At 74.8% G+C, this 57671-nt stretch carries 43 protein-coding genes; 19 read left to right on the top strand and 24 right to left on the bottom strand.

Features of this window, described 5'->3' with window-relative positions:
* The first annotated feature begins 184 nt into the window (after window positions 1-184).
* Window positions 185-805 (top strand): hypothetical protein, encoded by a 621-nt coding sequence (locus tag ABD944_RS12950; protein ID WP_345175710.1) that lies wholly within the window; start codon window positions 185-187, stop codon window positions 803-805.
* Window positions 806-808: 3 nt separating this feature from the next.
* Here ABD944_RS12950 and ABD944_RS12945 read toward each other — a convergent pair whose 3' ends face one another.
* Window positions 809-1597 carry an acetoacetate decarboxylase family protein gene (locus ABD944_RS12945; protein WP_345175708.1) on the bottom strand — a complete coding sequence of 263 codons (789 nt, stop codon included), beginning with the start codon at window positions 1595-1597 and terminating at the stop codon, window positions 809-811.
* 152 nt (window positions 1598-1749) lie between these two features.
* Between ABD944_RS12945 and ABD944_RS12940 the strand changes: the two genes are divergently transcribed.
* Both ABD944_RS12940 and ABD944_RS12935 read left to right on the top strand, forming a co-directional pair.
* Window positions 1750-3090, top strand: a complete 1341-nt coding sequence (locus ABD944_RS12940) for a glutamine synthetase family protein (RefSeq protein ID WP_345175706.1) — start codon at window positions 1750-1752, stop codon at window positions 3088-3090.
* 102 nt (window positions 3091-3192) lie between these two features.
* Window positions 3193-4284 (top strand): alpha/beta hydrolase, encoded by a 1092-nt coding sequence (locus tag ABD944_RS12935; protein ID WP_345175705.1) that lies wholly within the window; start codon window positions 3193-3195, stop codon window positions 4282-4284.
* Here the strand turns inward: ABD944_RS12935 and ABD944_RS12930 are convergent.
* Window positions 4265-5692, bottom strand: coding sequence for an aldehyde dehydrogenase family protein (locus ABD944_RS12930; protein ID WP_345175704.1), 1428 nt, complete (start codon window positions 5690-5692; stop codon window positions 4265-4267). The genes ABD944_RS12935 and ABD944_RS12930 overlap by 20 nt on opposite strands.
* Before the next feature lie 5 nt (window positions 5693-5697).
* Entirely contained in the window at window positions 5698-7176 is a 1479-nt protein-coding gene (locus ABD944_RS12925) for a PucR family transcriptional regulator ligand-binding domain-containing protein (RefSeq protein WP_345175703.1), read from the bottom strand.
* A 91-nt stretch (window positions 7177-7267) separates the two neighbouring features.
* Here ABD944_RS12925 and gabT point away from each other — a divergent pair, with 91 nt between their 5' ends.
* A complete protein-coding gene (gene gabT, locus ABD944_RS12920) occupies window positions 7268-8629 on the top strand; it encodes a 4-aminobutyrate--2-oxoglutarate transaminase (RefSeq protein WP_345175702.1) in 1362 nt (453 codons plus the stop codon).
* Window positions 8630-8792: 163 nt separating this feature from the next.
* On the top strand, window positions 8793-10496 hold the full coding sequence (locus ABD944_RS12915) for an amidohydrolase (RefSeq protein WP_345175700.1): 1704 nt from the start codon (window positions 8793-8795) through the stop codon (window positions 10494-10496).
* Window positions 10497-10530: 34 nt separating this feature from the next.
* Here the strand turns inward: ABD944_RS12915 and ABD944_RS12910 are convergent, their stop codons facing one another.
* The 4 genes from ABD944_RS12910 to ABD944_RS12895 all read right to left on the bottom strand — a co-directional run bounded on the left by ABD944_RS12910 (window position 10531) and on the right by ABD944_RS12895 (window position 14601).
* Window positions 10531-11520 (bottom strand): LLM class flavin-dependent oxidoreductase, encoded by a 990-nt coding sequence (locus ABD944_RS12910; RefSeq protein ID WP_345175697.1) that lies wholly within the window; start codon window positions 11518-11520, stop codon window positions 10531-10533.
* A 38-nt stretch (window positions 11521-11558) separates the two neighbouring features.
* Window positions 11559-11867: a hypothetical protein gene (locus tag ABD944_RS12905; RefSeq protein WP_345175695.1), complete on the bottom strand. Its 309-nt coding sequence runs from the start codon at window positions 11865-11867 to the stop codon at window positions 11559-11561.
* A gap of 105 nt (window positions 11868-11972) precedes the next feature.
* A complete protein-coding gene (locus ABD944_RS12900; protein ID WP_345175693.1) occupies window positions 11973-13661 on the bottom strand; it encodes an ExeM/NucH family extracellular endonuclease in 1689 nt (562 codons plus the stop codon).
* 76 nt (window positions 13662-13737) lie between these two features.
* Window positions 13738-14601, bottom strand: coding sequence for an NAD(P)-dependent oxidoreductase (locus ABD944_RS12895; RefSeq protein ID WP_345175692.1), 864 nt, complete (start codon window positions 14599-14601; stop codon window positions 13738-13740).
* A gap of 80 nt (window positions 14602-14681) precedes the next feature.
* On the opposite strand from ABD944_RS12895, the gene ABD944_RS12890 reads away from it, so the two are divergent.
* Window positions 14682-17657 carry an AfsR/SARP family transcriptional regulator gene (locus ABD944_RS12890; protein ID WP_345175690.1) on the top strand — a complete coding sequence of 992 codons (2976 nt, stop codon included), beginning with the start codon at window positions 14682-14684 and terminating at the stop codon, window positions 17655-17657.
* Here the strand turns inward: ABD944_RS12890 and ABD944_RS12885 are convergent.
* The gene (locus ABD944_RS12885; protein WP_345175688.1) at window positions 17654-18859 is read right to left on the bottom strand and encodes an MFS transporter; all 1206 of its coding nucleotides are present in this window, start codon (window positions 18857-18859) and stop codon (window positions 17654-17656) included. The two genes, ABD944_RS12890 and ABD944_RS12885, sit on opposite strands and share 4 nt — an antisense overlap.
* A 47-nt stretch (window positions 18860-18906) precedes the next feature.
* On the opposite strand from ABD944_RS12885, the gene pdxR reads away from it, so the two are divergent.
* From pdxR to ABD944_RS12870, 3 genes are all read left to right on the top strand, one after another.
* A complete protein-coding gene (pdxR, locus tag ABD944_RS12880; protein WP_345175685.1) occupies window positions 18907-20316 on the top strand; it encodes a MocR-like pyridoxine biosynthesis transcription factor PdxR in 1410 nt (469 codons plus the stop codon).
* A 104-nt stretch (window positions 20317-20420) separates the two neighbouring features.
* Window positions 20421-21389 (top strand): acyl-CoA desaturase, encoded by a 969-nt coding sequence (locus tag ABD944_RS12875; RefSeq protein WP_345175683.1) that lies wholly within the window; start codon window positions 20421-20423, stop codon window positions 21387-21389.
* Entirely contained in the window at window positions 21386-23143 is a 1758-nt protein-coding gene (locus tag ABD944_RS12870) for a fatty acyl-AMP ligase (RefSeq protein ID WP_345175681.1), read from the top strand. The genes ABD944_RS12875 and ABD944_RS12870 overlap by 4 nt, the downstream gene beginning before the upstream one ends.
* Before the next feature lie 16 nt (window positions 23144-23159).
* Here the strand turns inward: ABD944_RS12870 and ABD944_RS12865 are convergent, their stop codons facing one another.
* The 3 genes from ABD944_RS12865 to ABD944_RS12855 all read right to left on the bottom strand — a co-directional run bounded on the left by ABD944_RS12865 (window position 23160) and on the right by ABD944_RS12855 (window position 25914).
* Window positions 23160-24401, bottom strand: a complete 1242-nt coding sequence (locus tag ABD944_RS12865; protein ID WP_345175679.1) for a PucR family transcriptional regulator — start codon at window positions 24399-24401, stop codon at window positions 23160-23162.
* A gap of 143 nt (window positions 24402-24544) precedes the next feature.
* Complete coding sequence (locus tag ABD944_RS12860) at window positions 24545-25399, bottom strand: EamA family transporter (RefSeq protein ID WP_345175678.1); 855 nt, start codon at window positions 25397-25399, stop codon at window positions 24545-24547.
* Window positions 25396-25914 (bottom strand): MarR family winged helix-turn-helix transcriptional regulator, encoded by a 519-nt coding sequence (locus ABD944_RS12855; RefSeq protein WP_345175677.1) that lies wholly within the window; start codon window positions 25912-25914, stop codon window positions 25396-25398. The genes ABD944_RS12860 and ABD944_RS12855 overlap by 4 nt, the downstream gene beginning before the upstream one ends.
* 102 nt (window positions 25915-26016) lie before the next feature.
* Here ABD944_RS12855 and selA point away from each other — a divergent pair, with 102 nt between their 5' ends.
* From selA to selD, 3 genes are read left to right on the top strand one after another with little or no spacing between them, the layout of a single operon-like run.
* On the top strand, window positions 26017-27348 hold the full coding sequence (selA, locus tag ABD944_RS12850) for an L-seryl-tRNA(Sec) selenium transferase (protein ID WP_345175676.1): 1332 nt from the start codon (window positions 26017-26019) through the stop codon (window positions 27346-27348).
* Window positions 27345-29111 (top strand): SelB domain-containing protein, encoded by a 1767-nt coding sequence (locus tag ABD944_RS12845; protein WP_345175674.1) that lies wholly within the window; start codon window positions 27345-27347, stop codon window positions 29109-29111. The genes selA and ABD944_RS12845 overlap by 4 nt, the downstream gene beginning before the upstream one ends.
* Window positions 29108-30109: a selenide, water dikinase SelD gene (gene selD / locus ABD944_RS12840; RefSeq protein WP_345175673.1), complete on the top strand. Its 1002-nt coding sequence runs from the start codon at window positions 29108-29110 to the stop codon at window positions 30107-30109. The genes ABD944_RS12845 and selD overlap by 4 nt, the downstream gene beginning before the upstream one ends.
* 179 nt (window positions 30110-30288) lie before the next feature.
* On the opposite strand, the gene fdh is transcribed toward selD, so the two are convergent.
* From fdh to ABD944_RS12820, 4 genes are all read right to left on the bottom strand, one after another.
* The gene (fdh, locus tag ABD944_RS12835; RefSeq protein WP_345175670.1) at window positions 30289-33540 is read right to left on the bottom strand and encodes a formate dehydrogenase; all 3252 of its coding nucleotides are present in this window, start codon (window positions 33538-33540) and stop codon (window positions 30289-30291) included.
* Between the two features lie 131 nt (window positions 33541-33671).
* Complete coding sequence (locus ABD944_RS12830; RefSeq protein ID WP_345175668.1) at window positions 33672-34409, bottom strand: SCO6745 family protein; 738 nt, start codon at window positions 34407-34409, stop codon at window positions 33672-33674.
* Window positions 34410-34487: 78 nt separating this feature from the next.
* The gene (locus ABD944_RS12825) at window positions 34488-35918 is read right to left on the bottom strand and encodes a PP2C family protein-serine/threonine phosphatase (RefSeq protein WP_345175666.1); all 1431 of its coding nucleotides are present in this window, start codon (window positions 35916-35918) and stop codon (window positions 34488-34490) included.
* A gap of 264 nt (window positions 35919-36182) precedes the next feature.
* Window positions 36183-36707, bottom strand: a complete 525-nt coding sequence (locus tag ABD944_RS12820) for a MarR family winged helix-turn-helix transcriptional regulator (RefSeq protein ID WP_345175664.1) — start codon at window positions 36705-36707, stop codon at window positions 36183-36185.
* Between the two features lie 439 nt (window positions 36708-37146).
* Between ABD944_RS12820 and ABD944_RS12815 the strand changes: the two genes are divergently transcribed.
* Window positions 37147-37548, top strand: a complete 402-nt coding sequence (locus ABD944_RS12815; RefSeq protein ID WP_345175661.1) for a hypothetical protein — start codon at window positions 37147-37149, stop codon at window positions 37546-37548.
* Here ABD944_RS12815 and ABD944_RS12810 read toward each other — a convergent pair.
* The 8 genes from ABD944_RS12810 to ABD944_RS12775 all read right to left on the bottom strand — a co-directional run bounded on the left by ABD944_RS12810 (window position 37545) and on the right by ABD944_RS12775 (window position 45207).
* Window positions 37545-38090: a TetR/AcrR family transcriptional regulator gene (locus ABD944_RS12810; protein ID WP_345175660.1), complete on the bottom strand. Its 546-nt coding sequence runs from the start codon at window positions 38088-38090 to the stop codon at window positions 37545-37547. The genes ABD944_RS12815 and ABD944_RS12810 overlap by 4 nt on opposite strands.
* A gap of 31 nt (window positions 38091-38121) precedes the next feature.
* Complete coding sequence (locus ABD944_RS12805) at window positions 38122-39285, bottom strand: acyl-CoA dehydrogenase family protein (RefSeq protein ID WP_345175658.1); 1164 nt, start codon at window positions 39283-39285, stop codon at window positions 38122-38124.
* Between the two features lie 92 nt (window positions 39286-39377).
* Complete coding sequence (locus ABD944_RS12800; RefSeq protein ID WP_345175656.1) at window positions 39378-40613, bottom strand: cytochrome P450; 1236 nt, start codon at window positions 40611-40613, stop codon at window positions 39378-39380.
* Complete coding sequence (locus tag ABD944_RS12795; protein ID WP_345175653.1) at window positions 40610-41257, bottom strand: GTP-binding protein; 648 nt, start codon at window positions 41255-41257, stop codon at window positions 40610-40612. Before ABD944_RS12795 ends, ABD944_RS12800 begins: the two co-directional genes overlap by 4 nt.
* A complete protein-coding gene (locus tag ABD944_RS12790; RefSeq protein WP_345175651.1) occupies window positions 41238-41600 on the bottom strand; it encodes a DUF742 domain-containing protein in 363 nt (120 codons plus the stop codon). Before ABD944_RS12790 ends, ABD944_RS12795 begins: the two co-directional genes overlap by 20 nt.
* Window positions 41597-42001 (bottom strand): roadblock/LC7 domain-containing protein, encoded by a 405-nt coding sequence (locus tag ABD944_RS12785; RefSeq protein WP_345175650.1) that lies wholly within the window; start codon window positions 41999-42001, stop codon window positions 41597-41599. The genes ABD944_RS12790 and ABD944_RS12785 overlap by 4 nt, the downstream gene beginning before the upstream one ends.
* 132 nt (window positions 42002-42133) lie before the next feature.
* Window positions 42134-43801 carry a sensor histidine kinase gene (locus ABD944_RS12780; protein ID WP_345175648.1) on the bottom strand — a complete coding sequence of 556 codons (1668 nt, stop codon included), beginning with the start codon at window positions 43799-43801 and terminating at the stop codon, window positions 42134-42136.
* Between the two features lie 182 nt (window positions 43802-43983).
* Complete coding sequence (locus ABD944_RS12775) at window positions 43984-45207, bottom strand: cytochrome P450 family protein (protein ID WP_345175646.1); 1224 nt, start codon at window positions 45205-45207, stop codon at window positions 43984-43986.
* 291 nt (window positions 45208-45498) lie between these two features.
* Between ABD944_RS12775 and ABD944_RS12770 the strand changes: the two genes are divergently transcribed.
* The 6 genes from ABD944_RS12770 to ABD944_RS12745 all read left to right on the top strand — a co-directional run bounded on the left by ABD944_RS12770 (window position 45499) and on the right by ABD944_RS12745 (window position 56120).
* Window positions 45499-46287 (top strand): DeoR/GlpR family DNA-binding transcription regulator, encoded by a 789-nt coding sequence (locus tag ABD944_RS12770; protein ID WP_345175645.1) that lies wholly within the window; start codon window positions 45499-45501, stop codon window positions 46285-46287.
* A gap of 200 nt (window positions 46288-46487) precedes the next feature.
* Window positions 46488-49184, top strand: a complete 2697-nt coding sequence (locus ABD944_RS12765) for an alpha-L-rhamnosidase (RefSeq protein WP_345175644.1) — start codon at window positions 46488-46490, stop codon at window positions 49182-49184.
* Between the two features lie 79 nt (window positions 49185-49263).
* The gene (locus ABD944_RS12760; protein WP_345175643.1) at window positions 49264-50544 is read left to right on the top strand and encodes an ABC transporter substrate-binding protein; all 1281 of its coding nucleotides are present in this window, start codon (window positions 49264-49266) and stop codon (window positions 50542-50544) included.
* Between the two features lie 2 nt (window positions 50545-50546).
* Complete coding sequence (locus tag ABD944_RS12755) at window positions 50547-51521, top strand: carbohydrate ABC transporter permease (RefSeq protein ID WP_345175642.1); 975 nt, start codon at window positions 50547-50549, stop codon at window positions 51519-51521.
* The gene (locus ABD944_RS12750; RefSeq protein WP_345175639.1) at window positions 51518-52345 is read left to right on the top strand and encodes a carbohydrate ABC transporter permease; all 828 of its coding nucleotides are present in this window, start codon (window positions 51518-51520) and stop codon (window positions 52343-52345) included. Before ABD944_RS12755 ends, ABD944_RS12750 begins: the two co-directional genes overlap by 4 nt.
* Window positions 52346-52448: 103 nt before the next feature.
* The gene (locus ABD944_RS12745) at window positions 52449-56120 is read left to right on the top strand and encodes a glycosyl hydrolase (RefSeq protein ID WP_345175637.1); all 3672 of its coding nucleotides are present in this window, start codon (window positions 52449-52451) and stop codon (window positions 56118-56120) included.
* A gap of 41 nt (window positions 56121-56161) precedes the next feature.
* On the opposite strand, the gene ABD944_RS12740 is transcribed toward ABD944_RS12745, so the two are convergent.
* Window positions 56162-57671 (bottom strand): alpha/beta hydrolase (locus tag ABD944_RS12740; RefSeq protein WP_345175635.1); only part of this gene is annotated, 1510 nt, incomplete at its 5' end.

The raw sequence follows: 57671 nt of genomic DNA, 5'->3' as shown, positions 1-57671 counted from the left end.
CCCGTAGGGTCCGGCGCCGGCCCGCTCGCGCGCCTCCGGCGGACCGAAGGCGAATCTACTCCCGTCGGCGGTCGTTCGACTCCGTACGATCCCCGTGACCCCGTTCCGGGATTCCCCCGTGCGGGGGAGGGGCGTGGCGCCCGCGGGTGATCAACGCGGCCGGGGCGGGCGCGAGGGTGGGGCCATGACCCTTGCGAGCACGCCATCGGTTCCGTTCGCGCGGCTGCGCGCGGGCTGGGAAGCCGCGCACGCGCCGGTCGCGGGCGTCCCGCGCTGGGCGCGGATCGCGGCCCTGGCCGTGCCGTTCACCGTCCTGCCGTCGGGACTGTGGCGGATCGCCGCCTTCGCCCTCCACCTGCCGATCCTCAGCGGCGACGGCCTGGACACGGGGACCGCGAAAGGCGACCTTCCCGGCTGGGTGCCGCTGGAGGCGTACGTGGTGCTGCTGTCGATCCTGTCGGAGGCGGTGGCGTTCACCGCCGTCGGGATGGTCGCCGGCTGGGGAGAGGTGTTCCCGCGGTGGGTGCCGGGCCTCCGGGGACGGCGCGTGCCGGTCGCGGCCGCCGTGGTCCCAGGTCTCGTGGGCGCCGCGATCCTGACCCCGATGTGGACGGCCTCCGTCGTGAACTGCCTGGTGTTCCAGGAGACCATCCAGGGGCGCCCGTTGCCCGAGGGCTTCCCCATCCACTTCCACGACTGGCAGGGCGTGCTCGGCGTCGTCGCCTACGCGCCGCTGGTGGCGTGGGGGCCGCTGCTCGCCGCCGTCACGCTCGCCTACTGGCGGCGCCGGACACGCGCGTCCTGACGGTCAGGCCAGGCGGCGGCCGCCGTCCCACACCACGCCCACCTGGCGGTAGTAGGCGGCGATGGGCTCCTCGACCGTCAGGCGTGACAGCTCCTCGGTGGGGGAGTCGAACAGGCGCAGGTCGGCCTCGCCCTTCCACGCCTGGCCCGCCTCGAAGGAGGAGGCGCCCGACTCGATCAGCTCGTCCAGGGACGGGGCGCCGCCCGGCTCGATGGACGGCAGGAAGCGGTGGTGGGCCATCGGGTGCCCGTTGACGAAGCCGTTCGTCTCGGACGGTCCGTGCAGCGTGACCACCGCTTCGGCCAGGCGGCGGTCGGCGGCGGCGAGGGTGGCGCCGAACCGCTCGCCCGCGGCGATGCGGGGCGCGGCCCGGCCGTAGGGGTGCGGGCGGGTCTGGTGGATCGAGCCGAGCTTCTTCGGGTAGCCCTGGTGCAGGCCCCGCGCGATGGCGAAGTCCTTGTCGACCCAGATGTGGACGCAGCGCGAGTAGGTGCGTCCCTCGAACGAGCAGCGGACGACGGCGAAGCACTCCTTGTACTGCGCCCGGACGGGGTCCAGCAGCTCCTCGCCGGACTCCGCGCAGGACTGCCAGTCGGCCCAGATGAGCGCGACGGCGCCCGGGTCGTCCGGGGCGGGGGACAGCGGCGCGGGCAGCAGCTCGGCCACGCGGGCCGGGTCGGTGCGGTACTCGACCGTGAGCAGGTCGCCCGAGTAGTGCCACGGCGGGCTCGGGACGAGCGACGAGCGCCCCGTCGCGGTCTTGGGGTGCAGGAAGCCTCGCACGGTCGCCACCACGTACCTCCATTCGTTTGGGCCCATACGATATGCCGGCGGCGTCCGGTTCCGCCACCTCGCCCCGTGGTCCGGGTCCTCTCGCCGCGACCCTTGCCAGGGACCGCCGCCCGCCATATGGTTTGGTCCCAAATGATCTGAGGGGAGCGCCCGTGAGCCGACCGGTCGAGGACGTGGTGAAGCGGCTGGCCGCCGACGGGATCGACGTGGTCCGGGTGTCCTACACCGACCTGATCGGCGTCGAGCGCGCCCGGGACGTGCTCGTCGAGCGGCTGCCCCAGGCGGTCGAGCACGGCCTGTCGTTCTGCCGGGCGGTCTTCCACACGACCCCGGGCGGCGACACCGTCGAGGTGCCGGGCGGGCTGGACGCCGGACTCCCCGACATCTGCGTGCGGCCCGACCTGTCGACGCTCGCCGCCGTCCCCTGGGAGGACGGCGTCGCGTCCTGCATCGGCGACGCGTGCGAGCCCGGAAGCCGCGAGCCGTGCCCCGAGGGGCCCCGGGAGGTGCTGCGGCGGGCGATCGGGAAGCTGCGGGAACTCGGGCTGGAGGCCGTCGCCGGACCCGAGCTGGAGTACTACCTCTGCGAGCCCGACCCGTCCTCGCCCACCGGCTGGCGCCGGTACGGGGACGCGCCCGGCAACGTCTACACCGCCGGCCGCAAGGGCGACCCGGACGGGCACCTGCTGCGCACGCTCCGGCACCTGCGCGACCTCGGCCTCGGCGTCACGATGGGCAACCACGAGTTCGGCGGCGGCCAGTTCGAGATCAACCTCGCGCACTCCGGCGCGCTCGACGCCGCCGACCGCGCGTTCCGGTTCAAGGCGGCCGTCCAGGAGATCGCCCGGCTGGACGGCCGGCTCGCCACCTTCATGGCCAAGCCGTTCAACGACGACGGCGGCTCCGGCTTCCACGTCCACCTCTCCTGCCTGGAGGCGGACGGGCGCAACGTCTTCGAGGGCGGGGGGCCGGACGGGCTGTCCGAGACCGCCCACCACGCGATCGCCGGGGTGCTGGAGCACGCCCCGGCCCTGGCCGCGCTGCTGAACCCCACGATCAACTCCTACAAGCGGTTCGGCCCGGACAGCCTCGCCCCCTGGCTGATCGACTGGGGCCTGGACAACCGCAGCGCCATGCTCCGGATCCCGCCCGAGCGCGGCGCCGCGGCCCGGCTGGAGGTGCGCCTCGGGGACGCCTCCGCCAATCCCTACCTGGGCGTCGCCGGCCTGATCGCGGCCGTCTACCTGGGGATCCGCGACAAGGCGTCCGCGCCGCCGCCGCTGGAGGGCTACGGCTACGACGCCGCGAAGGCGCCCGTCCTGCCCGCTGACCTGCCCGCGGCGCTCGACGCGCTCGCCGCCGACGAGGCGCTCACCGAGGTGCTCGGCCGGGAGTTCGCGACCGCGTTCCTGGCCTACAAGCGGGACGAGGTCGCGCGATTCCGGCGCCACGTCACCGACTGGGAGTTCCGCGAGTACGCCTACCACCTCTGACCGGGCCCGTACGACCAGGTGGTCACACGCGCTCGCGCCCGGGGCTGTGCCGCCCGGCTACTGGAGAGTACGGTGTCCGGGACCCGAGGGCTGGAGGCTGGTGTGGCGTCGTTGACCGAGAAGGTGCCGCCGGGGGTGACCGGGGCCGTGCTCCGCGCCGTGTTCGCGCTGCCGGGGCCGGTGAAGCGGCTCGTCGCCGGGGCGCCGGTCCGGCGGGACGGGCAGGAGCTGGCGCTGGACGCGCAGCTGCTGCTCGCGATGATGCGGCTGGAGGGCGAGCGGAGGCTGGCGGGGGGCACGGTCGAGGACGCGCGGCGCGGGATCGCCCGAGGGCAGGCGTACCTGCCTAAGGTGCCGGCGCGCCCCGTCCGGACGCGGGACGTGGACGCGGGCGGCGTGCCGGCGCGGCTCTACACGCCGAAGGGCCTCGCGGAGGGGTCGCCGCTGCTCGTCTTCTACCACGGCGGCGGCTGGGTCATCGGGAGCCTCGACACCCACGACACGGTGTGCCGGTATCTCGCCGTGCACGCGGAGGTGCGGGTGCTGTCGGTGGACTACCGTCTCGCGCCCGAGCACCCGTACCCGGCGGCGGCCGACGACGCCCTGGCCGCCTACGAGTACGCGGCGTCCCACGCCGGCGACCTCGGCGCCGACCCGGGAGCCGTCGCGGTCGGGGGCGACAGCGCCGGCGGCAACCTCGCGGCGGTGGTGGGGCTGACGGCGCGGCGGACGCCGGACTTCGCGCTGCTGTACTACCCGGCGGTCGACATGGCCGTGCTGCGGCGGTCCCGGGACCTGTTCGCCGAAGGGTTCTACCTGACCGACGAAGACATGACGTGGTTCAGCGACCACTACTGCCCGGAGGCGCGGCGCGCCGAGCCGGCCGCCTCGCCGCTGGTCGCCGAGGACCTCTCCGGCTTCCCGCCCACCTACCTCGTCACCGCCGGGTTCGACCCGCTGCGGGACGAGGGGGAGGAGTTCGCCGAGCGGCTGCGCGAGGCGGGCGTGCCCGTCGCCCTGCGGCGGCAGGAGGACCTCATCCACGGGTTCGCGAACATGTGGTCGCTCGGCGGGCGGTTCCGGGAGGCGGCGTCCGAGGCGGCCGGGGCCCTGCGCACCGGGCTGTACGCGGGGCCCCGCGCGCCCGGCTCCGCGCGGGGCCCCGCGGCCGCGGCTAGAGGGGCAGACCTGTGAGGATCATGACCTTCTCCTCGGTGTAGTCGGCGATCGCCGACCGCAGCCCCTCGCGGCCGACGCCCGAGTCCTTCACGCCGCCGTAGGGCATCTGGTCGGCGCGGTAGGACGGGACGTCGCCGATCACGACGCCGCCCACGTCCAGCTCGCGGTGGGCGCGGAACGCCACGTCCAGGCTCCGGGTGAACACGCCCGCCTGGAGGCCGAACGTGGAGTCGTTGACGAGGGCGAACGCCTCGTCGGCGCCGTCCACCGGCTGGACGAACATGACCGGGCCGAAGACCTCCTCGCGGGCGATCTTGGAGTCGGGCGGGACGTCGGCGAGGACGGTCGGCGCGTACGCCGCGCCCTCGCGGGTGCCGCCGGTGAGCACGCGCGCGCCCGCCGCGACGGCCTCGTCCACCCACGCCTCGACGCGCTCGGCGGCCGCCTGGTCGACGAGCGGGCCGACCTGGGTCTTGTCGTCCCACGGGTCGCCGGTGACGAGGGAGGAGACCGTGTCGACCAGCTTCGGCAGGAACTCGTCGAGGACGGACCGGTCGACGTAGACGCGCTGGACGGCGATGCAGCTCTGCCCCGCCTGGTAGTTGGCGAACAGGCCGATGCGCTGGGCGGCCCAGTCGAGGTCGGCGTCGGGCAGGACGACCGCGGCGCCGTTGCCGCCGAGTTCGAGGGTGACGTGCTTGCGCGGCGCCCGATCGTTGATCGCCCAGCCGACCGGCACGGAGCCGGTGAACGACACGATCGGCAGCCGCGGGTCGTCGACCAGGGCGGAGGCCCGGTCGTTCGGCACCGGCAGGACCGAGAACATCCCGGCGGGCAGGTCGGTCTCGGCCAGCAGCTCGCCGAGCAGCAGCGCCGACAGCGGCGTGGCGGGGGCGGGCTTGAGGACGATCGGCGCGCCCGCCGCGATCGCCGGGGCGATCTTGTGGGCGGCGAGGTTCAGCGGGAAGTTGAACGGCGAGATGCCGAGCACCGGGCCCTTCGGCACGCGGGTGATGTAGGCCATCCGGCCCTCGGCGGCCGGGTCGGTGTCGAGCCGCTGCGTCGTGGCGGCGATGCGGCGGGCCTCCTCGGCGGCGAACCGGAACGTGGAGACGGCGCGCGTCACCTCGCCGCGCGCCCACAGCAGCGGCTTGCCGTTCTCGCCCGTGATCAGCCGGGCGACCTCCTCGGCGCGCTCGGCGAGCCGCGCGGACACGTGCGCGAGGGCCTCGGCCCGCACGTGCAGCGGCAGCGCCGCCGCCTCCCGGCGGACGGCGTCGGCGGCGGCGACGGCCTCCTCCACCTGCGCGGGCGTCGGCACCGCCGCCGTCCCGACCACGCGGCCGTCGTAGGGATGCGTAACGGTCAGCTCACCGTCACCGGTCTCAGGCCGGCCGGCCAGCCAGAATGGGGTCACGTTCATGCGTTTCACGGTATCCGCGGCGCGCCCGATTGGGAGTCGCCGCGATGTCCAATCCGCTCCTCGCCGTTGGACGTGATGGCGAGCGCGATCCACAGTTCGGCGCGGACGGCCGGATCGTCGGGGTCGCGCCCGAGGAGTTCGGCCGCCTTGCGCATCCGCGACCGCAGCGTGTGCCGGTGGACGCCGAGCGCACGCGCCGCCGCCTCCCCGTGCCCGTTGGCCGCGACGTAGGCCCGCACGGTCCCGACCAGGCCTTCCGCGCGGAGGGGGGCGAGGAGCGCGTCGGCGAAGGCGTGCGCGGGGCCGGGGTCCATCAGGCCGAGCACGCCCTGCCCGGGGAGCCGGGAGTAGTGCAGGACGTCCCGGTCCGAGCGCCCGGCCGCCGCGAGGGCCTCCTCGGCCTGCCGCAGCGCGGCGCGCAGGTCCCCGGAGGCGGGGTCGCTGACGCCGATCGGACCGCTGCCCGCCAGGATGCGCTCGACCGTCCCGAGCTCCCCGTCCGGCACGATCACGGCGATGTGCCCGCCGAGCGGCAGCGCCGGGCACCGCGCCCCGGCCGCGTCGGACTCCAGCGCGTCCAGGACGGCGGCGCCGCCCGCGCAGGCCAGTACCCGGACGGGCCCGCGCGGGATCGCCGGGCCCTCGCCGGGGCGGCCGAGCAGCAGCGCCGCCAGCGATGCCCGCAGGTCGCGCCCGGTGCGCGGCGTCTCCGACTGGAGCGTCAGCAGGGCCACGGCGGCGCCCACGATCGTGTGCGCGGTGGGCGGGAGCGGCGCGTCGGCGCCCACCGCGAGGAACCCCCGCGGCCGCTCGCCCAGCCCGATGCGCTGCACGACGATGTGGTCGTCGGGGACGGCCAGCGCGATGCTCGCGGCCGGGCCGCCCCCGTCGGGGCGGCGCCGCAGCCGGGCCAGCTCGGGCGCGAGGTCGCCGGTGGGGTCGCGGGCGCGGGCGGGCTCGGCGTGCCGCACGTCGCCGGACGCGTCCAGCAGCAGCGCCCACCCGCCGAGGAGCCGGGCCAGCCGGGCGACCAGCGCGCCGGGGCCGGTGAGCGCGGCGCGGGTCAGCTCGCGCTGGGCCTGGAACGCGCGGGTCACGTCCTCGTACCACTCGGCGGCGAGGACCCGGGAGACCGCCTTGCCGATCGCGATGAACGGGGTCGGGCGCGGTACCTCCAGCAGCACGAGGCCCTGGTCGCGGGCCGCGGCGAGCAGCCCGGCGGGGACGGTCTCGTGGATGACGCCGACGGCGAAGCCGAGCCCGGCGACGCCCCGCGCGACCAGCCGGGAGACGTAGCCCTCGGCGTTCGCGGCGGTGAGCCGCATGCCGGTGGTCAGCACCAGCTCGCCGCCCTCCAGGAACGGGGTCGGGTCCTCCAGTTCGCTGACGGCGACCCACACGACCGGGGTCGCGGGGAGCGGTCCGGTCAGCGACCGCAGCCCGAGCTGGGGAAGGGCGGCCACGGCGGCCAGCGTGGGCGGCATGTCAATCCCTGTGCAAAGTGTCTACCTCGCCGGACGGATTTCGCCGTCCCGTACGGTTCATCGTAGGCGGCGCCCGGCTTATGTTCAGGCCATGACCAGCCAGGACCCCTTCCCCGGCGCGAGCGGCCCACGCCTGCCGCAGGAGCGCCGCGTCGTGACCGAGATCCCCGGGCCGCGCTCCCGCGCGCTGCACGAGCGGCGCCTCGCGGCGGTGCCGCCCGGCGTCGGCAGCGTCCTGCCGGTGTACGTGACGGACGCCGACGGCGGCGTGATCGTCGACGCCGACGGCAACTCGCTGATCGACTTCGGCTCCGGGATCGCGGTCACGAACGTCGGCAACGCCAACCCGCGGGTCGCGGCGCGGGTGAAGGCGCAGGCCGACCGGTTCACCCACACCTGCTTCATGGTCGCGCCGTACGAGTCCTACGTCGCGGTGTGCGAGAACCTCAACCGGATCACGCCCGGCGACCACGAGAAGCGCTCCCTGCTGGTCAACAGCGGCGCCGAGGCGGTGGAGAACGCCGTCAAGATCGCCCGGTACGCGACGGGGCGGCAGGCGGTCGTGGCGTTCGACCACGGCTACCACGGCCGGACGCTGCTGACGATGACGCTGACCGCGAAGAACATGCCCTACAAGCAGGGGTTCGGCCCGTACGCGCCCGAGGTGTACCGGATGCCGCTCGCCTACCCGTACCGGTGGCCGACCGGCCCCGACAACTGCGGGCCGGAGGCGGCGGCGCAGGCGATCGACCAGATCACCAAGCAGATCGGCGGGACGAACGTCGCGGCGCTGCTGATCGAGCCGATCCAGGGCGAGGGCGGGTTCATCGAGCCCGCGCCCGGGTTCCTCCCGGCGCTCGCCGAGTTCTGCCGCGCCAACGGGATCCTGTTCGTCGCCGACGAGGTGCAGACGGGCTTCGCGCGGACCGGCGACCTGTTCGCCTGCGAGCACGAGGGGATCGTCCCCGACCTGGTCGCGACGGCGAAGGGCATCGCGGGCGGGCTGCCCCTGGCGGCCGTCACCGGGCGCGCCGACATCATGGACAAGGTGCACGGCGGCGGGCTCGGCGGCACCTACGGCGGCAACCCGCTCGCCTGCGAGGCGGCGCTCGCCGTGCTGGAGGAGATCGAGGACGGCAAGCTCACCGAGCGGGCCCGCCGGATCGGGGAGGTCATGGTGCCCCGGCTGCGCGCCCTCGCCGGGCGGCATCCGGCGATCGGGGACGTGCGCGGGCGCGGCGCGATGATCGCCATCGAGCTGGTGCGGGAGGGGACGAAGGAGCCCGACCCCGAGCTGACCGCGCGGATCGCGCGCGCCTGCCACGAGAACGGCCTGCTCGTGCTGACGACCGGGACGTACGGGAACGTGCTGCGCTTCCTGCCGCCGCTCGTCATCCCGGAGGAACTGCTGGTCGAGGGGCTGGACGTCCTGGAGGCGGCCTTCGAGGGCTGACCGGCGCCGGCGCCGACCGCCGGTCTCCGCCCGGAGGCCGGCGGTTCCGGCATGCCCGGACGCCCGGGGAGCGCTTCATCCCGCTGTCCGCCCGGTCTTGACCGTCCATCGTTCGGCCCCGTACGTTCACCGGGAACGTTTGGGGCCAAAGGAAGGGGCGGAGATGACGGCGACGCCGGACCTGGTGCTGCTGGACGGCGAGGTCCTCACCGCCGACGCGCGGTTCCGCGTGGCGCGGGCCTTGGCGATCACCGGCGGGACGATCAGCGCGGTCGGCGGGAGCGAGGAGATCCGGGCGCTGGCGGGCCCGCGCACGCAGGTCGTCGACCTGCGGGGGCGGACCGCGCTCCCCGGCGTCAACGACTCGCACCTGCACGCCTGCGCGTTCGGCTCCACCCGCCCGCCCCTGGCCCTGGACGCGGGGTTCCCCGCCGTCCGGTCGATCGCCGACGTCCAGGCGGCGGTCAAGGACGCGGCGTCCCGGATCCCCGAGGGCGAGTGGATCCGCGGCAACGGCTGGGACACCGGTTACCTCGCCGAGTGCGCCGACGGTGCCCGGACGCCCGACCGGGCCGACCTCGACGCGGTCGCCCCGGCCCACCCCGTCTTCCTCCAGGACTTCAGCGGCCACCTCGCCTGGGTCAACTCGCGGGCGCTGGAGCTGGCGGGCGTCGACGCGTCCACCCCCGTCCCCGAGGGCGGGGTCGTCCACACCGACGGCGCGGGCAACCCGACCGGCCTGCTCGCCGAGGGCGCGCAGGACCTGGTCCAGCGGCACCTGCCCCCCTTCACCCGGGACGACGTCGAGCGCGCCATCCGGGCGGCCGTCGCCGTCCTGCACCGCGAGGGCATCACCAGCTTCACCGAGCCGGGCCTCGGACCCGGCGGCGCGAGCCTGTTCGCGGGCGCGTCCGCCCAGCTCACCCTGGACGTCTACGGCGAGCTGGCCCGCGCCGGCGACCTGGCCGCCCGGGTCGGCGTCCTGCTGCTGCTCACCGGCATGGGCGGCTCGGCCGCCGAGATCGCCGAGGGCCTGGCGAGCGCGCGGGTCCCCCGGGACGTGGACCCGCGCATCCTGCGCGTCCTCGGCGTCAAGGTCTTCGCCGACGGCACCCCGCCCAACAGGACGGCCTGGATGCACCAGGAGTACGCGGGCGGCGGCGGCTTCGGGTGCCTGTGCGTGCACGGCGCCGCCGACGCGCTGAAGACCCGGGAGCTGACCGAGATGGTCCGGCTCGCGCACGTCGCGGGACACCAGCTCGGCGTGCACGTCACCGGCGACCGGGCGCTCGACGCCGTGGTGGACGCCTTCGAGGCCGCGCAGGTCGAGCACCCCCGCGACGACCCGCGGCACTACGTCATCCACGCCGACCTGCCCGGCACGCAGAGCCTGCGCAAGCTCGCCGCCCACGGCTTCGGCGCGAACATGAACCCGGCCATCCAGTGGACGATCGCCGACCAGGTGGAGGAGCTGCTCGGCCCCGAACGGGCCGCCTACCAGTACCCGGTCCGGTCGGCGGTCGAGGCGGGCATCCCCGTCACCGCGAGCTCCGACGCCCCCGTCACCTACCCGAACTGGCGGCAGGGGATCGCGGCGATGATGCTGCGCGAGTCCAGGGCCAGCGGCCGCACGTTCGGGCCCGCGGAGCGCGTCGGTCTGCCGGACGCCGTGCGCGCCTACACCTCCAACGCCGCGTGGCAGGACTTCGCCGAGGACTGGAAGGGCAGCCTCGAACCCGGCAAGGCCGCCGACGTCACCGTCCTGGACGGCACCCTGACCGCCCTCGACCCGCACGACCTCCCGGACACGCCGGTCGCGATGACCGTCTTCGACGGCCGCGTCGTCCACGCCGCCGAGGGCGTCTGAGACGCGGACCGCGCGCCGGCGACCGGGGTCCGCGTCACGCCGCGCCGAGGTTCTCCGGGTACAGCTCGGCGAGGATGTCGTAGGAGCGCAGCCGGTCGGCGTGGTCGAAGACCTGCGTGGTCACCATGACCTCGTCGACGCCGGTCCGGCCGACGAGGTCGTCCAGCTGCTTGCGGACGGCGTCCGGGCCGCCCACGACCTGGTCGGCCAGCCGCGCGTCGATCATCTGCCGTTCCAGCGGCGTGTACGGGTAGGACGCGGCCTCCTCCGGCGTCGGCAGCAGCCCGGGACGGCCCTGCCGCAGCCTCAGGAACGACAGCGCCTGCGGCGCGGCCAGCTCGCGCGCCCGCTCGTCGGTGTCGGACGCCGTCACCGACACCCCGATCATCGAGTACGGCGCGTCCAGCGCGCCGGGACGGAACGACTGCCGGTACAGGGTCAGGGCGGGCACGGTGTTCTCGGCGCTGAAGTGGTGCGCGAACGCGAACGGCAGGCCGAGCAGGCCGGCGAGCCGCGCGCTGTACCCGCTGGATCCGAGCAGCCACACCGGCGGCTCGTTCCCTGCGGCGGGGGTCACCTTGCTGTCCGCGGCGAAGTAGTTCCGCAGCTCGACGACCTGCTCGGGGAAGTCGTCGACCGACAGCGCCTCGGCGGACCGGCGCAGCGCCCGCGCGGTCGCCTGGTCGGTGCCGGGCGCCCGGCCGAGGCCGAGGTCGATGCGCCCCGGGTACAGCGCCTCCAGCGTCCCGAACTGCTCGGCGACGACCATCGGCGCGTGGTTGGGCAGCATGACCCCGCCCGACCCCACCCGCATCCGGGAGGTCGCCGCCGCGACCTGCCCGATCAGCACGGCGGTCGCCGAGCTGGCGATGCCGGGCATCGCGTGGTGCTCGGCCAGCCAGTACCGGTGGAAGCCGAGCCGCTCGGCGTGCCGGGCCAGGTCGAGCGTGTTGCGCAGGGCCTGCCCGGACGTGGAGCCGGTCACGACAGGGGCGAGATCGAGGACGGAGAGGCGCACGGTCATACCCTGTGCCAACCCGTCCCGGGCCGGTCCTCTTCCCGCTAGCCCTTCAGCGCGGCGACGGCGACGACCGCGACGACCGCGACCACGACGGGGGCCGTGATGCTGAGCCACGACCAGTTGACCAGCGTGCGGGCCCGCGCGGGGTCCTCCCCGAACCGGGTCTCGGCCCGGGTGTACAGCAGGGCGCCGACCACGACCAGGGGCAGGAACGCGAACGTGGTGAGGAGTCCGAGGACGAAGGCGGCGACCTGCCCGAACCGGGTGTAGGTGCCGTCGGGGCCGATTCCGAACGCGAGGCGGGGAGCGGACGCCGAGGCGGGGACGGCGCCGGACACGGCTTCGGTCATGAGCGCACCGATCTCTAGGAATGTGACCTGGATCATACGCTCGGTGACCTCGGCGCGCGAGAGGGCCGGCCGCCCCTTTTCCGGCGGCCGGCCCGAGGGGGCGGCTCAGCGCAGGTCGAGGCCGAGCAGGACGGGGTCGTGGTCGGACGAGCGGAACGCGTCCGGCCGGTAGAACGCGGGCGGGTTGAACTCGGTGTTGTAGTCGAGGAACACCGGCTCGTCGCTGTTGACGTGCCAGATCGTCGCGCCGGTCACGCGCCGCGACAGCGCCCGGCCCGCGAGCGCGTGGTCCAGCTCGCCGGACTGCCCGTCGAAGACGTAGCTGTACCGCTGGCTCGGGCGGACGAACCGCTGCGTCTGCCCGACGAGCCCGGCGCCGGTGAGGGCCTTCACCGGGTCCTCGGCGGTGTAGGCGTTGAGGTCGCCGACCACGAGCGGGTTCGGCACGCCGTCCGCGAGCGCGGCGACCGCCTTGGCCTGGGACACGCGGCGGGCGTTGTAGCAGCCCTGGCCGTCGCCCTGGTCCTGGTCGGGTCCGGCGGCGCCGCCGCAGCCCTTCGACTTGAAGTGGTTGACGATCATGGTGAACGCCGTCCCGCCCGTGCGGGGGCGGAACGTCTGCACCAGCGGCGGGCGGTCGAACACCGGGTCCTGCGACGAGCGCGCGTCGCCGACCGGCGTCACCTTCGACGGCCGGTAGATCAGCGCGACGTGGATCTCGTCCGTGCCCGGGTAGGGGTGCCGCACCCACGCGTACGTTCCCGCGCCCGCCGCCCGGCTCAGCCGGTCGACGATCGCCCCGACGGCGGTGTCGCCGTTGTTCTCGACCTCCATCAGCCCGACGACGTCGGCGTCCAGGCCCCGCAGCGCGGCGGTCAGCTTGGCGAGCTGCCGCTCCTGCTCCTCCGTCGTGTCCGCGCCGCGCCTGTCCAGCGTCGTGAACCAGTTCAGGGTGTTGAAGCTCGCGACGCGCACGTCGCCGCCCACGTTCCGCGGCCGCTTCGGCGCCGGGTTCCGGTCGTCGAACCGCGCGGGCCTGGTCGGCTGCAACGCGTACGCGCCGAACTGGTAGGTGAGCACACCGGTCAGCCCGGTCGTGGCGTCCCCGATCCGCAGGACGCGGGGGTCGGTGTAGGGGATCGTCGCGGGGTTCTGCACGTTCGACCCGTCGTCGACGAGGAGCCGCCGCGCGTCGTTGCCCGCCTGGGTGCCGCCGTGCCCGTCGGTCGGCTGGAAGAGGCGGCCGCCCGCGGAGACGGTGACCTGCCCGTACCGTCCGAGCTGGTAGGTCTCGGTGGCGGTGAGCCGCTGGCCGAACCGCAGCAGCATGCCCTCGTACTGCTCCATCCCCGCGCCGCCCTTGAGGGGCAGCCGGACGGACGTCGGCGCGACCTTCCCCGTGCCGCACACGTCCACGGCCGACACCGGCGACAGTTCGGTGAGCCCGCTGTACTCGACGGCCTTGCCGGTGACCAGGACCCGGTCGCCGACCGCGACGTCGGTGGTCGAGTAGACGAACAGCCCGTCGGAGGTCCGCGGGTCCGCGTCGGGCGTCGGGTCCTGGACGAAGAAGCCCTTGAGCTGGTCGGCGCGCTGGAAGTCGGCGGTCACGACCCCCTCGACCCGGACGGTCTGCCCGGCGAGGGGGGTCGTGCCGCCGCTGCCCTGGATCTCGGCGATCTGGTGGTCGGCGGGAGTGCCGCAGGTGGGCGGCTCCGCCGCGGCGGCCGCCTGGACGCCGGCGGCGAGGCCGGCGGTCAGGACCGTCGCGAGTGCTGCTGCTGTTCGGCGCATGGCGGGAGAGTAGGCGCGCCCCCTGGCCGACCAGCGAACCGTTAATGAAGACTCCACCAATTCGCAACGGACCCGGCTACCGCCCCGGGTTCTCCAGAAGGGTGATCAGGCGGGCGAGGCCGTCCTCGCCGTACCCCTCCTCGACCGCTCGGTCGAGCAGGTCCCGCACGGAGAGCAGGTACCCGGGGTCCACGCCCTGGTCGCGGCTCGTCTCGATCAGGCCGGGGAAGGCCACCTGGCTGGTCGCGACACTGGAGACGGTGGTGGCGAAGTCGCCCGCCTCCACGGCGCGGGCCTGGTCGGGCAGCATGCCCAGCATCGCGGTCAGCCACGCGGTGGCCATCGGCTCGAAGTCCGTGGCCGCGACCTTCTCCGACCGGACGAGCGCGAAGGCGTGCTGGAAACCGGCGATCATGCCGTACATGGCGTCCAGCAGTGCCAGGTCGAACAGCGGCGCGAGCCCCGGGTCGGCGCCGAGGAACTGGGGCCTGCCGAGCGCCGCGAGGGTCTCGCGGTGCTCCTCGAACGCCTCCTGGTCGCCGCTGTAGAGGATCAGCGCCTCCGGCCGCCCGATCATGGGCGGGACGGCCATGATGCCGCCGTCCACGTACCGGGCGCCGAGTCCGGCGGCGCGCTCGGCCAGGGCGCGCGCCTGCCGGGGCGTCCCGTTGGTGAGCTGGACGATCGTGCGCCCGGCCGCCGCGTCGCCGAGGATCTCCCCGGCGTTGGCGTACACCGACAGGCACACGATCACCAGCGGGCTCGCCGACACGGCCGCCGCGGCGCTCTCCGCCTCCACCGCGCCCCTGGCCACGAGCGGCTCGGCCTTGGCGCGCGAGCGGTTCCACACGGTCACGCTCCGCCCGTCCGCCAGCAGCGCCTCGGCGAGCGCGCTGCCCATCAGCCCCAGCCCGAGCACGGTCACAGAAGTCGTCGTCATGTGCATCCCCTTCGTTTCGTAGGGCTCCAGCCTGCGGCGCGCGGGTTCGGGAAAGGTTCGGGCCGCATTACGGTGGGGGCATGCGCTTCGGGGTCCTCGGTCCGCTGGAGGTGCGGACGGAGGACGGCCGCCCGGTCCCGGTCCCGGACCGGAAGGTGCGGGCGCTGCTGGCCGACCTCCTCGCGCACGCCGGGCGCGCCGTCTCCGCCGACCGGCTCATCGACGACCTGTGGGGCGACGCGCTGCCCGCCGATCCGCCCGCGACGCTGCGGGCCCGCGTCTCCCAGCTGCGCCGGACGCTCGAGGACGCCGAACCGGGCGCCCGCGCTCTGGTCGAGACCAGCCCGCCCGGCTACCGGCTCGCCGTGCGGACCGACGCGCTCGACTTCGCCGTCCTCGCCGGCCGGGCGGCGGACGAACCGGACCCCGCCGCCCGCGCCGCGCGGTTCGCCGAGGCGCTGGCGCTCTGGCGCGGCCCCGCGTTCGCCGACTTCGCCGACGCGCCGTTCGCCGCCCCCGAGATCGCCCGTCTGGACGAACTGCGCCTCGCGGCCCTGGAGGGGCGCGCCGAGGCCCGCCTCGAACTGGGCGAGGACGCGGCGCTGGCGGCCGAGCTGCGCGGAGCGGTGGACGAGCACCCGTTCCGGGAGCGGCTGCGCGCGGCGCACATGCGGGCCCTGTACCGGGCGGGCCGGCCCGCCGAGGCCCTCGCCGCCTTCGACGACCTGCGCGTCCGCCTGCGCGACGAGCTGGGCCTGGACCCCTCGCCCGCGCTGGCGGCCCTGCACGCCTCCATGCTGCGCCGCGACCCGGCGGTCGGCGGGCCGCGAGGCAACCTGCCCGCGGACGTGACGCCCCTCGTCGGCCGGGACGCGGCCGTCCGGGAACTGGCCGCGCTGCTGGAGGAGTCGCGCCTCGTGACGCTGCACGGGACGGGCGGGGTGGGCAAGACCCGGCTCGCGGTGGCCGTCGCGCGCGCCCTGCGCGGCGCCGGCGAGGTGTGGCTCGTGCGGCTCGACGAGGGGCTGGAGGCGGGCGCGTCCGCCGACGACGCGGCGTCGTTCACCGCCGGGGTGCTCGGGCTGCGCGACGACGCGGGCTCCGGCGGCGGACCGGCCGCGCGGCTGGGCGAGGCGCTCGGCGGCAGGCGGGCGCTGCTGGTCCTCGACAACTGCGAGCACGTGGCCGAGCCGGTGGCGCGGCTGGCGGCGGCGCTGCTGCGCGACGTCGCGGACCTGCGGGTCCTCGCCACCAGCCGGGAGCCGCTGGCGATCTCGGGGGAGCGGCTCTGGACCGTCCCGCCGCTGGACGCCGGGGCCGCCGCCGCGCTGTTCGCCGCGCGGGCGGGCCTGGCGTCCGGCCCGGGGGACGCCGAGTCGATCGCCGCGATCTGCGACCGCCTCGACGGCGTCCCGCTGGCCCTGGAGCTGGCGGCGACGCGGGTGCGGGCGCTCGGCGTCGCCGGCCTGGCCGAACGGCTGGACGACCGCTTCCGGCTGCTGTCGTCCGGCGCCCGGGACGCCCCGCCCCGGCAGCGCACGCTCCGCGCCCTGATCGACTGGAGCTGGGAGCCCCTGGAGGAGCGCGAGCGGGCGGTGCTGCGGCGGCTGGCGGTCCACGCGGGCGGCTGCACCCTCGACGCGGCCGAGGCGGTCTGCGGCGCCGACGTCGAGACGCTCGCGGGCCTCGTCGACCGGTCGCTCGTCGTGGCGGGCGAGGGGCCGCGGTACCGGCTGCTCGAAACGGTCGCCGCGTACGGCGCCGAGCGGCTCCGGGAGGCGGGCGAGGAGGAGCGGGCGCGCCGCCGCCACGCCGACTACTACATCCGCCTCGCCGAGAGCGCCGACCTGCGCGGTCCGGGGCAGCGCGACGCCCTGCGGCGGCTGCGCGCGGAGACCGGTAACCTGCGGGCCGCCCTCGACGGCGCCGTCCGGGCGGGCGACGCCGGACGCGCGCTGCGGCTGGTCGACGCGATGGGCTGGGCCTGGTTCCTGTGGGGCCGCGCCGGCGAGGCGCGCCGGGCGTTCGAGCGGGCGCTCGCCGTGCCGGGCACGGCGGACCCGGCGTCCGCCGCGCGGGCGCGGACCTGGCACACCGGGTTCGCCCTGCTGGACGGCGACGGCGCCGACCGCGACGAGCGGGTGCGCGAGGCCCTCGCCGCCGACGGCGACCCGTGGGCGTGCTGGTTCCTCGGGTTCGTCCGCGGCGGGTTCGGGGACCTGGAGGCGATCGACGAGCTCGCGGCCCGCGCGCTCGACGGGTTCCGCGCCCGGGGAGACGAGTGGGGCGAGGCGGCGGCGCTCGCCGTGCGGGCCGGGCAGGCGCTGTCGGCCGGTGACCTCGCCCGGGCCCGCCGCGACGGCGAGCGGGCCCTGCGGCTGTTCGGCGCGGCGGGCGACCGGTGGGGCCGCCTCCAGGCCACCGAGACGCTCGGCCTGCTCGCGGAGGTGACCGGCGACTACGCCCGCGCGCGGGACCTGCACCAGAGCGGCCTGCGCGACGCCGAGGAGCTCGGGCTCGGGGCGGAGGCGGCCGGCCGCCTCGCCCGCCTCGGCCGCGTCGCGCTGCTCGAAGGCGACCTCGACCGCGCCGACGACCTGCACGAGCGCGGCAGGCGGCTGGCCGTCCGCGAGGCGCACCGCCGGATGGAGCACTTCGCCGAGGTCGGCCTCGCCCTCGCGGCGCGCAGGCGCGGGCGCCTGGCCGAGGCCGAGGCGGTCCTGCGGCGCTGGCTCGACTGGTGCCGCGCCATCGAGGGGGCGCCCGGCCTGGCCTTCCTCCTGGCCGAGCTGGGGTTCATCGCCGAGCTGCGCGGCGACGCCGCCGGGGCGCTCGACCTGCACACCGAGGGCCTGGCGGCGGCCCGCGCCACCGGCCACCCCCGCGCGGTCGCGGTCGCGCAGGAGGGCATGGCCGGGGCGCTCTCCCTCGCCGGACGCCGCGCGGAGGCCGTGCGGGCGCGGGCCGCGGCCTCGCGGGCCAGGGCGGCCGTGGGCGCGCCGCTGCCCGCGGCGGAGCGCGGCGACGTCGACCGGATCGCCGCCCGGCTCGGCTAGGAGCGGCGGGAGCCGGAGCGGCGGGAGACCGCGAGGGGCAGAGCCAGGAACATCACGGCGGCGGTGAGCGCGAAGGCGACCGGGTAGCCGGTCGCGGCGGCCGTGACGCCGAACGCGGCGCCGCCGACGCCCATGCCGCCGTCGTAGCCGATGTTCCACAGCGCGCTGACCGTGCCGTACCCGGACGCGGGCGCCCGCTCGAACATCATGGCCATGCTGGCGTTCTGCGTGACGCCGAAGCCCGCCCCGAACACCACCATGGCGGCGAGGACGGCGACCGTGTTCGGCGCCAGGGACAGCAGCGCGATGCCGGCCGCGGAGACGGCCACGGCGGGCAGGAGGAGCCGGGCCGCGCCGTGCCGGTCCCCGATCCGGCCCGCCCACCAGCGCGAGAGCGTGGCGGCCGCGGGCTGGACGAACAGCGCCGCCGCCGCGACCCCGGCGGGCACGGCGTCGGGCAGGAACGTGACCAGGACGCCCGCCGCCATCGCGGTCGAGGCGAACGCGAGGGCCGGGCGCAGCAGCGCCGCCGACCGCAGTCCCGCGACGATGCCGAAGGGCCGCTCGGGGGCCGGTCCGCCGGAGTCCGGCCCGGTGATCCTGCCCGGCAGGCCGGGCAGCGCCGCCAGCGCGGCGAGCGAGGCGACCGAGCCCGCGACGAACACCGGCGTGTAGCCGACCTCGCCCGCGAGCCACACCCCGAGCGGCAGCGCGAGCAGCGACGGCACCCCCGCCACGATCCCGAACAGCCCGATCCCCTCGCCGCGCCGCTCCGCCGGGAGCAGCCCCGCGACCAGCGCGCCCGACACCACCACGGCCACCGCGAAGCCGAGGCCGCGCACCAGGCTCACCGCCGTGATCGTCGCCATGGTCGAGGAGAACGGCAGCGCGAGCGAGGGCGCCCCGAGCAGCACGATTCCCGCCGCGAGGACCCGCCGGTGCCCGAACCGGTCGAGCAGCCGGGGCAGCGAGAGCTCGGCGAGCACGGTCGTCAGCATCAGCGCGCCCGTGGTGACGCCCGCCCCGACCCCGCCCGCGCCGCCGTCGACCGCGTACATCGGCACGACCGAGAACAGCAGGAAGAACCCCGTCAGCGTGCCGAAGGCGGCCGCGAACACCAGCGCCAGATGCCGCCCGACCAGCGGCGGCCGCGCGGCGGCGGGGGTGCCCGGCCGCGGCAGTGTCTCCCGTGTCTCGCTCATGGGGACGACGGTAGGGGACCATCCGGCCTGCTATATGGTCCAATTTCATGGCAATCGAGTGGGCCGGTTCGCCGCCGGAGCTGCTGCTGGACCTGGACCGCGACGCGACCGGGACGCTGCGCGCGCAGCTGGAGACCGCGCTGCGCGACGCGATCTGCACCGGACGCCTCAAGGCGGGGGAGCGGCTGCCGTCGTCCCGCGAGCTGGCCCGCCAGCTCGGCGTCTCCCGCGGCCTCGTCCAGGAGTGCTACGGCCAGCTCAACGCCGAGGGGTACCTGTGCGCGCGGACGGGGTCGGCCACGCGCGTGGCGCCCGTCCGCGCCGTCGACGGCGAACCGGCGCCCGCCGCGCGGCCGGACGCGTCCCGGCTCCGCGTCGACTTCGCCGCGGGCGTGCCCGACCTGGCGTCCTTCCCCCGCGGCGACTGGGCGTGGGCGCAGCGGGAGGTCGCCCGGACGGTGCGCAACGAGGCGCTCGGCTACGGCGACCCGCGCGGCAGCGAGGTCCTCCGCGACGTTCTCGCAGGCCACCTGCGGAGGGTGCGCGCGGCGGTCGCCGAGGCCGAGGACATCGTCGTCTGCGGCGGCTTCGCCCAGGGGCTCGGCATCGTCCTGCACGTGCTGGCCCGCCGGGGCGTGCGCCGCGTGGCGTTCGAGGACCCCGGCTACGGCGACGGAGCCACCATGGCCGCCGCGGAGCGCGCCGGGATCGAGGCGGTGCCCGTCCCCGTGGACGATCTCGGGCTCGACGTGGACGCGCTCGACGCGAGCGGCGCCCGCGCGGTCGTCGTCACCCCGGCGCACCAGTGGCCGACCGGCGTCGTGCTGGCCCCCGAGCGGCGCCGCGCCCTCGCCGACTGGGCGTGCGAGCGGGACGGGGTCGTCGTCGAGGACGACTACGACGCCGAGTTCCGCTACGACCGGGAGCCCGTGGGGTCGGTGCAGGGCCTCGCGCCCGGCCGCGTCATCGGCCTCGGGACGGTCAGCAAGTCGCTGGCCCCGGCCGTGCGGCTCGGCTGGATCCTGTGCCCGCCCGCGCTGACCCGCGCGGTGGCGGAGGAGAAGCGGCTCGCCGACCGCGGCTCGCCCGTCCTCGACCAGCTCGCGCTCGCCGCGCTCGTCGAGTCCGGCCGCTACGGGCGGCACCTGCGCCGGATGCGGCCCGTCTACGCCGGCCGCCGCGCGGCGCTCGTGGCGGCCCTCGCCGAGCACGCCCCCGCCGTGCGGCTGACCGGGCTGGCCGCCGGCTTCCACGCCGTCGCCCACCTGCCCGGCGGGACGGACGAGCGGCGCGTCGTCGCCGAGGCGCGCCGACGGTCGGTCGGCCTGTACGGGATGAGCACCTACCGGGCGTCCGGCGCGGCCGATCCCCCGCGGCTCGTCCTCGGCTTCGGCGACCTCGCCGAGAGCGCGATCCGGGACGGGATCCGGGAGGTGGCCGACATCCTCAGATCTTGAGTTGAGTGCTAAGAGCGGCGCCCCAGCATGTGACACGACTTCATTCCGCGCGCCGCGCCGGGTGCGACACAGTCGTCGCAACCCGGAATCGAAGGAGTCGTGACATGACAGCGGGCGTCGCCGACGTCGGCAGCCGCACCCCGCAGCCGGACCTGTCCGGCACCGTCCCGTTCCCCGAGCGCGTCGCGGTCGTGGTGTTCGTGGTCGGGCCCGTCATCGGGCTGCTGGGCGCCGTCCCCTTCCTGTGGGGCTGGGGGATCGGCTGGACCGACATGGCCATCTTCGCGTTCCTGTACCCGCTGAACGCGATCGGGATCACGGTCGGCTACCACCGGCACTTCACCCACGGCGGCTTCAAGGCCAAGCGGTGGCTGCGGATCGCCCTCGCGATCCTCGGCGGGCAGGCCATGCACGGCTCGGTGGTCCGCTGGGTCGCCGACCACCGCCGCCACCACAAGTACGCCGACCAGGAGGGCGACCCCCACTCGCCCTGGGCGTACGGACCCGGTGTGTGGGGCCTCACCAAGGGCCTCTACCACGCGCACATGGGCTGGCTGTTCGGCAAGGAGCGCACGTCCCGCGGCAAGTACGCGCCCGACCTGCTCAAGGACCGGGACATCCGGTTCCTGTCCCTCGACCCCGTGTACGCCGTGATCGTGCTGTCGACCTTCCTCGTCCCGATGGGGCTGGGCGCGCTGCTCACCTGGTCGTGGCACGGCGCCGTCACCGCGCTGTTCTGGGGCGGGGTGATGCGCGTCTTCGTCGGCGACCACATCACGTTCTCGATCAACTCGATCTGCCACGTGTTCGGCAAGGAGGACTTCAGGACGCGCGACCGGGCCCGCAACGTGTGGTGGCTGGCGATCCCGTCGTTCGGCGAGTCCTGGCACAACCTGCACCACGCCGACCCGACCTGCGCGCGGCACGGCGTCCTCAAGGGCCAGATCGACATCAGCGCCCGCGTCATCTGGGTGTTCGAGAGGCTCGGCTGGGTCTGGGACGTCCGCTGGCCCGACCACGAGCGCCTCGCCGCCCGCCGCGTGACCGCCCCCAGCACCGGAGAGCGAGCATGACCGACCTCCCCCCGCTCGACCGCACGCCGCTGATCGAGCGGCTCGCCCGGTTCGCCAAGGACTTCCCCGGCGACCGCGCCTACACGTTCATGGACTACACGGCGGACCCGGACGGCGTCGCGACCGACGTGACCTGGGGCGAGCTGGACCGGCGCGCCCGCAGCACCGCCGCCGCCATCCGCCGGGCCACCGAGCCCGGACGGCGGGTCGCGCTGCTCGCCCCGCAGGACCTGCACTACGTCACCGCGTTCCTCGGCGCCATGTACGCCCGCGTCATCGGCGTCCCGCTGTTCTCCCCGGACCTGCCGGGCCACGGCGACCGGCTCCTCGCCGTCTACCGGGACGCCGAGCCCGACGTGGTGATCACCACGAGCGCGTCGCTGCCGCACGTGCGCTCGTTCCTCGCGGGCGGCGGCGTCCGCGAGCCCGCCGAGATCATCGTCGCCGACGAGGTGGACGCGGCGCTCGACTGGACGCCCGAGCCGGTCGACCCGGGCGACGTCGCCTACCTGCAGTACACCTCCGGCTCGACCCGCACCCCCGCGGGCGTGATCATCACGCACGGGAACTTCGCGACGAACGCCGAGCAGCTGTGGCGGACGTTCGACGGCATCCCGCGCGTGTCGTCCGGCGTGAACTGGCTGCCCGTCTTCCACGACATGGGCCTGGTCACCACCGTCGCGCTGCCGCTGGTGTACGGCAACCCGGGCGTGATCATGGATCCGGTGGCGTTCGTCATGCGCCCCGTCCGCTGGCTGGAGCTGCTCAGCGCGCAGCACCACGCGTTCACCGGCGGCCCCAACTTCGCCTACGAGTACCTCACCGCGCAGGTCACCGAGGAGGAGAAGGCGAAGCTCGACCTGAGCGGCGTGCAGGTCTTCATGAACGGCGCGGAGCCGATCCGGGAGAGCACGCTCACCGGCTTCTACGAGGCGTTCAAGGACTGCGGGCTGCGGCCCGAGGCGCAGGTGTGCGCGTACGGGCTGGCGGAGGCGACCGTCTACGTGTCGGCCTCGTCCCGGTTCCGGGAGCCGACCCGCGTCGCGTTCGACCACGAGGGGCTCCGCCGGGGCGTCGCCGAGCCTTGCGACCCGGGCGCGCCCGGCGCGATCCAGCTGATCGCCTGCGGGACGTCCTACGGGCAGCACACCGTCATCGCCGACCCCGAGACCGGCGTGCGGCTCGCGGACGGCGCCGTCGGGGAGATCTGGGTGCACGGCCCGAACGTCGCGGCCGGCTACTGGGGGCGGCCCGAGGCCACAAGGGAGACGTTCGAGGCGGTGCTGGCGGACCACGGCGACCTGCCGCGCTCCCCGTGGCTGCGCACCGGGGACCTCGGCGTCCTGCACGGCGGGGAGCTGTTCGTCACCGGCCGGATCAAGGACCTGGTCATCGTGGACGGGCGCAACCACTACCCGCAGGACATCGAGTTCACCGTCTCCGGCGCGCACCGAGCGATCCGCCGCGAGTACGCCTGCGCGGTGGCGGTCGACACCGGTGGCACGGAGGGCCTGGTCGTGGTGGCCGAGCGGAACCGCCGGGTGCCGGTCGCCCTGCTCGACCAGGAGGAGGTGGCGCGTGCGGTGCGGACGGCCGTGAAGCAGCAGCACGACCTGCGCGTGCACGACTTCGTGCTGATCGAGCCCGGGGGCCTGCCGCGCACCAGCAGCGGGAAGATCGCCCGGTCCGCGTGCCGGCGGGCCTACCTGGAGGGGAGGCTGCCGGTCGCGGAGGCGGCGCCCCGGCCCGAGTGAGCGGGGACCGCGTCCCTCACGCGTGCTCCCCGCCGGCGCCGCGCAGCCAGACGGGGAGCAGCAGCATCAGCTCCAGACGGATCGCCGGGGCCTCGATGTCGTAGTCGAAGATCTCGTGCAGCTGCGCCAGCCGGTACCGGACGGTCTGCGGGTGCACGCACAGCGCCTCCGCCGCGTCCGTCGCGTTGAAGCCGTGCCTGAGGCACTCCAGCAGCGTGGCCGCCAGCCGGCCGCCCCGGTGCGGGCCGAGCTCGGTGAGCGGGGCCAGCCGGCGCCGGGCGGCCGCCTCGGCGAGCGTCCAGCCCTCCTCCAGCAGCAGGTCGGGCACGTACCGGTCGGCGTGGACGAGCGCGCCGGGGTCCTGCCGGGCGAGCCGCCCGGCCTCCATCGAGTCGAGCGTCCGGTGCGCCCAGCGCAGCGAGACCCCCGCCCGGTCCAGCGGCACCGAGGGCCCGACCGCGCCCGCCCAGCCGCCGAGGGTGGCGGTCAGCCGGTCGGGGCCGCCGGGGCGGTCCGGGTCGGGCATCACCAGGCACGGCCGGCCGCGGTCCAGGCCGCTCAGCAGGGACGGCGGCAGCCCGGCGGGCCCCTCCCCGGCGCCGCCGGGCCGCGGCTCCAGCACGATCACCGCCAGCCGTTCGGGCAGCGGCCAGCCGGCGAGGTTGGCCTGCTCGGCGACGACGTCCCGCGGCGCCGCCGGGTCCGACAGCAGCAGGCTCATCAGGCGGGCGCGGCGCTGCTCGCGCTCGCCCGCGGCCTTCTCCCGCGCCCGGGCGTAGCCCTGCGCGGCGGCGGACGCCAGAAGGTCCAGGTAGGCGAGGTTCGCCTCGGTGAGCGCGATCGCCAGGTCGCGCGGCTTCTTCAGCCGGTCGGCCTCGCGCGACAGGTACCGCCACGCGGTCCTGGAGGCGACGCGCATCGCGTTCTGCAGGTGCTCGAGCCCGCGCCCCTCGACGGCCTCCCCGTACCCGATGTCGAAGTAGACCTGGTGCACCTCCCGCAGGGAGGCGTCGGGGTCGGCGATCATCTGGACGAAGTGCCCCATGGCCTGCGCCGCCGCGAGGCGCATCACCTCGGTGTAGACGGGGTCGTCGGGGCGCGCGTACTCGGGGACGTTCCGCAGTACGCCCTCCACCATGGAGTCGACCAGCGCCGGAAGGTGGGGGCGGATCCACTGCGCCTCTTCCCGGGGGACGTCGCGCCAGGGCTCCCCTGACAGATCGTCGGCCTGGGCGGACCTCTCGTGCAGCTCCGTCAAAGTGTCACCTCCGTCAGCGGACACCTGGGGCCGCCAGGCTAGGGAGCGCGCGTCGCACAAGACACTCAGATGGGTGACAACGCCGCCCGATTCCTTGTCACACCCGACCGATGCGCCTGGTGGCGGCGGACAAGGAGTGGTCCTCATCCGGCGGCGAGCGTCAGCAGGACGACGGCCGCGGCGGCGCCGGCGAGGCCCGCGGCCTGCGTCCGCGACAGGCGCTCGCGCAGCGCCGTGACGCCGAGCAGCACCGGGACCACCGGGTACAGCGAGGACAGCACGACCGCGATGACGACGAGCTGCTGCCGGGTCGCGAGGAGGTAGCAGACGAGCGCCGCCGCCGCGAGGCCGCCGTTCACCGCCGCCCACAGCCACGTCGTCCCGCCCGGGAGGCGGCCTGGTGGGCGCCGCCCGCGCGAGCGCATCACCGGAGCGATCGCGAGGACGGCCGCGACCCGTCCCGCCGCGACGGGCCAGAGGCCGGAGTCGTCGCCCGCCTGGGCGAGGGCCAGGTACTGCACCCCGATCCCGGCGCCCGCCGCGAGCCCGTTCACGAGGGCCGCGCGGACCCGGCCGCCCTCGTCCGACCGCGACCGGGACACCAGCCACAGCGCGGGCACCACGATGCCGATCCCGAGCCAGGCCGCCGCGGTGGGGCGGTCGCCGAGGAACGCGACGCCGACGACCACCGGCAACGCCACCCCGCCGACCGCGCTGACCGGGACGACGATGCTCAGGTTCCCCCTGCTGATGCCCCGGTAGAGGAAGACCATCGCGAGGCCCGTCCCGGCGCCCGAGAGCGCGCCCCACGCGAGGTCCCCGGCGGCCACGTCGGAAGCGGGGACGGCCACCGCCGCGGCGACCGCGCACGCGAGCCCGCCGACCTGGCCGAGCAGCGCGACGGCGGCGAAGTCGGCGCGGCGCGACAGCAGGCCGCCCCAGACGTCGGCGACCCCGTAGAGCAGCGCCGAGGTCAGGGCCAGGAGGACGCCCGTCATGCGCGCCCCGCGTCGCGTTCGGCCTGGCCGACCGGGCAGACGCCGCCGCTCGTGCAGCACCCCCGGTCGCAGAGGCGGCAGATGACGTCGGAGTCGCCGATCTCCTCGTAGAGGCGGGCCAGGAGCTTGGCCAGCAGCCCGGTGAGCGCCTCGCGCTCGGCGCCGTCCAGGACGTCCAGGACGCCGGCCAGCGGCGCGTCCCGCGCGGCCAGCATCGCGCGCGCCGCCTCCTCGCCCTCCGGCGTCAGCAGGACCTGGACGGCGCGCCCCCCGCCGGGACGGCGCCGGACCAGGCCGGCCGTCTGGAGCCCGTCCACCATGCGCGCGGCGGCGGACTGGGTCAGCCCGACGCGGCGTCCGAGCTCGGTGACGCCGAGGCCGGGCGCATGGGAGAGGACGACCAGCGCCGCGGCGCCGCTCGCGCTCACCCGCCCCGTGCCGGTGGCCCCGGCCAGCACCAGGTCGGTCACCGCCAGCGAGGCGGCGCCCAGCAGGTTCGCGAGTCTGTCATGCATGAGTCATGCATGTTAGCAGTCCCGGCGGGCGCGCCCTCCTCCGGGGCGGCGCTGTTTGCGTGCCATGCTGGCGGGGTAGCGCTGCATGTCGGAGGTCGCCTGATGGATCGCGAGGCCGGGCCCGCCGCGGGGGAGGACGAGCGGCGGCGGATCGCCCGAACGGACGTGCTGCTCGCCGAACCGCGCCTCGCGAGCGCGGCGGCGCGGCTCGGGCGCGGCGTCGTGAAGGCCGCGGTCGTCGCCGCCCAGCGCCGGGCCCGCGCCGGAGAGATCGCGCCGGAGGCGGTGGCCGACGCCGCCGTCGCGTCGCTGCCGCCGAACGCCTCCGGCCTCCGCCCGGTGATCAACGCGACCGGCGTCCTGCTGCACACCAACCTCGGGCGGGCGCCGCTGTCGCCGGCGGCCCGCGAGGCCGTGGCGGTGGCCTCCGGCGCCACCGACGTCGAACTCGACCTGGAGACCGGCCGTCGCGCCAAGCGCGGGCGGTCGGTCCTCGCGGCGCTGCGCGAGCGGGTGCCCCAGGCGGAGGCCGCGCACGTCGTCAACAACGGAGCGGCGGCGCTGGTGCTGGCCGCCGCCGCGCTCGCCCCCGGCCGGGAGATCGTCATCAGCCGCGGCGAGATGGTGGAGATCGGCGACGGGTTCCGCATCCCCGAGCTGCTGGCCGCCACCGGCGCCCGGCTGCGCGAGGTCGGCATGACGAACCGGACCACGCCGGACGACTACGCCGCGGCCGTCGGCGAGGAGACCGGGTTCATCCTCAAGGTGCACCCCTCCAACTTCCGCATGACCGGCTTCGCGCGCGGCGCCGGCGTCGCGGAGCTGGCCGGGCTCGGGGTGCCGGTCGTGGCCGACATCGGCTCCGGCCTGCTCGCCCCCGAGCCGCTCCTGCCCGACGAGCCCGACGCCGCGTCCATGCTCAAGGCGGGCGCCGACCTCGTCACCGCCAGCGGCGACAAGCTGCTCGGAGGCCCGCAGTGCGGCCTGATCCTCGGGAGGGACGAGCCGGTGGGGCGCCTCGCCCGCCATCCGCTCGCGCGGGCCCTGCGGGTCGACAAGCTGACGCTCGCCGCCCTGGAGGCCACCCTCCGCGGGCCGCTCACCCCCACGGCCGAGGCGCAGCACGGCGACGCGGGCGCGGTGCGGGAACGGGCCGAGCGGCTCGCCGCCCGGCTCCGGGACGCGGGAGTGGACGCGGCGGCCGCCGGGAGCGAGGCGGCGGTGGGCGGCGGCGGCGCGCCGGGCGTCGTCCTGCCGAGCGCGGCGGTCTCGGTGCCCGAGCACTACGCGTCCCGGCTGCGGCGGGGGACGCCCGCCGTGATGGGCCGCGTGGAGGACGGCCGGTGCCTGCTCGACCTGCGGTCCGTGCCGCCCGACCAGGACGGCGCCCTCGCCGAGGCCGTCCTGGCCCAGGCCCGCGAGGGGGCCCGATGACGCACGTCGTCGCCACCGCCGGCCACGTCGACCACGGTAAGTCCACGCTCGTCCGCGCCCTCACCGGGATGGAGCCCGACCGGCTGGAGGAGGAGCGGCGGCGCGGCCTCACCATCGAGCTGGGCTTCGCCTGGACGGCCCTGCCGGGCGGCGACCGGATCGCCTTCGTCGACGTCCCCGGGCACGAGCGGCTCGTCACCACGATGCTCGCCGGGGTCGGGCCCGTCCCGGCCGTGGTGTTCGTGGCGGCCGCCGACCAGGGCTGGCAGCGCCAGTCCGAGGAGCACCTGGCGGTCCTCGACGCGCTCGGCGTCCGGCACGGCCTCCTCGTCGTGACGCGCCGCGACCTCGCCGACGCCGCGGTGGCGGACCGGGTGCGGGAGGAGTCCCTCGCCCACCTCGCGGCCACCTCCCTCGGCCGGGTCGAGGCGGTCACGGTCAGCGGCGCCACGGGCGACGGCCTCGACGAGCTGCGGGCGGCCCTGGAACGGCTCACCCGCTCCCTCCCGGAACCCGAGCGGGACGCCGACGTCCGCCTCTGGATCGACCGGGTCTTCACCGTCCGCGGCAGGGGCACGGTCGTGACCGGCACGCTCGGCGCGGGAACGATCAGCGTCGGCGACCGCCTCGCCGCCGGCGACGCCCTCCTGCGCGTGCGGGGGCTCCAGAGCCTCAAGGAGGACCGCGAAGAGGTCGGCGCCGTCGCCCGCGTCGCCGTCAACCTGCACGGCGACGCGGGGGACCTCGGCCGGGGCGGCGCCCTGCTCACCCCCGGGCGCTGGCTCGCCGCCGACGTCGTCGACGTCCGGCTGCGCGGCGACGCCGCGTCCGACCTGCCGCGCGAGCTGACGCTGCACGCGGGGACGGCGGCGGTCCCGGTCCACGTCCGCCCGCTGGGGGACGACACGGCGCGGCTGTCGCTGCGCCGCCCGCTGCCGATGCGCGTCGGGGACGTCGCCCTGCTGCGCGACCCCGGGCGGCACCGCGTCCCGGCGGGCGTGACGGTCCTGGACGTCCGCCCCGAGCCGTTCGCGCGGCGCGGCGCGGCGGCCGCGCGGGCCCGGGTGCTCGCCGCCATGACCGGGCGCCCGGACGGCGCCGAGGAGGTCCGCCGCCGGGGCCTGATCAGGCGGTCGGACCTGGTCGCGATGGGAGTGCCCGTCCCCTTCGAGCCGGTGGCGGGGGAGTGGCTCGCCGACCCCGCGCTCTGGACGGACCTGCGCGGGCGCCTCGCGTCGGCCGTCGAGGAGCACGCCGCGGCGAACCCCACCGCCCCCGGCCTCCCGGCCGACGCCGCGCGCCGCGCCCTCGGCCTCCCCGACCGCGTCCTCGTCGACGCGCTCGCCGGGGGCCTCCTGCGGCGCGACGGCAGGATCTACGGCCGGACGACCGCGCCCGAGCTGCCGCCGCCCGTGCGCGAGGCCGTCGACGCCGTCCGCCGCGACCTGGCCGCGGCCCCGTTCCAGGCGCCGGACGCGAACCGGCTCGCCGAACTCGGCCTCACGCCGAAGCTGCTCGCCGTCGCCGCCGCGACCGGCGCGCTGCTCAAGGTGGCCGACGGCGTCGTCCTGCTGCCCGGCGACGACGCCCGCGCCGCCGGACTGCTCGCCGGGCTCGGCGGCCCGTTCACGCTGAGCGAGGCGCGCCGCGCGCTCGGCACCACCCGCCGCGTCGCCGTCCCGCTCCTGGAGTACCTGGACGACCGCGGCTACACGGTCCGGGTCGACGACCTCCGCCGCCGCTGCACCGGAAGGCGACCATGACCGACGCGACCCAGAAACGGCTCACGCAGTACGCGCACGGCGGCGGCTGCGCCTGCAAGATCCCGCCCGGCGAGCTCGAAGAGGTCGTCGCCGGCCTCGGCGCCGCGCCCGCCTCGCCCAACGCCGACCTGCTCGTCGGCCTGGACACCGGCGACGACGCGGCCGTGGTCCGGCTCCGCGACGGCCTCGCCGCCGTCGCCACCGCCGACTTCTTCACGCCCGTCGTCGACGATCCCTACGACTGGGGGCGCATCGCCGCCGCCAACGCCCTGTCCGACGTCTACGCGATCGGCGGCAGTCCCGTCGTGGCGGTGAACCTGCTCGCCTGGCCCCGCGACGTCCTGCCGTTCGACCTGGCGCGCGAGGTCCTGCGCGGCGGCCTCGACGTCGCCGCCGAGGCGGGCTGCCACGTCGGCGGCGGCCACAGCGTCGACGACCCCGAGCCCAAGTACGGCATGGCCGTCACCGGGGTCGCCGACCCCGCCCGCCTCCTGCGCAACGACACCGGCAAGCCGGGCACGCCGCTCAGCCTCACCAAGCCCCTCGGCCTCGGCGTCCTGAACAACCGCCACAAGGCGACGGGCGAGGTCTTCCCGCACGCCGTCGCGACCATGGCCGCGCTGAACCGCGACGCGTCCGCCGCCGCGCTGGACGCCGGGATCGCCTGCGCCACCGACGTGACCGGCTTCGGGCTGCTCGGCCACCTCTACAAGATGGCCCGCGCGTCCGGCGTGACCGCCGTGGTCGACGCCGCCGCCGTCCCCTACCTCGACGGCGCCCGCGCGTCCCTGCGCGACGGGTACGTCAGCGGCGGCACCCGCCGCAACCTCGAATGGGTGGCCCCGCACACCGACTTCGGCGCCGTTGGCGAGGACGACCGCCTGCTGCTCGCCGACGCCCAGACCTCCGGCGGCCTCCTGCTCGCAGGCGAGATCCCCGGCGCCCCCGTCATAGGCGAACTCATCCCCGCAGCCGACCACCCCCTGATCGTCCGCTGAAGCCCGGGTTCCGAGACCCCGCGACGACCGGGATGGTCGCGATCGCGTCCGAAGGCAGGTTCGAGCTCGCGAGAACCTGATCGCGCAGCGAGCCTCTGGGCGAGTCGGAGCGATGCCGGCGATCGCCCGCGTTTCTCGACGATGGAGGGCCGCCAGGCCCGAAGGAGGAGAGAAAAGCCCTACAACTCAGTTCCGGTTTGGTCGGTGATGCCGGCTCGTCGCTGGTACTCGCGGACCAGGGCGGGGGCGGCGGGGCCGCGCGGGCGGCGGCCCGGGCGGATGTCGACCGACAGCGCCTTCGCCTCCTGGATGTGGGTGTTCGGGTCCAGGGACAGGTGCAGCAGCTCGTTGGCCGCGTCGCCGCGGCTGTAGCCGTTCGGGCCCCAGTGGTAGGGCAGTCCGACCTGGTGGAGCTTGCGGCCGTCCACGGTCAGCGGCGACATGCGCTCGGTCACCAGGACCCGCGCCTCCACGACGGCGCGCGGGCTGACGATCGTCGCCCACCCGCCGTGCTCCAGGCGCCGCTCGGCCGCCAGTTCCGGCGAGACCTCGCAGAAGAACTCCGGTTGCAGCTCCGCCAGGTACGGCTGCCAGCGCGACATGCCGCCCGCCGTGTGGTGCTCGGTGAGCCGGTACGTCGTCGCCACGTACGGGTAGACCTCGGCCCCCGGCTCCGTGCCGCTCGGCGCGTACCGGTTGTCGGGATGCGGCGGCGACAAATGCCGGACGGGGTTGCGCTGCTGCTTGTACAGCGCGTTCTGGAACGGCGAGTCCTGCGGCTCGTAGTGCGTCGGAAGCGGGCCGTCGGTCAGGCCGGCGGGCGCGTACAGCCACGCCTTGCCGTCGGCCTGCATGATGAACGGGTCGTTGCCGGCGAGCGCGTCCGGACCCGTCGCGTCGCGCGGGGGCTTGTAGTCGGGCGGGCGGTCGGCGATGAAGTCGGGTACGTCGTGGCCCGTCCACTTGCCCTCCTCGGCGTCCCACCAGATGAGCGCCTTGCGGTCGCTCCACGGCTTGCCGTCCGGGTCGGCGGACGCCCGGTTGTAGAGGATGCGGCGGTTCATCGGCCACGCCCAGCCCCACTCGGGGGCCACCCAGTTCTGGTCCTTGCCGGGCTTGCGGCGCGCCGTCTGGTTGACGCCGTCGGCGAAGCAGCCGCAGTAGATCCAGCAGCCGCACGAGGTGGACCCGTCGTCCTTCAGCTGCGTGTAGGACGACAGCGGGTTCCCGTCCGCGTCCCGGCCGTTGATCTCGGCGAGCACGGCCTCGGCGTCCGGCTCCGCGAGATCGCCCCTGGTCGGGTAGTCCCACGTGAGGTCGAGGACCGGCCGGTCCATGTCGTCGGCGGACCCGGCGAGCTTCTCCCGGATGATCCGGCCGAGGTGGTAGGTGAACCACAGGTCGCTGCGCGTGTCCCCGGCGGGCTCCACGGCCTTGTGGTGCCACTGGAGCATCCGCTGCGTGTTGGTGAAGCTGCCGTCCTTCTCGGTGTGCGCGGCGGCGGGCAGGAAGAACACCTCGGTGCCGATGTCCTCGGTGCGCATCTCGCCCGACTCGATCTCCGGGCCGTCCTTCCACCACGTCGCCGACTCGATCAGCGAGAAGTCGCGGACGACGAGCCAGTCGAGGTTGGCCATCCCGAGCCGCTGGATCTTGGCGTTGGCCGACCCGACGGCCGGGTTCTCGCCCATCAGGAAGTAGCCCTTGCACACCCCGTCGATCTGCGCCATGGAGGTCTCGTAGGTGCTGTGGGATCCGGTCAGCCGCGGCAGGTAGTCGAAGCGGTAGTCGTTGTCGGCCGTCGCCGCGTCGCCCCAGTACGCCTTCAGCAGGCTGACCATGTAGGAGCGCATGTCGCCCCAGAAGCCCTTGCGCGCCGCCTCCGCTTCGATGAACGTGTCCAGGTCCTCGTTGCCGTGGGCGTGCGGCATCGGGATGTAGCCGGGCAGCAGGTTGAACAGCGTCGGGATGTCCGTCGAACCCTGGATGGACGCGTGGCCGCGCAGCGCCAGGATGCCGCCGCCGGGGCGGCCGATGTTGCCGAGCAGCCCCTGCAGCACCGACGCCGCGCGGATGTACTGGACCCCGACCGTGTGCTGCGTCCAGCCCACCGCGTACGCGAACGCGGTCGTCCGGTCGCGGCCGGAGTTCTCGGTGACCATCTCGCAGACCTTGAGGAACTGGTCGCGGGGGACGCCGCAGATCCGCTCGACCATCTCCGGCGTGTACCGCGCGTAGTGCCGCTTCAGCACCTGGAACACGCACCGCGGATGCTCCAGCGTCGGGTCCCGCTCCGGGTCGCCCACGCCGATCGCCGCGCCGCCCGAACCGTGCGCCTCGCCGCGCGCCGCCTCCTCGACAGGCCCGACGCGGTCCTCGTACTCCATGTCGCGCTCGCCGGAGGCGGCCTGGACCTCCATGCCCTCGTACTGCCACGTCCGGTGGTCGTAGCCGCGCTTCTCCGGGTCCAGGCCGGAGAACACGCCGTCCAGGTCCTCGGTGTCGCGGAACTCCTCGGTGAGGATCACCGACGCGTTGGTGTAGGGGACGACGTAGTCGCGGAAGTACTTCTCGTTCCGCAGGACGTAGTTGATGATCCCGCCGAGGAACGCGATGTCACTTCCCGCGCGCAGCGGGACGTGCGCGTCGGCGAGTGCGCTCGTCCGCGTGAACCGCGGGTCCACGTGGATCAGCTTCGCCCCGCGCGCCTTCGCCTCCATCACCCACTGGAACCCGACCGGATGGCACTCGGCCATGTTCGAGCCCTGGATGACGATGCAGTCCGCGTGCTGCAGGTCCTGCTGGAAGGTGGTCGCGCCGCCGCGTCCGAACGAGGTCCCCAGACCGGGGACGGTGGAGGAGTGTCAAATGCGGGCCTGATTCTCGATCTGCACCGCGCCGAGCGCGGTGAACAGCTTCTTGATCAGGTAGTTCTCCTCGTTGTCGAGCGTGGCGCCGCCGAGGCTCGCGAAGCCCAGCGTCCGCCGCACCCGCACGTCGTCCTGCTCCCACTGCCAGCCGTGCCGGCGGGCCTCGATCACCCGGTCGGCGATCATGTCCATGGCCGTGTCGAGGTCGAGCGGCTCCCACCCGGTGCCGTGCGGGCGTCGGTACAGCACCCGGTGCTCGCGGGCCGGCCCGGTCGTCAGCTGGAGGCTCGCCGACCCCTTCGGGCACAGCCGCCCGCGGCTGACCGGTGAGTCGGGGTCGCCCTCGATCTGGGTGACCTTGCCGTCCTTGACGTACACGTCCTGCCCGCAGCCGACCGCGCAGTAGGGGCAGACGGACTTCACGACCTCGTCGGCGGTGCTCACCCGCGGCCTGATCCGCTCGGTGCGGGCGCTCTTGGACGCCGCTCCCCGCCCGAGGGGGTCGTCGCCGGTGAACTGGCGGTAGACGGGCCACGACTCGATCCATGTGCGAACGCCCACGTCCCACCGCCCTTCTTGGCTCGGCCCGCCGCCGACCTACCCGCCGCCCGTCCCGCGAAACACGGGGGGTGCGCGGAGCGTGAACGGGGCGCCGTCCTTCGACCGGTGCACCGGGTGTTCCGCGGAACCGCTCAGCGCAGGACGGCCGCGCCGACCGCGCCCATCCGCTCCGCGAACTCGGCGCGCTCGGACGGGGACAGAGCCCGCTCGTAGACGGCGGCGGACAGCCGGTCGGTGATCTCCTCGGCCTCCGCCCGGCGCGGCCTGAGCGCCGCGCAGTCGGGGAGGTCGCCCTGCCAGCCGAAGAAGCGCGCGGTGTCGGGCCCGTCCTGGGTCAGGATCGCCTCCAGCGGGGAGAGCCCGACGGAGGTCGTCGCGACGAGATGCAGCCCGCCGCGCAGCTCCCGCAGCACCTGCACCAGCTGCATGAGCCGGGCCCGGGAGCCGTCCGGCAGCGGTTCGGCGCGCCAGCCGCAGAATAGCGGCAGCCCCGACCCCTCGGCGGCGCGCGCCACCCGCTCGGCCAGCTCGCACAGGCGCGGGTCGTCCGGCAGGTGCGACTCGCCCCAGGCCGCGCATCCGAGGGCGTACCGCCGCGTCGCCTCGCGCGCCCCGGCGACCGCGACGCCCTCCTCCCACTGGGGGCGGACGAACCCCGGCTCGAACCAGCCGAGCGCCGCCGCGACGACGTCGGCGTCGACGTCGCCGAGCACCCCGCCGCGCCCGGCGAAGTAGTACGCGAACGGATTGCCGTACCCCTGCTCCTTGCCGTGCTCCGCCGTCCTGCGCGACAGCATCCACCGCGACCCGACACCGTGAATGATCCTGTCGGCGGCGCGGACGGTCTCCGCGGCGGTCAGTTCGCCCATCGGCGCTCTCCCGGTTCCTCGCTGTCAAGTAACCGGAAGGTTACTGCCCCCGGGCCGCCGCTCCGCGAGCGGTCCCGGTCAGATCGCGGACCCGCCGCGCACGGCCTCGCCGCGCGGGTCCGGCGAGGAGCCGCCGGACGGCCGGTGCCAGTCGAAGCACACCACGACGGCGTCGTCGGCCAGGTCGGCGCCCTCGTGGAACTCGATGAGCTCGTCGATCACGGTCAGCGGGACCTCCGCCGCGGGCTGCAGCCGGCTCCGCCGGGTGGCCTGCTCCAGCGCGTGCGTTCCGTACTCGCCGGACGGGGCCCGCGCCGCGAAGACGCCGTCGCTGACGATGACGAGCCGGTCGCCGGGTTCGAGGGGGAAGCGCTGGGGCCGGTACTCGGTGTCGGGGAACATGCCGAGCGGCATCTGCTGCTCCAGCGGCACCGCCGTCACCTCGGTGCCGCGCAGCAGCAGGATCCTCGGGGACCCCGCGTCGATGACGTGCACGGTCCCGTCGGCGAGGTCGATCCGCATGACGAGGGTCTCGGTGAACTCCCGGCCGCCGTGCCGCACGTGCACCATGTCGTTGGCCAGGCTCGCCTGCTCGCCGAGGTCGGCGCCGGACCGGCGGGCGTTGCGCAGCGCGCCGACGGTCAGGGACGTCAGCAGGGCCGCGTTGATGCCCGTGCCCGAGCCGTTGGTCACGGTCAGCGCCAGATGGTCGTGCTCGACGGACCAGTCGAAGTTGTCGCCGCCGATCGAGTAGGCCGGCTCCAGATGGCCCGCGAGGCTGAACGAGTCGTCCGCGTGGGCGTGGCCGGGCAGGAGCTGCCACTGCAGTTCCGCGGCGAGGGTGAGGCGGTGCCGCCTCCTGGCCCGCTCGTACCGGTCGGTCCGGTTCCACGCGACCTTCAGCGCGCTGCCGACCAGCTCGCCGATCTCGGCCAGCTCGCCGACATCGTCCGCGCTCCAGGGGCCGGACGAAGTGAGCTCCAGGACGCCGATCCGCTCGCCGCGCGCGCGGACCGGTAGATAGGTCACGGTCTCGGCGGCCTCGTCACCGTCCCCCTCGGGGGACGCGAGGACGCGGCCGGTGATGAACGACCGCCCGGCAGGGCTCTGCCGGATCCCGATCGCCTCGACGCCCTCCTCGGCCGCCTCCTCGGCGGCCGCCACCTCGGCGTCCGGAACGGTCAGGGCCAAGCTGTCCGGGTGGGGCGTGGCCAGAAGCGGCGCGACCGGCATGAGGGCGCGCGAGTGGTAGTCGCAGACCAGGAGCCGGGCGGTGGAGACGGCGGGGTACTCCCGCGAGAGCGTCGCGGCCAGCACCTCGGGCAGTGCGTACGCCGGGGCGGCGCGCAGCGCCCGCTCGACCCTGGCCGTGCGCCTTCCCCCGCCTCCGCCGGGGCGTCCCTGCCCGACCCCGGCCTGGCGGCCGTGCTCATCCCTGGCCGGGCGGCCGTGTTCATCCCTGGCCGGGCGGCCGTGCTCATCCCTGGCCGGGCGGCCGTGCGTACTCATTGCGACCCCATCTCATCACTGCCTGCCGACGCGCCGGACGCGGCCGCGTCCCCCGCGCGGTCCGGTTCTGGGACGCCGGACCGCGGGAACGGCCGTGCCCCCCTCGACCGGCCGTCCAACCGCGGGAATGCGGCTCTGCCATCGGGTCCGCCGCGTCTCGGACGCAGGACCGCAGGGGAAGACTGCCAAAGAGTTTGCCGTATGGCAAATACTTGATATCGAGCCGCGGGAGAAGGGGTTCGCGCCGGGTCGGGCGGAGGGCGGTCAAGCCGTCCGGGACCCGGGCATCCCCCTCCCGCCGCGCTCGCCCCGCTCGCTCGCCTGGCCGAACTCGGTGAGCGCGTCGAGCAGCCGCCCGCGGGAGGCGGGCGACATCTGCGCCAGGACGTCCCGCACGGCCGCGCGGCGCCGCCGGACCAGCTCGGCGTGCAGGCGTTCGCCCTGGTCGGTCAGCCGCAGCACGATCTCGCGGCGGTCGACGCGGGCGGTCTCCCGCGCGATCAGCCCGGCCGCCTCCAGCCGGTCGCAGAGCCGGCTCGTGGACGAGGGGATCGCGCCGAGCTCCTCGGCGAGCCCGCCGAGGTTCGGCCGGCCGAACCGCGCGATCACCTCGACGGCGCGCAGCTGGATCGGCGAGATGGCGGGTTCGAGGCCCTGGTCGGCGCGGTTCCAGAGCAGCGCCGTCGAGCTCAGCACGCGTTCCACGGCGACGGCGACGTCGTCCGGGACGGCGCCGTGTCCTGCTCCCGCCTGCTCTTCGCCTGACGGCCGCGGTCGTCGCTGACTCACACCCCAGCCTTTCGCACGGAGTCCCCGCCGGCGGCATCTCACTCGCCCCCGGTGGCCCCGCCGCGCCGCCCCCGGTCTGGGCCGGGCGGTACGGTCGCGGGCGGTACCACGATAGAGGCTCGGACCGGCGCGATGCACGGCCGCGTCCGGTGCGGCCTGCGGCGGCGGGCGGAAACGCCCGGCGGCGCGAGGGTGCCGGCCGATGGCGACGGGGCGGTCCGCGACGGGCCCGACGGCCGCGCGACCCGCCCCGGCGAACCGGTGGACGGTGTCCGGTTCCGGACATCGAGGCGCCCGACGCGCCGCGACGACCGGCGCGGATCCGAACCCCGCGGCGCCGGGGCGCGTACGAGAGGGTGGGCCCGGCGGGGCCCGGCGGGGCCCGGCCGACGCGACCGTGAACGGACAGGGATTCGTGAAGCCAGCGCGAGGTGACCGGATGGGTGACCGGGCGGCGAGCGCCGGGCTCCTGTCGCGGCTGCTGGAGGCGCTGGAGGACGACTGCGCGGTGTGCGGGGGGACGGGCAGCACCCCGAACGAGCAGTGGCTCGCCTGGCACCGCCGGGCCGGCGAGCTGATCGCGGTCGCCCAGGCCGCCCGCCGCGCCCACGAGTGGCGTCCCGTCCCGGGCGTCCCGCCCGAGCGCGTCGCGGCCGCCGAGCCCGCCATCGTGACCGCCGTGGAACGCGCCATCGACGATCACATGAGGGCCCGCCCGGACGAGCCGGAAGAGGAGCGCTGCACCGCGTGCCGGGGCCTCGGCAAGGAGCTCACCCCGGCCGGGCGGGAGTTCGCCGAGGTGCTGGCGCGGCACGGCTTCGTCCGCCGGGAGCGGGACTAGGGAGCGAGGAGGATTTCCAGCATGCGTTCCCGGGGGTCGGGGCCGGTCCCCGGCACGAGGTAGCCGCCGGCCCAGACCCGCAGCATCAGCTGCGCCCGCAGGAACGCCTCCTCCTCGTCGAACCCCAGGTCCTCCAGGCATGCGGCGATGTGCCCGAGCAGCGCCCGGTCGGCGTGCCGCACCGCCTCCTCCGCCGCGGGCTCGTCCTGGGCCCACAGCCGCATCGCCCGGTCGACCGGGGCGACCTCGCGGCCGAGCGCCTGGATGCGGCGCAGCCGCTCGCGCGGATCGGCGGTGCTGCCGAGCGCCAGCCCCAGGACCTCGTCGGTCCGCTCGTGCGCCCACCGGTCCAGCAGCGCCCGCATCAGCTCCGGGCGGTCGCGGAAGTGCCAGTAGAAGCTGCCCTTGGTGACGCCGAGCCGGGCCGCCAGCGTGGTGATCGCCACGCCGCGCTCGCCGGCGCGGGCCAGCTCCCCGTAGGCGGCCTCGATCCAGTCGCGCCGCGCCACCCTGGGCCGCGCCGCCCTCGTGCGGGCCGTCATCACACCTCCCGTCTCCGCCGCGCGGACGCCGTCACACCAGGGTCACCGGGCCGGGGTCCAGGCCCAGTTCGATCCTGCCGTAGAGGGCGTACGCCGCGTCCGGTTCGAACACCACGTGCCCGGAGATCGTATTCACGTCCCGCTGCGCCCGCTGGAAGGGCGAGTCGGTGAACTGCGCGCTCGCCCCGGCCGCCGAGCACAGGTCGTTGACGACCCGCCGCGCGGTCCCGGCGACATGCGCGGCCGCCAGCCGGGCCCCGGCGCGACACCGCAGGTCGCAGTTCCCCTCCGCCACGGCGCGGACGACGCCGCGCAGCGCGTCCTCCAGCAGCAGCCGGGCGGCGGCCAGGTCCGCGGTCGCCGACGCGAGCCGGATCTGCGCGCCGGTGGTCTCGCGCTGCCGCTCGCCGGAGTAGGCCGTCACCCGGCTCCGGGTCCTCTCGGCGAACCGGGCCAGCACGCCCTCGGCCACGCCGAGCACGGGCGCGGCGCCGGTCAGCGCGAACACGGGGACGAGCGGCGTCCGGTAGAGCGCCCCGGAGTGGACGAGGGACCCGGGCGAGCGCCCCTCCGCCAGGTCGGCGAGCGGCGCCGACCGGTGCTCCGGGACGAACACGTCCGCCACCTCGATGTCGTTGCTGCCGGTGCCCCGCATCCCGCTGGTGTGCCAGACGTCGTGGACGGCCACCTCCTCGCGCGGCAGCAGGAACAGCCGCGGCTCGATCGCGTCGCCCGCGGTGACCAGTGCCATGACCATGACGTGCCCGGCGTGCATCACCCCGCTGCCCCACGACCAGCGCCCGGTGACCCGGTGCCCGCCGTCCGCGGGGGCCGCCGTCCCGGTCGGCGCGAGGACGCACGGGATCAGCGCGTACGGCCGGTCCGCCCAGACCTCGGCCTGCGCCCGCTCCGGGAAGAGCCCGACCATCCAGTTGTGCAGCGTGTAGATGACCGACAGCCACCCGGTCGAGGCGCATCCGGCGCCCGCCTCCCGGCACGCCGCCGCCATCTCCTCGAACCCGCGCTCCGCCCCGCCGAACCGCTTCGGCACCAGCATCTCGAAGAGCCCGGTCGCGGCCAGGTCGGCGATGGTCTCGTCGGGCAGCCGCCGCGCCCGCTCGGCGGCCGGCGCGCGTTCGGCGAGCGTCGGCGCGAGGTCCCGCACGCGGCGCACGATCCCGTTTCCATACTCCATGGTATGGAACCATACCCATAGGTATGTTCCCGGGCGAGGCCCCTTCTGTGTTCAGGCCGGGACGCTCACCCCGGCGGACGGCGACCGTGGGGTCAGTGGGGGGACAGGGTGGGGGTGAATTTGACGGGGAGGGCGGCGAGGCGGCGGACCCAGAAGGACGGGAGCCACAGGAGTTCGTCCGGTTTGACGGCGAGTTCGATGTCGGGCAGGCGGTCGAGCAGGACCTCGACCGCGGTCCTGGCGACGACCTCGGCCAGTTCAGGAGCGGGGTAGGGGCATCCGTGGTCGCCGTGGCCGAACGACAGGTGGGCGCGGTTGCCCGCGCCGGCGCCCTGCGCGGGCGGCTGGACCTGGGGGTCGGCGTTCGCCGCGGCCCAGCCGAGGATCAGCATGTCGCCCGGACGGATCTTGCGGCCGGCCAGCTCGCAGGAGCGCACGGCGAAGCGGCCGATGTTGTTCTGGGACGGCGTGTCCTCCCACAGCACCTGGTTGAGGGCCTGCGTGACGCTGCCGCGGCCGCCCTGGAGGGTCACGGCGAACTGGTCGTCCACCAGCATCAGCCGCAGCGTGTTGCCGATCCAGTGGCCGGTGGGCAGCGTCCCGGCGCTGAGCATGGGGATCAGGTCGCTGATCAGCTCGTCGACGGTGTAGCCGGCGGGGTGCTGGAGGAGGCGGGAGGTGACGTCCGGGCCGGGGTGCGCCCTGCGGGTCTCGGCCAGCCGGCGCATGGTCTCCTGGAGCCGCTGGTAGGCCGCGACGGCGGTCTCGTCGGAGCCCGCCACGGCCTGGATGTCGCGGATCATGTCCGGCACCTCGGCGTCGGGGACGCCGAAGATCCCGACCATCACCATCGGGGGGAGCCGGTCGGCGAACTGGGTGCCGAGGTCGGCCTCGCCGTCCCCGGCGAACTCGTCGATCAGGTGGTCGGCGACGCGCTCGCTGATGCCCGCAAGCTCGGTGCGGTCGACGGCGTCCAGCGCGTCGCTGATCGCCGCGCTGCGCCGGTGGTGCTCCTCGCCCTCGGCGAGCATCACCGAGGGGTTCCAGCCGACGAACGGCAGCAGCGACCAGTTCTCGGGGACCATGTCCCAGGCGTTCCACCGGCGGGTGTCGCGGGCGAACAGCCCGGGGTTGCCGGTGACGTGGTTGACCTCCCGGTACCCGATCACGTACCAGGCGGGGATGTCGCCTTCGAGCAGGACGGGCACCACGGGGCCGTGCTCGCGCCGCATCCGCTCGAAGAAGTCCTTCGGCCGCTGGTCGAACTCCTCCCCGTACAGGCGGACGGCGTTCTCGTCGGCGGGCGGCCGGACGGTCTCGTCGGTCACTGCGCGGCCTCCTGGAGCGTGGCGGGATCGTGGAGGGTGGTGAGGTGCCGGACGAGTGTGATCAGCACGCTCTTGGAGGATTCGCGCTGCCGGGCGTCGCAGTCGACCAGGGGGACGTCCGCGGGGAGCGACAGCGCGTCGCGGACCAGGTCCAGCGAGGGCCGCGGCTCGGGGCCCTCGAACCGGTTGACCGCCACCACGAACGGCATCTTGTGGTGCTCCAGCCGGTCGAGCGGGTAGAAGGACTCCTCCAGGCGGCGCGTGTCCACCAGCACCACCGCGCCCAGGCTGCCCGAGAACAGCTGGTCCCAGATGAACCAGAACCGCTGCTGGCCAGGGGCGCCGAACAGGTAGAGCACGCGGTGGGCGTCCAGGGAGATCCGGCCGAAGTCGAAGGCGACCGTGGTGGTCCGCTTGTCGGCGACGGCGCTCGGGTCGTCGATGCCGACGCCGGCCTTCGTCATGACCTCCTCGGTGCTCAGCGGGCGGATCTCGGAGATCGAGCCGACCATGGTGGTCTTCCCTACGCCGAACCCGCCCACGATCACGATCTTCAGCGCGTCCCGGACGCTGCTGCGCAGCGGGACGCCGCCCGCGGGCGCGGTCGCGGGCTCCGGTGCGCGGTCAGAGGGCTTTGAGTCCATCGAGCACCTCCTTCAGGGTGTCCAGGTCGGCCAGGTGGGTGGTCGCGGTGGCCGAGGTCGGATGGCGGACGGTGATGTGGCCGGTGTCGCGCAGGTCGAGCAGAAGGATCTTCACGACGCTCACCGGCAGCCGCAGATGGGAGGACAGCTCGACCACGGCCACCGGCTCGTTCCGGCACAGCCGCAGGATCGCGACGTGCTCGGACTGCATGCCCGGCGCCGGGTCGTTCTCCGCGACGACCAGCGTGACGAGATCGAGGTCCGCGTCCCCGGCCCGGCTGCGGCCACCGGTCACGGTGTAGAGCCGGTCCGGATCGTCGAGGTCCAGGGGGCGCGGTTTCATCTCGAAACGGAGGTGCGCGGAGCCGCGGTCAGGTAGCCGCCGATCTGCTCCACCAGTTCGTTCATGTTGTGCCCGACCAGGCCGACGTCGGCGTCGTCGCGGGCCACGACGGCCAGGTGCGCCCCCTCGCCCGCCGGGATGATCAGCAGGAGCCCGCCCGCGAACTCCACCATCGACTGGCCGGCGCCGACGCCCCGGCCGAACTCGTGGGAGGCGGTCATGGACAGGCTCTGGATGCCCGAGGCGATGGCCGCGAGCTGGTCGGCCCGGTCGTCGTCGAGGCCGGGCGTGTGGCAGATCTTCAGACCGTCCCTGGACAGCACCAGGACGTGCTGGACGCCGGGCGTCCGTTCCGCGAGGGACGTCAGAAGCCAGTCGAGTCGGCGCTCATCGGTGCTCATCGAGATCACGGGGCTGCGTCCGCCGCAGACGCGGGCCCCTGCCTCCTATCTGTCGATCCTGCGGTCCGGACGAGGCCGCCGGGACCGGTCGGCCGGCGGCCGTCCGCGGGACGGCGCGCCGGGCCATGCGCCCTACTGATCGGGGACTCCGGTGGACGGGTCCTCCTGGTCGGCGCCGGTCTCGGCGCCGCCGGTCGTTCGGTGGCTCCCCGAGGTGGACGCGCGGAACGCGGCGAACCGCGCCCCGGGGTCGCGGGGGAGGGGAGGCGGGGCCGCCTGCGGCTCCACCATGTCGGTGAGGGTGGCGCCGCGGCGGCGCTTGGGCAGGTACGCCGCCGGGTCCGAGCCGTCCGCCGCGGGCGCCGCCGGCGCCGCCGCGGCGGCCAGGGCCGGGGCGGGTTCGCGGGCGGGCCGGGTGGCGCGCGCGCCGGTGCTCCTGGGCGCGCTGCGGATGGACTCCGCCAGGGTTCCCGCGCCGGCGGCGCCGACGGAGTGGGTGACGAGCTGGCGCGGGATCAGCACGACGACGCCGACGCCGCCGCGCGAGGACGGCCGGAAGTTGACGCGCAGGCCGTGCTTGCCCGCCAGCCGCCCGACCACCGCGAGGCCCAGCCGGGTGCCGGGCAGCGACGTCAGGTCGGCGGCGTCGGAGACCAGCCGCTCGGCGCGCTCCCGCTCGCGCTGGCGCATCCCGAGCCCGCTGTCCTCGATCGTGATGACGATCCCGGCGTCCTCCTCCTCCGCGTAGACGTGCACGGCCGAGCCGTGCGGGGAGAAGTTGGCCGCGTTGTCCATCAGCTCGGCCAGCGCGTGCATGACGCCCTCGGCGGCGAAGCCGGCGATGGCGGCGGTGCTGGTCGAGTGGTACTGGACGCGCTGGTAGGAGGCGATCCGCCCCATGGCGCCGCGGATGACGCTCTCCAGCACGATGGGCTTGGTCCAGCGACGCCCCGAGCGCCCGCCGCTGAGCAGCGCGATGCTGTCGGCGAGGCGCCCCATCTGGGAGACGTGGTGGTCGAGGTCGAGCAGGTCGCCGAAGACGTCGTCCTCGCTGTAGCGGTCCTCCAGCTCCCGGAGCTGGGCGAGCATGCGGGTCGTCTGCGCCTGGATCCGCGCCGCCGCGGCGGCGGAGGCCGCCATGGCCGCCGCCCGGGTGCGCTCCCCGGCGGCCACGTCGTCGGCGAGCGCGCGCAGGAGCCGGTCGAGCGCGGCGTGCGCGGGCGCCGGGAACTCGGCCAGCACGGACGCGGCCGAGGCGCGGTCGCCGCGGATCCGCTCGATGAGGACGGGCAGCGTCGAGTCGGCGAGCCGGTCGACCTCCTCCTCCAGGGCGGCCAGCTCGGCCTCGGCCCGGGACGCGTGCCGCTCGCTCGCGGCGACGCCCTCCGCGACCAGGCGCACCAGGCGGCCCAGCAGGTGGTTCGGGACGGCCTGCAGTTCGGTCAGGGTCTCGTCCGGCGAGGCTCCGGCGTGGAGCCGCTCGATCAGCGCCGGGAGGGGACCGTCGACCAGCTCGTGGAGCCGGCGCTCCAGGAGGTCGCTCTCGCCCTCGACCCGGGCCAGCCGGGCGCGGGCGGCTCGCGCGCACTCGGCGTAGTAGGCCGCGGTCCCGGCGAGGAGGCTCACCAGGAGCGTCCCCGCGCCGCCGCCCACGGCGACGACGGTCCGCGAGCCCTGGTCCACGGCCAGAAGTGCTCCGAGCCAGGCGCCGCCGCCGACGATCGCCACGATCAGCCAGACCCAGAAGGCGCGTTCCAGCGCGGCGCGCTCGGTGGGTGCTCGATCCGCTCCCGTTGCCATCCCTCTCGTCCCTGTGAGCGTCGGTGACTGGTGTGCAGGACTCCTCGACCCACTGCACGGTGGTCATATCGGTATAAGGCGTGACAAGGATGCACCAAAATGCCGGGGGCACACAGGTGATCACAGAAAATGGTCGTTCCGTCCCGGTCCGGCGGCCTCGGCCGCCGGACCGGGACGGGCCGTCAGGGCCGGACGGGGCCGAGGGCGACCGGCAGGCTGAGCGGGCCGACGGTGAAGAACGACGGCGAGTAGGGGACGTCGTCCGGGTCGACGGCGAGGGAGAGCTCCGGCAGCCGCCGGTACAGAGCGGCGAGCGCCAGCCGGCCCTCCAGGCGGGCCAGCGACGCGCCGATGCAGTACCGGGGGCCGTGGCCGAACACGAGGCGGGCGTTCTGCTCCCGGGTGATGTCGAAGCGGTCGGCGTCCTCGCCGTGTTCGGCCGGGTCGAGGCCGCTCGCCTGGTAGACGACGCCGACGGCCTGGCCCTTGGGGATCCGCACCCCGGCGATCGTCACGTCCTCCGCGGTGAAGCGGAAGCTGGTCATCATGACCGAGTGGCGGTAGCGCAGGGTCTCCTCGACCACGTCGTCCCAGCGGTCGCCGGCCTTGGCCAGTTCGAGCTGGTCGGGGTTCTGGGACAGCGCGATGATGGCGTGCCCGAGGAGGTGGACGGTGGTCTCGTGGCCGGCGATCAGCATCAGCCACAGCACGCCGACCAGCTCGTCGGTGGCGAGCTTGTCGCCCTCGTCGCTGGCCTGGACCAGGCCGGTGGTGAGGTCGTCGCCGGGAGTCCGGCGCTTGTTCTCCACCAGCTGGTGCAGATAGGCCTGAAGGGCGTTCTGCGTCGCGAACGCCTTTTCCGGCGGAGTGGTGTGCGCCAGAAGCGCGGCGGTCCACTCGCGCACGCGGGGCCGGTCCTCGGTGGGGACACCGAACAATTCGCAGATCACCCAGATGGGCAGTGCCTCGGTGAAGGCGGGAACGATGTCGACGACGTCCCCCGCGGTCACCACGTCGTCGAGCAGGCCCTCCACGATCTGCCGGACGCGCGGCTCCAGCGCCTTCACCCGCGCGGGCGTGAACGCCTTGCCGACCAGGCCGCGCAGCCGCCGGTGGTCGGCGCCGTCCTTGGTGGACAGGTGACCGCCCTCGACGATGGCGCGCAGCGGCCAGTCCTCGGGGATCGACCCGTCGTGCAGCGCGGGCCAGTGCTCCGGCTCCCGCAGGAAGGTCCGGTTGTCCCCGGCGAGGATCTCCCGGACGGCGTCGTGGGTCAGCGCCAGGTAGGCGGGCACGCCGCCGGGGAACTCCACCTCGACCACGGGAGCGATCTCCCGCAGCCGCAGGCACGTGTCGAGCGGGCTCTCGTCCGCGGCGGGAAAGGGAGGAAGGGGGCTCGTCGTCATTCTGTCCCATTCGGAGATGAGGTAAGTGACAGAGGGCCCATCCTTTCCCCCATGATCACCTCGCGGCAAGATATTCACGAATTAGGTGTTATTTCGATCCTGTGGTACTCGCGCCGCGGAGGGGGGCGGAGCGGCGCCGGGGGACGCGGAGGCCGCGCACGCGGCGGCGCTCCGACGGGCCGCGTCAACCCGGCTGACCCGTGTGTTAACAAACCATCCGAACGTGTTACCTTGTGTGGCGCCCGGCCTCCGCGACAGCCCGTCGCGCGCGCCGGCCACGGGAGGTTCCGGATGGTCGAGCAGGGCGGAGGCGCGCGGGGACCGGAGCGGCGCCGGCAGGACATCGCCGACATCGTCCTGTCCGCCGGCTCGGTCTCGGCCGCCGGGCTCGCCGAGCGCTTCGGCGTCAGCCTCATGACGATCCACCGCGACCTCGACGAGCTCGCACGCCAGGGCGTCGTCCGCAAGCACCGCGGCGGGGTGACCGCGCAGCCGTCCGGAGTGTTCGAGAGCAGCGTCGCCTACCGGATGAAGTCGATGCGGCCCGCGAAGGACGCCGTCGCCGCCCTGGCCGTCGAGATGATCGAGCCGGGCATGGCGGTCATGCTGGACGACTCCACCACGGCGCTGGCGCTGGCGCGCAGGCTGGCCGGCGTGGCCCCCCTGACGGTCGTCACCAACTTCCTGCAGGCCGTCAACCTGCTGTCCGCCGAGCGCGACATCCGGCTGATGGCGCTCGGCGGCGACTACGACCCGCTGCACGACTCGTTCCTCGGCGTCTCGTGCGTGGACGCGATCGAGGCGCTCAACGTGGACCTGTGCTTCGTGTCGACCTCCGCGGTGTCCGGCGGGTTCGCCTACCACCAGGAGCAGCGCATCGTCTCGGTGAAGCGCGCGATGCTCGGCGCGGCGGCCCGCAGCGTGCTGCTGATCGACCATTCCAAGCTCAGCCGGGTGGCGCTGCACCGGGTGGCGCCGCTGTCGGCGTTCGACCGCGTCATCGTCGACGACGGCGCCGGGGCCGACGCGCTGCGCGAGCTCGACGAGCACAAGGTGGCCTACGAGCTGGCGACCGCCTGACGGCGGTCCCGCCGGTCACGGGCGCCGGCGAGTCCCTCGGACGCGCCGGCGACGGCGTTCCCCCCACCGGTTTGGTACGGCCGAAATCGACCGGATCCTGCACCTTGACACCCTGTTCGGCGCCCTCCTACTCTCAAGCTCACATTTTTTAACGTTAACTTCACAGCCCACCTTGTTGGGATTGCGATCGGAGTGGGTGAGTGACGGGTTCCCTGGGCCGAGGTCTCGCGCCGTACGGCCTCCGCTGCGACCACCGGGCGGAGCCGCTCGGGGTCGACGAGCCCGCGCCGCTGCTGTCGTGGCGGCTGGCCTCCGGCCGGCGCGGCGACGCGCCCGCCGGTTTCCAGGTCCGGGTCCACGCCGACGACGGCGCCCGGGTCTGGGACACCGGCGCCGTGGCCGACCCGTCCGCCGTCTCCGTCCGCTACCGCGGCCCCGCCCTGCGGCCCCGCACCCGCTACCGCTGGACGGTCACGGTCACCGACGCGGCCGGCGCCTCCTCGCGGGAGGAGTCCTGGTTCGAGACCGGGATGCTGAGCCCGTCCGCGTGGTCGGCCGCCTGGATCACGCACGACCCGTCCGTCCAGGACGTCGTGGACGCGCCCGAGGAGGGCGAGCTCGCCCTCGCCGACCACGGCCTCCAGCCCGCCGTCCGGCTGCGGAAGGCGTTCGAGGCCGCCGCCGCGCCGGTCGCCGCGCGCCTCTACGTCACCGCCCGCGGCGTCTACGAGATGCGCCTCAACGGCGCGCGGGTCGGGGACGCCGAGCTCGCCCCCGGCTGGACGGACTACCGGGACCGCGTCGACTACCAGGTCCACGATGTCACCGACCTGGTCCGGACGGGCGCCAACATGCTGGCCGCCACGGTCGCGGACGGCTGGTGGAGCGGGTTCGTCGGCTTCGACGAGCGCCGCTCGGGCGCGCATTACGGAACGTTCCCCCAACTGCTGGCCGAGCTGCACCTCGTGCACGCCGACGGGACCACCGACGTGATCGCGACCGGCGGCGACTGGCAGAGCGCGCGGTCGCCCGTCCGGTACGCCGACCTGCTCATGGGGGAGTGCCACGACCTGCGCCGCGAGACCCCGGGCTGGGACCTGCCCGCCGGCGACCGCGACCGCGCGGGATGGCTTCCCGCCTGGGTCGCCGCCACCGACCGGAGCAGGCTCACCGCCACGGTCGCGCCGCCGGTCCGCGCCGTCCGCGAGCTGCCGGCGCGGTCGGTCGCCCGCATCGCCGGCGACCGGTTCCTGGTCGACTTCGGGCAGAACTTCGCCGGACGCGTCCGGCTCACCGCCCGCGGCCTGACCCCGGGCGACCGGGTGGTCGTCAGGCACGGCGAGGCCCTGGACGAGGCGGGCGCGCTCTACACCGCCAACCTGCGCACCGCCGACGCGACGGACGTGCTGATCGCGGGCGAGGACGCCGAGGCCGTCTTCGAGCCGCGCTTCACCTACCACGGCTTCCGGTACGCCGAGGTGACCGGCCTGGGCGCGCTCGACGCGGCCGACGTCACCGGCGTGGTGCTGCACAGCGACACGCCCTGGGCGGGGGAGTTCACCTGCTCCGACCCGGACGTCGACCGCCTCCACCAGGCGATCTCCTGGGGGCAGCGCTCCAACTTCGTCAGCGTCCCCACCGACTGCCCGCAGCGCGACGAGCGGCTCGGCTGGCTGGCCGACGCGCAGGTCTTCCTGCCGACCGCGTGCCTCAACGCCGACGTCGCCGCGTTCTTCGACGGCTGGCTGCGCGAGGTGCGCGGCGCCCAGTCGCCGGACGGCGCGTTCGGCAACGTGGCGCCGAGGATCGCGGGCGTGGCCGACGAGGGCGCGCCCGGCTGGGGCGACGCGGGCGTCCTCGTCCCCTGGCACCTCTACCGCGTGTACGGGGACGAGCGCTTCCTTGAGCGCAACCTCGACGCCATGTGCGCCTGGGTCGACCACGTCCACCGGCACAACCCCGACCTGGTGTGGACCCGCCGCACCGGCCCGCACTTCGCCGACTGGCTCGCGCCCGCCCCCACCCCGCGCGACGTCCTCGCCACCGCCTACTTCGCCCGCAGCGCCGCGCTGACGGCGCGCGCCGCCGAGATCCTCGGCGCGGACGAGGCCGCGGCCCGGTACGGCGCGCTCGCGGCCCACGTCCGCAAGACGTTCGCCGAGCGGTTCACGTCGCCGGACGGGCGGGTCGCCGGCGACACCCAGACCGCCTACCTGCTGGCCCTGGCGTTCGAGCTGCTCCCCGGCGAGCTCGTGCCGGGCGCGGTGCGCCGCCTCGCCGAACTCGTCGAGGAGGCCGGGCCCGGCCTCACCACCGGATTCCTCGGCGTGGGGCTGATCGCGCCGGTCCTCGACGCGCACGGCCGCGCCGACCTCGCGCACGCCCTGCTGCGCCGCACCGACCCGCCGTCCTGGCTGTTCCCGCTGCGGCACGGCGCGACCACCGTGTGGGAGCGCTGGGACGGCTACACCGCCGAGCGCGGGTTCCAGGCCGCGGCGATGAACTCCTTCAACCACTACGCGCTCGGCTCGGTCGGCGAGTGGCTCTACCGGGGCGTCGCCGGCCTCGACCAGGCGCCCGGCTCGGCCGGCTACCGCGACCTGCTGATCCGGCCGAGACCCGGCGGGCTCACCGCGGCGAGCGCCCGCTACGAGTCGGTGCGCGGCGCCGTCTCCACCGCCTGGACCCGCCGCGACGGCGTGTTCGAACTGCGGGTGGCGGTGCCGCCGGGCGCGACCGCCACCGTCCACATCCCCACCGACGACCCGGACGGTGTGCGCGAGAGCGGGATCCCGGTGGCGGACGCCCCCGGGGTCTCGGTCGCCGGAACGGCGCGGGGGGAGCTCCGCTGCCGGACCGGCTCGGGGGAGTACCGCTTCACGGCGGCCCTTCAATGACGTCCGTCCCCGCGCGGGACGGCCGCGGCCGGGACCGCCGCCACCCCGGCGGTCCGCGCCGCGAACGCTAGGAGGAAAGATGACATCGTCGTTCCAGAACGCGGCCCTCAGCCGCCGAGGATTCCTGCGGATGACCGGAGGAGTCGCGGCCGCGGCCGCGCTGCCGGCGGGACTGGCCGCCTGCGGGGGGTCGTCCGGCGGCTCGGGGACCCTGCGCCTGGTGGGCGTCGCCGACCAGCAGAAGGCGCTCGACCTGCTCACCAAGGCCTACACCGGCGCCAAGTTCAGCACCTCGTTCGCACCCACCGACCAGGTGCAGACGTCGGTGCGCACCCAGCTCGGCGCGGGCAACGCCCCCGACCTGCACGTCGTCTACCCGGGCAACGGCAGCGCCATGAGCATGGCGCAGATCGCCCAGGCCGGGCTGCTCGCCGACCTGAGCGGCCAGGCGTGGACGAAGAAGATCCCGGCGAGCCTGAAGCCGGCGTTCCAGAAGGACGGCAAGACCTTCATCTACTCCGCCGGGTCGAGCGTCATCGGCGCCATCTACAACACGAAGGTCTTCGAGAAGGCCGGAGTGGAACCGCCGAAGACCTGGAGCGAGTTCCTCGACGTCTGCGAGAAGCTCAAGAAGAAGGGCACGGTCCCGATCGCGCTCGGCGCGCAGACCCCCTGGGTCACGCAGCTGATCACCTACGCGCTGGTGCCGTCCACCGTGTACGCCAAGAACCCGCAGTTCGACAGCCAGATGCAGGCGGGGTCGGCGTCCTTCGCCCAGTCCGGCTGGGTGCAGGCCCTCGAGATGTACCTGGACCTGCAGAAGCGCGGGTACTTCAACGACAACCCCAACGGCACGACCTTCGAGCAGCAGACGTCCATGGTCGCCACCGGCAAGGCCGCCATGGCGATCCAGGTCTCGGCCGTCCTGCCCGACTTCCGCAAGGCCGCCGCGAACGCCGCCGACCTGTCGATGTTCCCGGTGCCGGGCGCGGACGACGCGGCCCAGGTGCGGATCCCCGCCGGGGTCGTCGTGGGGCTCGGCGTCAGCGCCCGCAGCAAGAACAAGGAGGCCGCCGAGAAGTTCGTCGAGTTCCTCGGCGAGCAGCAGAACATCAACCGCTGGGCCGAGGCCGTCGCCTGCGTCCCGCTCGTCCGCGACTCCTCCTCCAAGATCGACCCGGTCCTGGAGCCGTTCCTGCCGTACCTGGACGGCGACAAGGCCGACCCGTTCATGGACCAGGCGTGGCCGAACGCCGAGGTGCAGCCCGCCCACTTCGCGCTGGTGCAGGAGCTGCTCGCGGGCAAGACGACGGTGGCCGCGGGCCTGGCCAAGCTGGACGAGACCTACCGGAAGAAGTAGCCGTGCCCCCGACCGCACGTCCGGCACCGGCCGCCTCGGCGGCCGGTGCCGCGGGACCTCCCGAGAGCGCGGCGCGCCTCCCGGCGCCGCCCCGCCGCCGCCGGCGCGGCGGCTTCCTGACCCCGCCGTGGTGGTTCGCCGCGCCCGCCCTGCTGGTGTACGCGCTGATCGTCCTGTATCCGAGCGCCAGCGGGATCGTCTACGCCTTCACCGACTGGAACGGCATCGGCGACCGGTCGTTCGTCGGCGTCGACAACTTCGGCCGCCTGCTGCGGGACGACGCCGCGCGCGGGTCGCTGGTCAACACGCTGCTGCTGACGGTCGCGATCGTGGTCGTCCAGAACGGCATCGGGCTGCTGCTCGCGCTGGGCGTGCACACGCGCATCCGGTCGCGCGCGGTGCTGCGGGTCGTCTTCTTCGCGCCCGCGGTCGTCAGTCCCGTGATGGTGGCGTTCCTGTGGAAGTACGTCTACAACCCGGCGCCGGACGCGGGGCTCAACGGGATCCTCGGCGCGGTAGGGCTCGGCTCCCTGCGTCAGGACTGGCTCGGCGACCCCTCGCTCGCGCTGTGGTCGGTGGCCGGCATGGTGATCTGGCAGTTCTCCGGATACTCGATGGTCATCTTCCTGGCCGGGCTGGAGGGCGTGCCCGCGGAGCTGCACGAGGCCGCGATGATCGACGGCGCCGGGCGGTTCCAGCGGTTCCGCAGCGTCACCTGGCCGCTGCTCGCGCCCGCCGTCACGATCAACGTCATGCTGTCGACCATCGGCGGGCTCAAGCTGTTCGACCAGGTCTACGCGGCCACGAGCGGCGGGCCCGGCCACGCCAGCGAGACGCTGTCGACCGTCCTGTACAAGCAGGCGTTCGTGTTCGGCAACTACGGTTACAGCACGGCGATCGCGCTGGTCCTGGCGCTGTTCGTCGCCGCGGTCTCGCTGATCCAGATCCGGTACCTGCGCGGTCGGGAGGTGGCATGAGCCTGCGTTACGGACTGCGCACGTTCGCCCTGGAAGTCGTGATGATCGCGGTCGCGCTGGCGTTCCTGTTCCCGGTGTACGCGCTCATCACGCTGTCGCTGAAGGACAAGCAGCAGATCGCCTCGGCGCCGCTGGCGCCGCCGTCGTCGCCGACGTTCGGCAACTACTCCGACGCCTGGTCGCGGGCGTCGCTCGGCTCGGCGCTGGTGAACAGCACGGTGATCACGGTGGTGAGCCTGGTGGCGCTCATCGCGATCGGGGCGTTCGCGGCCTACTTCCTGGCCCGCTGCGCCACGCGGCTCGGCTACACGCTGTACGTGCTGTTCCTGCTCGGCATCGTGCTGCCGTTCCAGCTCGGCATGATCCCGCTGTTCAAGCTCGCCGACTCGGCGGGCCTGCTCGGCACCTACCAAGGGATGATCATCTTCTACACCGGCATCCAGCTGCCGTTCACGATCTTCCTGTACACGGGGTTCATCCGGGCGCTGCCGGGGGACTACGCCAACGCGGCGCTGATCGACGGCGCGGGCCACCTGCAGGCCTTCACCCGGGTCGTGTTCCCGCTGCTGCGGCCGATCACCGGCACGGTGCTGATCCTCAACGCCGTGTTCATCTGGAACGACTTCTTCACACCGCTGCTGTACCTGGGCGGATCGGCGCGCGAGACGGTGCCGGTGCGGGTCTTCGCCTTCGTCGGCCAGTACGTCTCGGACTACGGCCTGGTCTTCGCCGGCCTGGTCCTCGCCGCCCTCCCGATCATCGTGATCTTCCTGGTGCTGCAGAGGTATGTGATCAAGGGGTTTGCGAGCGGGCTCAAGGGATGAGCGGAGCGAACCGGGGGGTGTGGGGGGTCGCCCCCCACAGGGAGCAGGGATGAGCGGAGCGGATCGGGGGGTGTGGGGGGTCGCCCCTCACAGGGAGCAGGGCATGAGAATTTCGGGGCGGTTGGGGGAGGTGCTGGACGTGCCGCCGCGGGCGTTCTCGCCCGCGCCCATCTGGTGGTGGAGCGGGGAGCGGCTCGACCGGAGGCGGCTGCGCGACCAGCTCGAACGGTTCGCCGAGGGCGGCGTCCACAACCTGGTCGTGCTGAACCTGGCGCCGTCCGGTCCGATGTTCGGCTCGGACGCCGACAATCCGCCGTTCTTCTCCACCGAGTGGTGGGACCTGCTGGACGCGGTCTGCGAGGACGCCGCCGAGCTGGGCGTGTCCCTGTGGTTCTACGACCAGCTCGGGTTCTCCGGCGCCGACCTGCAGGCCCGCCTGGTGCGCGACGTCCCGGAGTACGCGGGGCGCTGGCTCCGGCCGGACGGGTCGGCGGACGTGCGCGGCTTCGACTACCTGTCGGCGGAGGCGTGCGCGGCGCTCCTCGACCGCGTGCACGGCGAGTTCGCGCGGCGGCTGGGGCACCGGCTCGGCAAGGTGATCGTGGGGTCGTTCCAGGACGAGCTGCCGTCGTTGCCGACCTGGTCGGAGGGGTTCGCCGGCGAGTTCGCGCGGCGCCGCGGCTACGACCTGGGACCGCACCTCGCGGCGCTGTGGGGGAGCGGCGGCGAGGACGCCTTCCGGATCCGCCGCGACTACCATCTCACCCGCGCCGAGCTGGCCGAGGACGCGTTCTTCCGGCCGCTGGCCGAATGGCACGAGCGGTACGGGCTGCTGCACGGCTGCGACCAGCAGGACCCGGCGCGGGCCGGGCTTCCCGTGGACGGGGTCAGGCTGTACGCCGACTACGCGCGCACGCACCGCTGGTTCGGCGCTCCCGGGTCCGACCACCACGGCGACGCCCGCGTCCACTCGTCGCTCGCGCACCTGTACGGCCGGGACCGGACCTGGATCGAGGCGTTCCATTCCAGCGGCTGGGGCGGGACGCTGGAGGAGACCTTCGACTGGCTGCTGCCGTGGCTGCGCTCTGGGGCGACCCTCTACAACCCGCATGCCGTCTACTACACGACCAAGGCGGGCTGGTGGGAGTGGGCGCCGCCGTCCACCGACTGGCGTCAGCCCTACTGGCGGCACCACCGTGTCTTCGCGGACGCCGTCGCCAGGCTCTGCGCCGCCCTCTCTCTGGGGCGGCACGTGTGCGACGTGGCCGTGCTGTTCCCGACCGCGACCGCGCAGGCCGGGACGCGGCTCGACGGCGTGGACCCGGACGCCGTGCTGGCGCAGGAGACCTACCGGGAACTGGTCGGCGACATGGCCTGGTTCCGGATGGTGCCCGGCGTGCTCGACCAGCTGGGGATCGACGCCGACGTGGTGGACGACGACTCCGTGCAGCGTGCCAGGGTCGCCGAAGGACGGCTGGACGTCGCGGACGAGTCGTACGGCGTCGTCCTCCTCCCGTCCTGCGCGGTACTGGAAGGGGAGACGGCCCGCAGGCTCACCGCGTTCGCCGAGGACGGCGGCCGTGTCGTCGCGGTCGGCGCGCCGCCTCGTCGCGGGGTCGGCGACCCGGGCGCGGACGAGGCGGTGGCCGGGCTCCGCGCCGTGCTGGAGGTCGTGCCGGACACCGGAGCTCTCGGCGCCGCGCTCGCCGGCGTCCGCCGGGTGGACGCGCCGGTGCCCGCCCTCGTCCGGGAGGTCGACGGCACCACGCTGGTGTTCCTGACGGCCGCGCCGTCGATGGCCAGCCGCGTGTCGGTGGGGCGGCCCGACGAGCGCGGGGCCGACCTCGGCTGGCTCGACGTGACCTACGACTTCGATCCCGGCCGGTACCTGCGGGACATGCGGGTGCGGGTCCGGGGCGTGCGCGGCCCGGCGTTCCTCGCGAGCCCGTTCGGGGGTCCGCCGCGCCGGCTGGAGACGCGCGCGGTGGACGGGACGTCCGTCGAGATCGTCGTCCCGTTCGACGACGGGCCCGCCGCGCTGCTCCTCTTCCCCGGCGGCGAGGACGTCGCGGCGCCGGATCCGGCCCCCGCGAGGCAGCAGACCCTCCTCGACCTCGGCACGTCCTGGACGATGGACCTGGTTCCGACGCTCGACAACGCCTGGGGCGATTTCGCCAGACCCGCCGGTCAGGACGTTCTCCTGGAACGCTGGACCATGAGTCACCGACCGGAGGCGGAGCCGGCGTGGTCCGAGGCGCACGCGACGTTCGGCCCGCACGGTTTCTGGTCCAGGGAGAGCGAGGGGCGATGGCGGCCCTCGGTGTACTCCGACTCCCGCGGCATCCGCAAGGACACCTTGCACCGCGCCTTCCTCGGCCCCAAGGGACACGTCCCTGAGGAGTTCCTCGACTTCGGGGAGGTGCGGTCCGGGGACGCGGTCGTGTTCCGGACCCGCCTGACCGTGCCCGGTGACGGCGGCTTCGTGGCCGTCGGCGCCGCGGCCGCCAAGACGCTGCGAGTGGACGGCGCCGCCGTCCCCCTGGACGACCGGGGCCATCTGGCGATCGCCGAGGTGCCGGTCCCCGCCGGTGAGCATGACGTCGAGGTCCGGCTGGTCCCCGACGAGGACGTCCGGCTGCGGGCCCACCTCGCCGTCGTCACCGACCGCGAGCGCTACCGGCGGCCGGAGTGGATCACGGCGGCGGGCCCCGCGCGGCCGGGAGCCGAGATCGCGCTCCGCGTCCCGCTCCCGGAGTCGGCCGACGGCGCGACGATCCAGGTGGCCTCGGCCGCGCCCTGCCGCGTCCTCGTCGACGGCGAGGAGGTCGGCCGCCAGGGGGGATTCGACCCGTACGCCGAGCAGGAGGTCCCGCGCGTCGGCCGCTACCGCGTGGCGGGCGGCGACCTGGCCCTGGTCCTCACCGAAGGCGGCCCGCCTCCCGAGGTCCTCGTGGACGGACCCGTCGTGTCCGGCGCCAGCTGGACCGCGACGCGCGACGGCGCCCCGGTGCCCGTCGCGGCGCGACGCGCGCAGTACGGCGACCCGGCGTCCCTGCACCTGCGGCGGCGGCCCCATCCGCTGCCCGGCGCGGCATGGCTTGAGGACGACCGGGAGACGGGCGTCGTCCTCCCGGCGACGCTCGCGATGCCGGACGCGGCACCGCGGGTGGAGAGGCTGCGTTTCGCCGTCCCGCCCGGGGCGACGGGTATGGCCGTCGACGTCCGCGGTGAACTGCTGGAAGCGACTCTGGACGGGGAGCCTTTGTCCCCGGCCCCCGAGATGGCGCTGCCGGGCCCGGAGGCTCCATCCGGCCGGACGGCGGAGCTGCGGATCCGCACCCTCCCCGGTCACCGGGCGGGCGCGGCGCTCGCGGGGCCGGTGCGCTTCACCGTGGGTCGCGGAACCATCGGGCTGGGCGACTGGGAGGACGCGGGACTCGCCGGCTACAGCGGCGCCGTCCGCTACCGGCGCTCGTTCCGCCTCACCATGCCCGCGGGCGCGGTCACGCTCGACCTCGGACGGGTGCGCGGCACCGCCGAAGTCACCGTCAACGGCGACCCGGCCGGGGTGCGCATCTGCGCCCCGTACCGCTTCGACATCGGAGCGGCCCTGCGCGAAGGCGACAACGAGATCGAGATCCTCGTCTGCGGAACCCTCGCGCCCTACCTCGACGAGGTCAGCCCCACGCATTTCGTCTTTCAGGGCCAGCGAGTCTCGGGCCTCTTCGGCCCCGTCCGACTGCTCGTGGAGGCCCCGGCCGCCGGCGGGCGCTGACCGAACGGGACGGTAGCGCCGCGCGGCGGCCGGGGCCCGCGTCACCTCACGAACTGGCGCGGAACGGCGGTCGCCTGCGTGCCCGAGGCCACGGCCGGGGCGGGCGTGACCCAGACCGGCGCCGGGTCAGGGTTCTTGGCGCAGGTGCGGTCTACCAGGCCGCGGTCCGGCGGCACCTTTCCGCCGCGGAGATAGTCGACCAGGAGGTCGTCGAGGCATGTGTTGCCCGCGAACGTGATGGCGTGGCTGCCGCCGCCCCTCTCCACGACGAGGCGTGCGCTCGGCAGGGCCCGCGCCATGTCGAGGCCGCCTTCGTACGGTGTCGCCGGGTCGTCCGTCGCCTGGAACAGCAGCAGGGGCGGCAGTCCCTTCCCGGTGATCCTGGGCCGGTGCCCCGCCTTGACGGGCCAGGTCAGGCAGCCCGCGTTGAACCACATGTTGTTGTAGGTGTAGAAGGGCGCCTTCTCGTTGACCTTCGCCTGGTCCTTGCGCCAGTACCGGAAGTCGCGCGGCCACTTGCTGTCGCTGCACATCACGGCGTTGTAGAGGTCGAAGGAGTCGTCCGCCGGGTCCGGCGCCGCGTAGCGCTCGTACGCGGTGACGAGGGGCGCGGTGTCGCCCGAGTTGGTGTACGCCGCCAGCACCGTCGCGAGCCGGGGCCACCGGAGGACGTCGTAGCCGCCCGCGACCTGCGTGTCGTCGAACTCGTCGGGCCCGATCCGGCCGACGGGGTGCTCGCGCAGGCGGGTGCGCATGGCGTACCACTTGGCCTCGACCCCGGCGGGGTCGGTGCCGAGGTGGTAGACGCCGTCGGCCTTGGCGACCCACGCGGTGAACGCCTTGAACCGCTTCTCGTGCTGCAGGTCCTGGAGGACGTTGTGGTCGTACCAGGAGACGGACGGCCCGACGATGCTGTCCAGGACGAAGCGGCGGACGTGCCCCGGGTAGAACTGGGCGTACGTCGAGCCGAGCGTGGTGCCGTACGACCATCCGAAGAAGTTGATCTTCTCGGCGCCGAGCGCCCGGCGGATCGACTCCATGTCCCGGACGTGGTCGACCGTCGACAGGTGCGGCAGAAGCCGGGAGTGCTTCTCGGTGCAGTTCGCGACGTAGCCCGCCGCCTTCGCCAGCCACGCCTCCGTGGTGCCCTGGTCGACCTGGAAGTCGGGCCGCGGGCCGTCGAAGTAGTGCGGGTCGCAGGACATGCGCGGCTCGCTGTGCTGGGAACCGCGCAGGTCGAAGCCGATCCAGTCGTAGGAGGCGGCGACGTCGGGCGGCAGCCTGGAGGGGATCCAGCTCGCCATCCACAGCCCGCTGATTCCGGGCCCGCCCGGGTTGAGCAGCATCGGCCCCTGCCGCTCGCCCGGGGGCGCGGTGGCCGGGAGCCGGTTCAGCGCGATCCTGACCGTGCGCCCGTCCGGGCGGGCGTGGTCGAGGGGCACCTCCAGCATCGCGCACTGCAGGGCCGGGGTCGCGGCGTCGCCGCAGGGCTTCCAGTCCAGGCGCTGCGGGACCGGGTCGCGGACGTGTGGATCAGGGCGCGGGCCTACC

Source organism: Actinomadura verrucosospora, from assembly GCF_039540335.1.
Taxonomy (GTDB): domain Bacteria; phylum Actinomycetota; class Actinomycetes; order Streptosporangiales; family Streptosporangiaceae; genus Spirillospora; species Spirillospora verrucosospora.
The sequence above is the reverse complement of the archived record's forward strand: the minus strand, read 5'-3'. Positions and strand labels throughout refer to the sequence as shown.

Bases quoted from the DNA above. Each gene is read 5' to 3' on its own strand.
- ABD944_RS12825 (WP_345175666.1), bottom strand. From the start codon at position 35,918: ATGAGTACGCACGGCCGCCCGGCCAGGGATGAGCACGGCCGCCCGGCC.
- ABD944_RS12810 (WP_345175660.1), bottom strand. From the start codon at position 38,090: ATGACGGCCCGCACGAGGGCGGCGCGGCCCAGGGTGGCGCGGCGCGAC.
- ABD944_RS12875 (WP_345175683.1), top strand. From the start codon at position 20,421: ATGACAGCGGGCGTCGCCGACGTCGGCAGCCGCACCCCGCAGCCGGAC.
- ABD944_RS12885 (WP_345175688.1), bottom strand. From the start codon at position 18,859: ATGAGCGAGACACGGGAGACACTGCCGCGGCCGGGCACCCCCGCCGCC.
- ABD944_RS12950 (WP_345175710.1), top strand. From the start codon at position 185: ATGACCCTTGCGAGCACGCCATCGGTTCCGTTCGCGCGGCTGCGCGCG.
- ABD944_RS12870 (WP_345175681.1), top strand. From the start codon at position 21,386: ATGACCGACCTCCCCCCGCTCGACCGCACGCCGCTGATCGAGCGGCTC.
- ABD944_RS12900 (WP_345175693.1), bottom strand. From the start codon at position 13,661: ATGCGCCGAACAGCAGCAGCACTCGCGACGGTCCTGACCGCCGGCCTC.
- ABD944_RS12930 (WP_345175704.1), bottom strand. From the start codon at position 5,692: ATGAACGTGACCCCATTCTGGCTGGCCGGCCGGCCTGAGACCGGTGAC.
- ABD944_RS12760 (WP_345175643.1), top strand. From the start codon at position 49,264: ATGACATCGTCGTTCCAGAACGCGGCCCTCAGCCGCCGAGGATTCCTG.
- ABD944_RS12890 (WP_345175690.1), top strand. From the start codon at position 14,682: ATGCGCTTCGGGGTCCTCGGTCCGCTGGAGGTGCGGACGGAGGACGGC.
- ABD944_RS12775 (WP_345175646.1), bottom strand. From the start codon at position 45,207: ATGACGACGAGCCCCCTTCCTCCCTTTCCCGCCGCGGACGAGAGCCCG.
- ABD944_RS12830 (WP_345175668.1), bottom strand. From the start codon at position 34,409: ATGGGCGAACTGACCGCCGCGGAGACCGTCCGCGCCGCCGACAGGATC.
- ABD944_RS12910 (WP_345175697.1), bottom strand. From the start codon at position 11,520: ATGACCGTGCGCCTCTCCGTCCTCGATCTCGCCCCTGTCGTGACCGGC.
- ABD944_RS12785 (WP_345175650.1), bottom strand. From the start codon at position 42,001: ATGAGCACCGATGAGCGCCGACTCGACTGGCTTCTGACGTCCCTCGCG.
- ABD944_RS12770 (WP_345175645.1), top strand. From the start codon at position 45,499: ATGGTCGAGCAGGGCGGAGGCGCGCGGGGACCGGAGCGGCGCCGGCAG.
- selA (WP_345175676.1), top strand. From the start codon at position 26,017: ATGGATCGCGAGGCCGGGCCCGCCGCGGGGGAGGACGAGCGGCGGCGG.
- ABD944_RS12745 (WP_345175637.1), top strand. From the start codon at position 52,449: ATGAGAATTTCGGGGCGGTTGGGGGAGGTGCTGGACGTGCCGCCGCGG.
- ABD944_RS12845 (WP_345175674.1), top strand. From the start codon at position 27,345: ATGACGCACGTCGTCGCCACCGCCGGCCACGTCGACCACGGTAAGTCC.
- gabT (WP_345175702.1), top strand. From the start codon at position 7,268: ATGACCAGCCAGGACCCCTTCCCCGGCGCGAGCGGCCCACGCCTGCCG.
- ABD944_RS12780 (WP_345175648.1), bottom strand. From the start codon at position 43,801: ATGGCAACGGGAGCGGATCGAGCACCCACCGAGCGCGCCGCGCTGGAA.
- ABD944_RS12815 (WP_345175661.1), top strand. From the start codon at position 37,147: ATGGGTGACCGGGCGGCGAGCGCCGGGCTCCTGTCGCGGCTGCTGGAG.
- ABD944_RS12790 (WP_345175651.1), bottom strand. From the start codon at position 41,600: ATGAAACCGCGCCCCCTGGACCTCGACGATCCGGACCGGCTCTACACC.
- ABD944_RS12795 (WP_345175653.1), bottom strand. From the start codon at position 41,257: ATGGACTCAAAGCCCTCTGACCGCGCACCGGAGCCCGCGACCGCGCCC.
- ABD944_RS12805 (WP_345175658.1), bottom strand. From the start codon at position 39,285: ATGGAGTATGGAAACGGGATCGTGCGCCGCGTGCGGGACCTCGCGCCG.
- ABD944_RS12750 (WP_345175639.1), top strand. From the start codon at position 51,518: ATGAGCCTGCGTTACGGACTGCGCACGTTCGCCCTGGAAGTCGTGATG.
- ABD944_RS12915 (WP_345175700.1), top strand. From the start codon at position 8,793: ATGACGGCGACGCCGGACCTGGTGCTGCTGGACGGCGAGGTCCTCACC.
- ABD944_RS12860 (WP_345175678.1), bottom strand. From the start codon at position 25,399: ATGACGGGCGTCCTCCTGGCCCTGACCTCGGCGCTGCTCTACGGGGTC.
- ABD944_RS12905 (WP_345175695.1), bottom strand. From the start codon at position 11,867: ATGACCGAAGCCGTGTCCGGCGCCGTCCCCGCCTCGGCGTCCGCTCCC.
- ABD944_RS12855 (WP_345175677.1), bottom strand. From the start codon at position 25,914: ATGCATGACAGACTCGCGAACCTGCTGGGCGCCGCCTCGCTGGCGGTG.
- selD (WP_345175673.1), top strand. From the start codon at position 29,108: ATGACCGACGCGACCCAGAAACGGCTCACGCAGTACGCGCACGGCGGC.
- pdxR (WP_345175685.1), top strand. From the start codon at position 18,907: ATGGCAATCGAGTGGGCCGGTTCGCCGCCGGAGCTGCTGCTGGACCTG.
- ABD944_RS12895 (WP_345175692.1), bottom strand. From the start codon at position 14,601: ATGACGACGACTTCTGTGACCGTGCTCGGGCTGGGGCTGATGGGCAGC.
- ABD944_RS12925 (WP_345175703.1), bottom strand. From the start codon at position 7,176: ATGCCGCCCACGCTGGCCGCCGTGGCCGCCCTTCCCCAGCTCGGGCTG.